Annotated in this window: 61 protein-coding genes; 9 read left to right on the top strand and 52 right to left on the bottom strand. The window is 45.8% G+C overall.

Annotated features, from left to right (window positions below; translation table 11 throughout):
* Positions 1-88: 88 nt before the first annotated feature.
* The 31 genes from IJ23_RS19425 to IJ23_RS19275 all read right to left on the bottom strand — a co-directional run bounded on the left by IJ23_RS19425 (position 89) and on the right by IJ23_RS19275 (position 28,895).
* Positions 89-862 (bottom strand): MlaA family lipoprotein, encoded by a 774-nt coding sequence (locus tag IJ23_RS19425; protein ID WP_005380523.1) that lies wholly within the window; start codon positions 860-862, stop codon positions 89-91.
* Between the two features lie 216 nt (positions 863-1,078).
* Positions 1,079-2,293, bottom strand: a complete 1,215-nt coding sequence (gene ccmI / locus IJ23_RS19420; protein ID WP_033907114.1) for a c-type cytochrome biogenesis protein CcmI — start codon at positions 2,291-2,293, stop codon at positions 1,079-1,081.
* Positions 2,293-2,778 carry a cytochrome c-type biogenesis protein gene (locus tag IJ23_RS19415; protein ID WP_005380519.1) on the bottom strand — a complete coding sequence of 162 codons (486 nt, stop codon included), beginning with the start codon at positions 2,776-2,778 and terminating at the stop codon, positions 2,293-2,295. The genes ccmI and IJ23_RS19415 overlap by 1 nt, the downstream gene beginning before the upstream one ends.
* Positions 2,775-3,329: a DsbE family thiol:disulfide interchange protein gene (locus tag IJ23_RS19410; RefSeq protein ID WP_005380518.1), complete on the bottom strand. Its 555-nt coding sequence runs from the start codon at positions 3,327-3,329 to the stop codon at positions 2,775-2,777. Before IJ23_RS19410 ends, IJ23_RS19415 begins: the two co-directional genes overlap by 4 nt.
* Before the next feature lies 1 nt (position 3,330).
* Entirely contained in the window at positions 3,331-5,307 is a 1,977-nt protein-coding gene (locus IJ23_RS19405) for a heme lyase CcmF/NrfE family subunit (RefSeq protein WP_017635943.1), read from the bottom strand.
* Positions 5,304-5,789, bottom strand: coding sequence for a cytochrome c maturation protein CcmE (gene ccmE / locus IJ23_RS19400; protein WP_005380516.1), 486 nt, complete (start codon positions 5,787-5,789; stop codon positions 5,304-5,306). Before ccmE ends, IJ23_RS19405 begins: the two co-directional genes overlap by 4 nt.
* Positions 5,786-5,992, bottom strand: coding sequence for a heme exporter protein CcmD (gene ccmD, locus IJ23_RS19395; protein WP_005380515.1), 207 nt, complete (start codon positions 5,990-5,992; stop codon positions 5,786-5,788). The genes ccmE and ccmD overlap by 4 nt, the downstream gene beginning before the upstream one ends.
* An 11-nt stretch (positions 5,993-6,003) precedes the next feature.
* A complete protein-coding gene (locus tag IJ23_RS19390; protein WP_033907113.1) occupies positions 6,004-6,747 on the bottom strand; it encodes a heme ABC transporter permease in 744 nt (247 codons plus the stop codon).
* A 109-nt stretch (positions 6,748-6,856) separates the two neighbouring features.
* Positions 6,857-7,525, bottom strand: a complete 669-nt coding sequence (gene ccmB, locus IJ23_RS19385; RefSeq protein ID WP_005380512.1) for a heme exporter protein CcmB — start codon at positions 7,523-7,525, stop codon at positions 6,857-6,859.
* Position 7,526: 1 nt separating this feature from the next.
* Positions 7,527-8,144, bottom strand: coding sequence for a cytochrome c biogenesis heme-transporting ATPase CcmA (ccmA, locus tag IJ23_RS19380; RefSeq protein ID WP_005380511.1), 618 nt, complete (start codon positions 8,142-8,144; stop codon positions 7,527-7,529).
* Positions 8,145-8,433: 289 nt separating this feature from the next.
* Entirely contained in the window at positions 8,434-8,928 is a 495-nt protein-coding gene (locus IJ23_RS19375; protein ID WP_025767176.1) for a DUF2802 domain-containing protein, read from the bottom strand.
* A 13-nt stretch (positions 8,929-8,941) separates the two neighbouring features.
* Positions 8,942-9,436, bottom strand: coding sequence for a chemotaxis protein CheW (locus IJ23_RS19370; protein ID WP_005380507.1), 495 nt, complete (start codon positions 9,434-9,436; stop codon positions 8,942-8,944).
* Positions 9,437-9,471: 35 nt separating this feature from the next.
* Positions 9,472-10,512, bottom strand: a complete 1,041-nt coding sequence (locus IJ23_RS19365) for a chemotaxis protein CheW (RefSeq protein WP_033907112.1) — start codon at positions 10,510-10,512, stop codon at positions 9,472-9,474.
* Positions 10,502-11,281 carry a ParA family protein gene (locus tag IJ23_RS19360; protein ID WP_005380505.1) on the bottom strand — a complete coding sequence of 260 codons (780 nt, stop codon included), beginning with the start codon at positions 11,279-11,281 and terminating at the stop codon, positions 10,502-10,504. Before IJ23_RS19360 ends, IJ23_RS19365 begins: the two co-directional genes overlap by 11 nt.
* Positions 11,282-11,289: 8 nt before the next feature.
* The gene (locus IJ23_RS19355) at positions 11,290-12,402 is read right to left on the bottom strand and encodes a protein-glutamate methylesterase/protein-glutamine glutaminase (protein ID WP_005384458.1); all 1,113 of its coding nucleotides are present in this window, start codon (positions 12,400-12,402) and stop codon (positions 11,290-11,292) included.
* Positions 12,403-12,431: 29 nt separating this feature from the next.
* Positions 12,432-14,672 carry a chemotaxis protein CheA gene (locus IJ23_RS19350; RefSeq protein WP_005384459.1) on the bottom strand — a complete coding sequence of 747 codons (2,241 nt, stop codon included), beginning with the start codon at positions 14,670-14,672 and terminating at the stop codon, positions 12,432-12,434.
* Between the two features lie 9 nt (positions 14,673-14,681).
* Positions 14,682-15,422 (bottom strand): protein phosphatase CheZ, encoded by a 741-nt coding sequence (locus IJ23_RS19345; RefSeq protein ID WP_005380502.1) that lies wholly within the window; start codon positions 15,420-15,422, stop codon positions 14,682-14,684.
* A gap of 118 nt (positions 15,423-15,540) precedes the next feature.
* Positions 15,541-15,909, bottom strand: coding sequence for a chemotaxis response regulator CheY (gene cheY / locus IJ23_RS19340; RefSeq protein ID WP_017635949.1), 369 nt, complete (start codon positions 15,907-15,909; stop codon positions 15,541-15,543).
* Positions 15,910-15,954: 45 nt separating this feature from the next.
* A complete protein-coding gene (locus tag IJ23_RS19335) occupies positions 15,955-16,689 on the bottom strand; it encodes an RNA polymerase sigma factor FliA (RefSeq protein WP_005380499.1) in 735 nt (244 codons plus the stop codon).
* The gene (locus IJ23_RS19330; protein WP_005380498.1) at positions 16,682-17,569 is read right to left on the bottom strand and encodes a MinD/ParA family protein; all 888 of its coding nucleotides are present in this window, start codon (positions 17,567-17,569) and stop codon (positions 16,682-16,684) included. The genes IJ23_RS19335 and IJ23_RS19330 overlap by 8 nt, the downstream gene beginning before the upstream one ends.
* Before the next feature lie 14 nt (positions 17,570-17,583).
* Positions 17,584-19,101: a flagellar biosynthesis protein FlhF gene (gene flhF, locus IJ23_RS19325; RefSeq protein WP_033907111.1), complete on the bottom strand. Its 1,518-nt coding sequence runs from the start codon at positions 19,099-19,101 to the stop codon at positions 17,584-17,586.
* Between the two features lie 28 nt (positions 19,102-19,129).
* Positions 19,130-21,229: a flagellar biosynthesis protein FlhA gene (gene flhA, locus IJ23_RS19320; RefSeq protein WP_025998722.1), complete on the bottom strand. Its 2,100-nt coding sequence runs from the start codon at positions 21,227-21,229 to the stop codon at positions 19,130-19,132.
* A 210-nt stretch (positions 21,230-21,439) separates the two neighbouring features.
* Positions 21,440-22,570, bottom strand: a complete 1,131-nt coding sequence (flhB, locus tag IJ23_RS19315) for a flagellar biosynthesis protein FlhB (RefSeq protein ID WP_005380490.1) — start codon at positions 22,568-22,570, stop codon at positions 21,440-21,442.
* Between the two features lie 3 nt (positions 22,571-22,573).
* Positions 22,574-23,356, bottom strand: coding sequence for a flagellar biosynthetic protein FliR (gene fliR, locus IJ23_RS19310; RefSeq protein ID WP_005384463.1), 783 nt, complete (start codon positions 23,354-23,356; stop codon positions 22,574-22,576).
* Positions 23,357-23,364: 8 nt separating this feature from the next.
* Positions 23,365-23,634, bottom strand: a complete 270-nt coding sequence (gene fliQ / locus IJ23_RS19305; protein WP_005380488.1) for a flagellar biosynthesis protein FliQ — start codon at positions 23,632-23,634, stop codon at positions 23,365-23,367.
* Positions 23,635-23,658: 24 nt separating this feature from the next.
* Positions 23,659-24,528 carry a flagellar type III secretion system pore protein FliP gene (gene fliP, locus IJ23_RS19300; RefSeq protein ID WP_033907110.1) on the bottom strand — a complete coding sequence of 290 codons (870 nt, stop codon included), beginning with the start codon at positions 24,526-24,528 and terminating at the stop codon, positions 23,659-23,661.
* Positions 24,515-24,928, bottom strand: a complete 414-nt coding sequence (gene fliO, locus IJ23_RS19295) for a flagellar biosynthetic protein FliO (RefSeq protein WP_005380480.1) — start codon at positions 24,926-24,928, stop codon at positions 24,515-24,517. The genes fliP and fliO overlap by 14 nt, the downstream gene beginning before the upstream one ends.
* Position 24,929: 1 nt before the next feature.
* The gene (gene fliN, locus IJ23_RS19290; RefSeq protein ID WP_005380479.1) at positions 24,930-25,340 is read right to left on the bottom strand and encodes a flagellar motor switch protein FliN; all 411 of its coding nucleotides are present in this window, start codon (positions 25,338-25,340) and stop codon (positions 24,930-24,932) included.
* A 58-nt stretch (positions 25,341-25,398) separates the two neighbouring features.
* Positions 25,399-26,445: a flagellar motor switch protein FliM gene (gene fliM, locus IJ23_RS19285; protein ID WP_005380478.1), complete on the bottom strand. Its 1,047-nt coding sequence runs from the start codon at positions 26,443-26,445 to the stop codon at positions 25,399-25,401.
* Between the two features lie 7 nt (positions 26,446-26,452).
* Positions 26,453-26,956 (bottom strand): flagellar basal body-associated protein FliL, encoded by a 504-nt coding sequence (fliL, locus tag IJ23_RS19280; protein WP_005380477.1) that lies wholly within the window; start codon positions 26,954-26,956, stop codon positions 26,453-26,455.
* A gap of 85 nt (positions 26,957-27,041) precedes the next feature.
* Positions 27,042-28,895, bottom strand: coding sequence for a flagellar hook-length control protein FliK (locus tag IJ23_RS19275; protein ID WP_033907109.1), 1,854 nt, complete (start codon positions 28,893-28,895; stop codon positions 27,042-27,044).
* Positions 28,896-29,175: 280 nt separating this feature from the next.
* On the opposite strand from IJ23_RS19275, the gene IJ23_RS19270 reads away from it, so the two are divergent.
* Positions 29,176-29,490 (top strand): NIPSNAP family protein, encoded by a 315-nt coding sequence (locus tag IJ23_RS19270; RefSeq protein ID WP_033907108.1) that lies wholly within the window; start codon positions 29,176-29,178, stop codon positions 29,488-29,490.
* 40 nt (positions 29,491-29,530) lie between these two features.
* On the opposite strand, the gene fliJ is transcribed toward IJ23_RS19270, so the two are convergent.
* From fliJ to IJ23_RS19180, 18 genes are all read right to left on the bottom strand, one after another.
* On the bottom strand, positions 29,531-29,974 hold the full coding sequence (gene fliJ / locus IJ23_RS19265; protein ID WP_005380474.1) for a flagellar export protein FliJ: 444 nt from the start codon (positions 29,972-29,974) through the stop codon (positions 29,531-29,533).
* A 6-nt stretch (positions 29,975-29,980) separates the two neighbouring features.
* Entirely contained in the window at positions 29,981-31,300 is a 1,320-nt protein-coding gene (fliI, locus tag IJ23_RS19260; RefSeq protein ID WP_033907107.1) for a flagellar protein export ATPase FliI, read from the bottom strand.
* Between the two features lie 3 nt (positions 31,301-31,303).
* Complete coding sequence (fliH, locus tag IJ23_RS19255) at positions 31,304-32,104, bottom strand: flagellar assembly protein FliH (protein ID WP_005380472.1); 801 nt, start codon at positions 32,102-32,104, stop codon at positions 31,304-31,306.
* Positions 32,105-32,175: 71 nt separating this feature from the next.
* A complete protein-coding gene (gene fliG, locus IJ23_RS19250; RefSeq protein ID WP_005380470.1) occupies positions 32,176-33,231 on the bottom strand; it encodes a flagellar motor switch protein FliG in 1,056 nt (351 codons plus the stop codon).
* Positions 33,224-34,966 (bottom strand): flagellar basal-body MS-ring/collar protein FliF, encoded by a 1,743-nt coding sequence (gene fliF / locus IJ23_RS19245; RefSeq protein ID WP_005380462.1) that lies wholly within the window; start codon positions 34,964-34,966, stop codon positions 33,224-33,226. Before fliF ends, fliG begins: the two co-directional genes overlap by 8 nt.
* Before the next feature lie 14 nt (positions 34,967-34,980).
* Positions 34,981-35,292: a flagellar hook-basal body complex protein FliE gene (gene fliE / locus IJ23_RS19240; protein ID WP_005384482.1), complete on the bottom strand. Its 312-nt coding sequence runs from the start codon at positions 35,290-35,292 to the stop codon at positions 34,981-34,983.
* A 122-nt stretch (positions 35,293-35,414) separates the two neighbouring features.
* Positions 35,415-36,824, bottom strand: coding sequence for a sigma-54-dependent transcriptional regulator (locus IJ23_RS19235; protein ID WP_033907105.1), 1,410 nt, complete (start codon positions 36,822-36,824; stop codon positions 35,415-35,417).
* Between the two features lie 36 nt (positions 36,825-36,860).
* Positions 36,861-37,892 carry a sensor histidine kinase gene (locus IJ23_RS19230; RefSeq protein WP_005380459.1) on the bottom strand — a complete coding sequence of 344 codons (1,032 nt, stop codon included), beginning with the start codon at positions 37,890-37,892 and terminating at the stop codon, positions 36,861-36,863.
* A 199-nt stretch (positions 37,893-38,091) separates the two neighbouring features.
* Entirely contained in the window at positions 38,092-39,558 is a 1,467-nt protein-coding gene (locus IJ23_RS19225) for a sigma-54 dependent transcriptional regulator (protein ID WP_005384490.1), read from the bottom strand.
* Between the two features lie 287 nt (positions 39,559-39,845).
* Entirely contained in the window at positions 39,846-40,256 is a 411-nt protein-coding gene (fliS, locus tag IJ23_RS19220; protein WP_005380457.1) for a flagellar export chaperone FliS, read from the bottom strand.
* Between the two features lie 12 nt (positions 40,257-40,268).
* Positions 40,269-40,574: a flagellar protein FliT gene (locus tag IJ23_RS19215; protein ID WP_005380456.1), complete on the bottom strand. Its 306-nt coding sequence runs from the start codon at positions 40,572-40,574 to the stop codon at positions 40,269-40,271.
* Between the two features lie 3 nt (positions 40,575-40,577).
* Positions 40,578-42,572 (bottom strand): flagellar filament capping protein FliD, encoded by a 1,995-nt coding sequence (fliD, locus tag IJ23_RS19210; protein ID WP_005384492.1) that lies wholly within the window; start codon positions 42,570-42,572, stop codon positions 40,578-40,580.
* A gap of 21 nt (positions 42,573-42,593) precedes the next feature.
* Positions 42,594-43,028: a flagellar protein FlaG gene (gene flaG, locus IJ23_RS19205; protein ID WP_005380451.1), complete on the bottom strand. Its 435-nt coding sequence runs from the start codon at positions 43,026-43,028 to the stop codon at positions 42,594-42,596.
* 92 nt (positions 43,029-43,120) lie between these two features.
* A complete protein-coding gene (locus tag IJ23_RS19200) occupies positions 43,121-44,251 on the bottom strand; it encodes a flagellin (RefSeq protein ID WP_005380449.1) in 1,131 nt (376 codons plus the stop codon).
* A 288-nt stretch (positions 44,252-44,539) separates the two neighbouring features.
* Positions 44,540-45,673, bottom strand: coding sequence for a flagellin (locus tag IJ23_RS19195; protein ID WP_005380447.1), 1,134 nt, complete (start codon positions 45,671-45,673; stop codon positions 44,540-44,542).
* A 263-nt stretch (positions 45,674-45,936) separates the two neighbouring features.
* Positions 45,937-47,076 (bottom strand): flagellin, encoded by a 1,140-nt coding sequence (locus tag IJ23_RS19190; RefSeq protein ID WP_033907104.1) that lies wholly within the window; start codon positions 47,074-47,076, stop codon positions 45,937-45,939.
* A gap of 146 nt (positions 47,077-47,222) precedes the next feature.
* Positions 47,223-48,125 carry a Dyp-type peroxidase gene (locus IJ23_RS19185; protein WP_033907102.1) on the bottom strand — a complete coding sequence of 301 codons (903 nt, stop codon included), beginning with the start codon at positions 48,123-48,125 and terminating at the stop codon, positions 47,223-47,225.
* A gap of 46 nt (positions 48,126-48,171) precedes the next feature.
* Entirely contained in the window at positions 48,172-48,657 is a 486-nt protein-coding gene (locus tag IJ23_RS19180; protein WP_033907115.1) for a DUF2919 domain-containing protein, read from the bottom strand.
* Between the two features lie 144 nt (positions 48,658-48,801).
* Here IJ23_RS19180 and IJ23_RS19175 point away from each other — a divergent pair, with 144 nt between their 5' ends.
* Together IJ23_RS19175 and IJ23_RS19170 are read left to right on the top strand one after the other, a co-directional pair.
* Positions 48,802-49,155, top strand: coding sequence for a DUF2956 domain-containing protein (locus tag IJ23_RS19175; RefSeq protein ID WP_005380437.1), 354 nt, complete (start codon positions 48,802-48,804; stop codon positions 49,153-49,155).
* 3 nt (positions 49,156-49,158) lie between these two features.
* The gene (locus IJ23_RS19170) at positions 49,159-49,491 is read left to right on the top strand and encodes a DUF4156 domain-containing protein (protein WP_033907101.1); all 333 of its coding nucleotides are present in this window, start codon (positions 49,159-49,161) and stop codon (positions 49,489-49,491) included.
* A gap of 34 nt (positions 49,492-49,525) precedes the next feature.
* On the opposite strand, the gene IJ23_RS19165 is transcribed toward IJ23_RS19170, so the two are convergent.
* A complete protein-coding gene (locus IJ23_RS19165; RefSeq protein ID WP_033907100.1) occupies positions 49,526-49,813 on the bottom strand; it encodes a winged helix-turn-helix domain-containing protein in 288 nt (95 codons plus the stop codon).
* 291 nt (positions 49,814-50,104) lie between these two features.
* Here IJ23_RS19165 and IJ23_RS25095 point away from each other — a divergent pair, with 291 nt between their 5' ends.
* The 4 genes from IJ23_RS25095 to IJ23_RS19145 are packed head-to-tail and all read left to right on the top strand — an operon-like array spanning position 50,105 to position 52,523.
* Entirely contained in the window at positions 50,105-50,455 is a 351-nt protein-coding gene (locus tag IJ23_RS25095; RefSeq protein ID WP_005380431.1) for an ArsC family reductase, read from the top strand.
* A gap of 18 nt (positions 50,456-50,473) precedes the next feature.
* Positions 50,474-51,610 (top strand): succinyl-diaminopimelate desuccinylase, encoded by a 1,137-nt coding sequence (dapE, locus tag IJ23_RS19155; protein WP_033907099.1) that lies wholly within the window; start codon positions 50,474-50,476, stop codon positions 51,608-51,610.
* A gap of 14 nt (positions 51,611-51,624) precedes the next feature.
* Positions 51,625-52,323 (top strand): M15 family metallopeptidase, encoded by a 699-nt coding sequence (locus tag IJ23_RS19150; RefSeq protein WP_033907098.1) that lies wholly within the window; start codon positions 51,625-51,627, stop codon positions 52,321-52,323.
* Positions 52,320-52,523: a DUF2897 family protein gene (locus tag IJ23_RS19145; protein WP_005380425.1), complete on the top strand. Its 204-nt coding sequence runs from the start codon at positions 52,320-52,322 to the stop codon at positions 52,521-52,523. The genes IJ23_RS19150 and IJ23_RS19145 overlap by 4 nt, the downstream gene beginning before the upstream one ends.
* A 106-nt stretch (positions 52,524-52,629) precedes the next feature.
* On the opposite strand, the gene bamC is transcribed toward IJ23_RS19145, so the two are convergent.
* Both bamC and dapA read right to left on the bottom strand, forming a co-directional pair.
* Positions 52,630-53,649, bottom strand: a complete 1,020-nt coding sequence (bamC, locus tag IJ23_RS19140) for an outer membrane protein assembly factor BamC (RefSeq protein ID WP_005380424.1) — start codon at positions 53,647-53,649, stop codon at positions 52,630-52,632.
* An 80-nt stretch (positions 53,650-53,729) separates the two neighbouring features.
* Positions 53,730-54,608, bottom strand: coding sequence for a 4-hydroxy-tetrahydrodipicolinate synthase (dapA, locus tag IJ23_RS19135; protein WP_005380422.1), 879 nt, complete (start codon positions 54,606-54,608; stop codon positions 53,730-53,732).
* Positions 54,609-55,084: 476 nt separating this feature from the next.
* On the opposite strand from dapA, the gene IJ23_RS19130 reads away from it, so the two are divergent.
* A complete protein-coding gene (locus IJ23_RS19130; protein ID WP_005380420.1) occupies positions 55,085-55,627 on the top strand; it encodes a glycine cleavage system protein R in 543 nt (180 codons plus the stop codon).
* A gap of 16 nt (positions 55,628-55,643) precedes the next feature.
* Complete coding sequence (gene bcp, locus IJ23_RS19125; protein ID WP_005380418.1) at positions 55,644-56,114, top strand: thioredoxin-dependent thiol peroxidase; 471 nt, start codon at positions 55,644-55,646, stop codon at positions 56,112-56,114.
* Positions 56,115-56,150: the final 36 nt, after the last annotated feature.

Below are 56,150 nucleotides of genomic sequence, written 5' to 3'. Positions count from 1 at the left end.
CAACCTTATTTAGGACGGCACACAAAATACAAAAAAGGCTTAGTATCAGCTAAGCCTTTTTTCATTTCTCTATTGTGAAGAACAACGCTTAAAAGTCTTCTAGATATTCATCTAAATACTCTTCTTCTTCGATGTTAACTTCTTCTACCGTTTCAACTTCTGCTTTAAAGTTTTGACGCTGGATATAAACATCGCGAGTTAGAATATATGGATCCGGCGACGAGTCTAGCTGCGCTTCTTGCGGTACTAATAAAGCACGCTTCTCCATTCCTTCAAACGCCCACTTTCCCAAACTCGCCCAGAAGTTGAGATAAGAGAGGGGTAAATACGTACTATCTACGGTATCTGTCACTTCACGTAAGGTATACGGACCATAACCTGGAACCATGAAGTAAGGACCATTTCCAACACCATAGTGGCCTACTGCATCACTGAACGCTTTCTCGTCGTACTTCGTAATACCCGCGGCACTTGCAATATCGAATAAACCGAAAATACCGAACGTCGAGTTAATCCAAAAACGGTTAAAGTGGTCCACGGCTTTCGTACCATTACCCATGATTAAGTTATTAACCATGCTTGCTGGCTCATCTAAGTTCGATAAGAAGTTAGCGATACCAGAACGAATAGGAACTGGCGTGTATTCTACATACGCAAGTGATACAGGACGAACCAAATACGGATCTAAATATTCGTAGTTGAGTTCCCACATGGTTCGGTTAAAGCCTTCCAACGGGTCATACACATCAGAAGTCGTTTGATTTGTTTCTTGTCCTGTTACTGCTTCATCAGGCGCACTTGAACAGCCAACCAGTCCAACGGCTAACAGCAACAAGAAGGTAGATTTACCCTTGTTATACATTTTATTTTCCATAACGACTATTAATGTACCTAAGTCACCCCGATTAACCATTGTACGTATGTTGAGCAGGATACATAGTAAAGATGACTCAGATATGGGAATAAATAAAGGCCAGCAATCGCTGGCCTTCGGTATTCTACTCGATCGTTTAGAGTCATACCACTAAAGGCAACTGACTCTACCTCGTTGTCATGTTTCAGAGACAGATGTTAACAATTAATACTGCTGATCAATGGTCACTTCTACTGGTGCGCCAAATTCAACGACGTCACTTTCTCCGTGCCAATCTTGATCACGCGTTGCTACGTTACCGTCAGAATCTACACGCACACGGACGATTAGCTTATCGAGTGAAGATAACTTTTGCCCTTGCATCATGGCATTGCCATCATCTAATACGACTGTGCGAGGGAAAGTACCTAGCGGATAACGAGCAGCAGCCACAGGCATTGGAGAGCCATCTGAACGATGTACTGACACAATCAGAACTGCGTTTGGATCCAACTGAGCATTTGGTGCCACATTAATTGTCACAGCTACACTCTTATCCGGTAAAACCGCTTCGCCCATTTGCTTACGAGCACTCTCAATACTGCGTGACAACATCTCGTAGCGGCTATCTTCTGGACCAATCATTTGCTGCATGATTCCCCAGTACTTGATGGCTGCCGGGAAGTCTTGACGCTCAAACGCATCGAACGCTAACAAAGAAAACACACGCAGATCGACATAGTCTTGCTGCATCAGCTTGCCGAGTAATGAGCGAGCCGTCGCTTGATCCATTTCCTCTTGAGACAGCATCAGAGCTTGTGCATAACCCAACATCACATCAGGATCTTTGGGCTCTAGGCGGTATGATTTTTCCATCGCATCGATAGCTGTGGTGACATCACGATTTGCTAACGCAATACGACCTAGCAGTAACCAACCTGTCGAATCTTCCGGCTGGTAATGTAAGCGAGTTCGAAGGGCAAGGGTCAAATCCGCCATTTCATCGTCACTCAGCGGCTCAGAAGAAGCCGACATCAGCTTTTTCGATAACTCAGGTAGATTTGCAGACACTTCTTGCCATTGAACAATATCGTCTGACGCGCCAAATTTATAATACAAACCATAGCTCAGCACCACCGTCAGAATTACCGATGGAACTAAAACTGCGATTGGAGAAACCTTGGTTTCTTTTTGCGCTCTATCACCAGGGATATCGTCAAGCAGTGATTGCTTTAGATCAGAAATCAGTTCGTCTTCACTTTCAACCAGACCTTCGTCAGTTTCTTCTGCAAGCTCAGATAGTCGGTCTTTATAAAATGCCTTGTTGAGCTCATCGCGTAACACATCATCATTGTTCGCTTTTTGTTTAAGCAGCGGCAAAGCCACCAGCGCACAAGCAATAAGCGTGAGAGCAACGGTGGAAATCCAAAATAGTGTCATTACTTCTTATCTCCGTTGTTCTCTTCTTCAAGCAATGCTTTTAAACGAGCTTCTTTTTGCTCATCCCATTGCTCGTCACTGCTCGCTTTTGCCTTAACTTTAGATTTACGGCTACGCAGCACAATCAAACCAAAACCACCCAGTACTACAGCGAGTGGCCCTAGCCACAAAATCGCAGTCGCGACCGTAAATGGTGGGTTGTAAGTCACGAAGTTACCGTAACGGGCGATCATGTAATCAACAATCTCATCTTTGGACTTACCTTCTTTGGTCATTTCGTACACCTTATGGCGTAAGTCCTGAGCAAGTTCAGCGTTAGAATCCGAGATCGTGTTGTTCTGACATTTAGGGCAACGGAGCGTATGGCTTAACTCTTTGAACTGCTGTTCTTGTTCCAAATTATCAAACTCGTACACTTCAATGGCCGCATGAGCAGCAAGAGATAATGTCATCGCAGCAAAAACGGCAAGAATTAGCTTTCTCATTGCTTCGCCTCCTCAACCAATTTGTTGTAAAGCGGCTCCAGTGTTTCTGACCAATTACGTGGGTTTACATCCCCTACATGGCGATAGCGAATCACACCATTTGCATCAATAATGAATGTTTCTGGAGCACCATAAACGCCAAGGTCAAGGCCAAGCATACCACTGCCATCAAATAGGCTGATCAAGTACGGGTTGCCGAGATCATTCAGCCAACCTATTGCTTTATTGCGATCATCTTTGTAATTCATACCGATGATCTTAACGCCCTTACCCGCCAATTCGTTTAGGTATTTATGCTCTGCATAACACGTTGGGCACCACGTTGCCCAAACGTTCAAGAGCAACGGTTCACCTTTAAAAATTGATTGGTCGTACTGTTTTCCAGGCTCAGCCAGGTCTTCTAAATGAAATTCAGGAACTGGCTTGCCAACCAAAACCGACTCCAATTTAGTTGGATCATCGCCCTCTTGGTTACGCATTAATTGGGTTGCGAAAATGCCCGCTAGAATCATGAAAGCGACAAGCGGAATAAATAAGATTTTCTTATTCATGTTATGCCTCCTGCTCTTTTGACTTCGCATTTTTCTTCGGCGATTTACGGAAGCGGTAGCGTTTATCAGAAATCGCTAGTGCGCCGCCTAGTGCCATAATCAAAGAGCCAGCCCAAATCCAACGAACGAACGGTTTATAGTAAATACGAACAGCCCAAGATCGGTTGTCGTCTAAACGTTCACCCATTGCAATGTATAAGTCGCGGCTAATACCACGGTCAATGGCTGCTTCAGTCATCATAGACTTAGCCGTACGGTAGAAGCGCTTCTCTGCGTGAAGCGTATTCACGTATTTGCCATCGTGTGTGATCTCAAAGTCTGCGATGTAGCCATCGTAGTTTGGACCATCTTTATCACGCAAGCCTGAGAAATAGAAATCATAGCCTTGAATTTGGAAGTGTTCACCAGGTGCTAAACGTACATCACGCTCGATGCTGTAGTTCTGTACCATCGCAATACCGATAACAGATACCGCCAGACCAACATGACCCAACATCATTGCCCAGTGGCTACGTTGCAGCTTGCGAACACCTTCACTAAAGCTATGACGGTGCGTTGCGCGCTCGTACAGTTCAAAGCCATGCATCGCAATAATCCAAATCGCCATCACCCAACCAATGTAAGCCATGGTTGAGAAGAAATCGGCAAACAGGTACACGCATAGCGCGGCCAAGGCGAAAGCAAGCACACCTGAAACGAGCATTGGCTTCACAAGTTTAGATAAATTGTCTCGCTTCCAACGAATAAGAGGGCCAATACCAAGCAGGAAAGCAAATGGCATCATTAACCACGCAAATAGCATGTCAAAGAATGGCGCACCGATAGAGACCGACCCCAAACCAAGCTGCTTGTGTACGAGCGGCAACAGTGTCCCCACTAACACCACAACAAGAGCGGCGATAAGTAATACGTTGTTGGCTAAGAGCGCATTTTCACGTGAGACTAAGTCGAAGTTACCTCGTACACGCACTGCTGCCCCTTTTACGGCAAACAGCAATAAAGAGCCGCCGATAACGAAAACGAGGAAGCCTAGAATAAACATACCGCGCGACGGGTCAGACGCGAACGCGTGCACCGATACTAAAATACCGGAACGGACTAAGAAGGTGCCCAACAAACTCAACGAAAATGCAGAGATTGCCAATAGTACCGTCCACGCTTTAAATGTTCCGCGTTTTTCTGTCACGGCAAGAGAGTGCATTAATGCGGTACCCGCTAACCAAGGCATGAATGATGCGTTTTCTACTGGGTCCCAGAACCACCAGCCACCCCAGCCAAGTTCGTAGTAAGCCCACCAAGAACCTAGTGCGATACCAAGTGTTAAAAATACCCATGCAGCGGTTGTCCAAGGACGAGACCAACGAGCCCAAGCCGTATCAAGGCGTCCGGTCATTAGGGATGCGATCGCAAAAGAGAATGCAACCGAGAAACCAACATAGCCCATGTAAAGCATTGGCGGGTGAACAATCAAACCAGGGTCTTGAAGCAGAGGGTTCAAGTCACGTCCGTCAACCGGGAAGAACGGTAACGTACGTAGGAATGGGTTCGACGTTAGGATGATAAACAGTAGGAAACCCACTGAGATCATGCCCATAACAGCAAGTACACGTGCAACCGACTCTTGCGGCATACCACGACTAAACGTCGCTACAGCGACAGTCCAAGCAGCTTGGATTAAAACCCATAGCAACAGTGAACCTTCGTGCGCACCCCATACTGCGGTTAAACGGTAGTACCAAGGAAGCTGACTATTCGAGTTGCTCGCTACATACTGTAACGTGAAGTCGTTGGTATAAAATCCCCAACATAAAATGGCGAAAGAGAACAACAGCATCAGGAACATAGACCAAGATAGCGGTCGCGCTGTGTTCATGAGCATGGTGTTATTATTCGATGCTCCCCACAATGGCAATACGCTCAACAGCACTGCCATTGCAAGCGAAAGAATGAGAGCAAAGTGACCGATTTCAGCAATCATTGGCCGCTTCCTTGTTTCTGTTCGGTGCTGTATTGAAGCGGTTCATGCGTTTTCTTCATCGCTTCTGCAATTTCTGGTGGCATGTATTCTTCATCGTGCTTCGCTAGGACCTCAAATGCCTCAACTGTCGTGGCATCTTTCAGTACACCTTGAGCAACAATACCCTGCCCTTCACGGAACAAGTCAGGAAGAATACCGTCATAGGTAATCGTCACTTTCGGACCGACATCGTGCAGGTCAAAACTCACTTTCAAAGAATTAGGATCTCGACGAACTGAGCCCACAACCACCATTCCACCGATACGCAGACGCTGGCCTACTTCTGGCTTGGTGCCATCTGGCTTACCATTAACCAATTCCGTTGGAGTGTAGAAAAGGTCCATATTTTGGTTAAGCGCATAAAGTATCAAACCAATGGTGGCACTAATACCGATAAAGATCGCTAGTACAATACCTAGCCTCTTTTTACGTCTCGGGTTCATAAGGTGTTCTCCATGTTCTTCGCTGCGTCGATACGAGCTTGACGGTCAATTTTTGCTTTCACTTCTTTCAATAATGCATCACCGCGGCGAAGGCTAGTGATCAGAAGAATCAGCATGGATAAGAAAGTAATACCAAACGCACTCCATACGTATGATGCGTAGCCACCCATGGCAAAAAAGTCGCTCAGAGATTCAAAATGCATAATCAGTTACCTCACTGAGTTTGTTCTGTTGCGAGTTTGCGCACCCAAGGGCGGTGACTTTCTTTATTGATGATTTCGTTACGAAAACGGACCATCGTCACGGCACCAAAGAAGAACGCAAAGCCAAAGATGTTCAGCAATAACGGCCAAAGCATGTCGGATGAAATAGACGGTTGTTCAAATTTCGTGATCGTCGCACCTTGATGAAGCGTGTTCCACCATTCCACGGAAAAGTGAATGATAGGTAGGTTTACTACGCCTACGATCGCTAAAATACCAGCAGCTTTTGCGGCGGTTTTTTGATCGTCAAACGCATGGTAAAGCGCAATCACACCAAGGTAGAGAAATAGAAGAATCAATTCAGATGTAAGACGGGCATCCCATACCCACCAAGTGCCCCACATAGGCTTGCCCCAAACAGCACCTGTAAGTAGAGCAATAAAAGTAAATACTGCACCAATCGGAGCCATCGCAAGTGCCGCCATATCAGATAGGCGAACTTGCCATACTAGGCCAATAAATGCAGCGATCGCCATCGACATATAAACGCCCATAGACCAAATAGCTGATGGGACATGAATGTAGATGATTCGGAAACTGTCACCTTGTTGGTAATCTGAAGGCGCAAATGCAAGCCCCCAAACCGTACCAACCGATAAGCATACGAGGGCCAATACAGAAAACCAAGGCAGAAACTTACCACTCAAACGATAAGCTGCTTCTGGCTTGGCATAAGGATGTAGCCATTTCCACATGTTTTGTTCTCACTCTTACTTCAGGGACACTGTCTAAAGGGTTGAGACCGTAGCAGTGCTTTAATAATAATTCTTTGATCAAGCGCCGCTTCATTGGCACTTTATTGAGTTAGTTGACACTAACTCGTAATGCGGCACTGATGGCAAAAGGCGTTAATGTCATCGCCCCCATTAGCATCGCACCTAAAATCGCTAGTTGACCGTTATACGCCATACCGAGTGCGGCAGCATCAATTGCCGATGTTGCGAAAATCAAAATTGGGATGTAGAGCGGAAGAATAAGCAAACTCAAAAGAACGCCACCCTTTTGCAACCCAACAGTCAACGCCACACCAATGGCGCCAATAAAACTTAGTGTTGGTGTACCGATCATCAAGGTTAATACAACCGATAGCCAAGTATTGAAGTCGAGCGAAAGTAAAACCGCCAATAATGGGCTAATTAAAATCAGAGGTAACCCTGTTAACAACCAATGTGCTATGACCTTTGAAACCACTACAAGTTGCAATGGAATCGGCATTAGCATCATTTGTTCTAGTGCACCGTCTTGAAAATCATCACGAAATAGACGCTCTAATGATAATAAGGCGGACAGCAATGCGGCAACCCAAACGATGCCCGCTGCAATACGTGCTAACAAATTAGGCTCTGGTCCAATACTCAGAGGAAAGAGAGTAATGACAATAATAAAGAACCACAGCGGGTTCAGAATGTCTGCCTGACGGCGAAATGCGATTAGGAGCTCACGACGAATGATGGTGGTCATCGAGGAAATCATATCAGTCACCCAGCTTTATTTTTCTAAGTTTCGGGCTGTCCGCAAACATATCTTGATGCGTCGTCAACACAACAATACCGCCATTATCAGCATGACTTGCAAACAAAGATTCAAGCACCTTGACACCTTGCTTATCAATGGCAGTCAACGGCTCATCTAAGATCCATAAAATTTGCTTACTGAGCCATAACCTTGCCAATGCGACTCGTCGTTGCTGACCTGCGGAAAGTTGTGCTACAGGCACATCTTCTCGACCAGCTAATCCTACTTGAGTCAAAGCGATAAAGATTTCTTCGTCTGAAGAGCGATTATTTTGAATAGATTGATAAAAACGTAAGTTTTCTAATGCGGTAAGCTCTCGTTTCACTCCTGTTTGATGTCCTAAGAAAAGCAGATCTTGATGGAAAACATCACGAGATTTTTCAACCTCTTCGCCTTTCCATTTAATGACACCTTCTTCTCTATCACCTAACCCTGTCACAATCCGTAGCAATGTAGTTTTACCAGTACCATTACGCCCTTCGATCTGGACCAATTCACCAGGCTTAATTTCAAACTGCAGGTTTTCAAACAGAACCCTTTCATCACGGATTGCTGTCAGGTTAGACACTTCTAACATAGAGCTTCAACTAAAAAATGAACGAGCCGCTATATTAGCACAGCTTAGTTATGACAAAACAGGATAAGAGGGCTAGGTTACATGTAAGTTCATGTATTTTTGTTAATTAATCATCACACTTTAATAAAATTAACTATAAGTAGTTATAAGCGCTCATTTTGAATTTGAGAGGCCAGAACTAAGAGCAAGATCGACTGAAGGTTGTCTAGGGTTGTATTTAAGAAGAGCATTAGAGGCTAAAAACAAAAAAAGAGGCGTAATAACGCCTCTTTTTTTCGCTTGATAACCTTTAGCGTCGACGACGTCCACGCGTTGGATATTCTGAGTCATCTGATGGCTGACCACTTAATGGTGGAATCTTCTCTTTCCCCGCCAGTTTCTTCTGCAGTGAAAGCATCAACTCAGCTTCGGCTTTTGGTAGTTCGCACTCTTCAATCAGCTCGTTGATATCAGCGCCAAGCTGTACCATTTTAGAAGCGCGACTGTACAAGCGACCATCAGTATCAGCGTGTTCGAGTTCGCGAATTCTCTCGTTTAAGTGCTGAATAATGTCTTGTTGCTCGGTCACTTTTTGTCCAAGACCAACAACAACCGAGCGCACTTCGAGTAACTGCTTACTCAACTTTTGCACTTCTTTATCTGCGTGTCGAGATTGAGCTCGTTGTTGATCTAACTGCTTTTGTAACCCCGAGCGAATCCGCAGTTGCAAAACAACCAATACCAACACGATAAAAGCAACGCCACCCGCAAGGAATGGGGCAGATAAAAGAGTCTCTTCAGCCATCATCATTCAGCCATTAAAGGTGAGCCATCTCGTCCCACTCGTCATCTGTTAGCAGCTTGTTCAAATCCACAAGGATAAGAAGCTTGCCGTCACGGTTGCTCACACCCTGGATGAACTTCGCACTCTCGTCGGTACCAACTGAAGGCGTCGTATCAATTTCAGAAGAACGCAGATAAACAACTTCTGCCACGCTATCTACTAAGATACCAATCACTTGACGCTCAGACTCGATCACAATAATACGAGTGTTGTCAGTGACTTCGCCTTCCATCAGGCCAAAACGTGAACGTGTATCGATAACAGTAACTACATTACCGCGTAGGTTGATGATACCAAGTACATAATCTGGTGCACCTGGAACAGGGGCAATTTCAGTATAACGAAGTACTTCACGAACTTGCATTACGTTGATGCCGTACGTTTCTTCTTCTAGCTGGAACGTCACCCACTGAAGAACTTCGTCATTCGATGCATCTTTCTTCACTTCTACTTCAAAAGCTTGAGACATAGTTAATCCTCGTTAATGTCGTTCCCGACTTAAATCTAATTCAGTGATTTGACATCTAAACCGGCGTTTAGCATGTCAATGAGCGCCTGGACATGAATTAAGGCACACATTTTTTCTTTTACCATGCCCGCTAGCCAAGGGCGTTTACCCGCCTGCTCACGCCAGCGAACCTTGTCGATATTAAGCGTTTCAGTCCCCATTAATTGGTTACTGGCCAACCCCCACATGCTCTCACCAAGCATGACGACATATTGGTAGTTATCTTTATAGCTATCATCACGAAGCTTATCTGCCATCACCCATTTCGCGGTATCGACGACATCAAACTGCTGCTCGCGATTTGTTTGTAGCCCCAAATACCAGGCGGGTTTTCCTATCAAATGGTTAAGCTCGCTAATGCGATGAATACCACCTAACTCATCAAGAGGTACAGCAAACGTGACACCATTCACATCAAAGTAAAGAACTTGGAAGTTCTCACTTCGCTTCGTGCTTTCCCAGACCGTTGGTATATCGGAATCTGCTTGTGTTTCGAGTTCAGTATCGACGTTCGATTCTATATTGATACTTTGTTCGATCACTGCGTGAGGTTCATCCACCTCTGGTTGCGCTTCCTCAAAAACTGGCTCATCAATCACCCAGTCCTGTATTTCCTCAACACCCTGAAGCTCAGGCACCTCACTAAAGGTTTGTACCTCAGGCTCAGCCGCTTTTATCTCTGCTGCAATATCAATCGTATTTTGTTCAAGAATACTATCAATATCCAACTCAGCCACTGGGTTGCTTGCTTCAAGCTGACTTAATAGCCTTTGAACATCTTCCAGGTTTGGAGCTTCCAACTCTGGCGGATATGTTTCTTGAAACTGGTACGTTTCTGGCTCCGAGTATTGTAGCTGTAATTCTGGCTCTGGCTCTGGCTCTGGCTCTGGCTCTGGCTCTGGCTCTGCAGATGATACCTCTTGAGCCAACAGGTCAAGGTCTTCCTCAAGAGTCGTTATTTCAGTTTCATCATCCAGTAATGCATTAAAGTAGTCATCAAGTGCTTGTTCACTGGACAGCACATCATTACTGCTCATCGAACGCCAACCTCTCCAGGTAAATCAGTAGCTGTTTATAGGCAAACACACCACGGCTACCAGATGCAAAATGCGAAGCTGGCAAGTGCTTTAAACTGGCATCGCGGAACTTGGTATCAATAGGCACCGCTGAGGTCCACACTTGATTTGGGTAATCTTTTTTCAGTTGCATCAATGTCTGCAATGACGCTTTCGTGCGCTTATCGTACATGGTTGGGACGATAGTCACTTTGAAACCGCCCGGGCGAGATTTTTGCATAATGGTTAGCGTACGCATCATGCGCTCTAGACCTTTCATCGCCAAAAACTCTGTTTGAACAGGAATCAAAATTCGGTCACTGGCTGCCAACGCGTTCACCATCATCACGCCAAGGATTGGCGGACAGTCAATCAACACATAGTCATAGTCTTGTGAGACAGTTTGCAGCGCCCGTTTTAAGATTAATCCCATACCACTGCGATTACCCATTACGCGATCAAGCGTGGCAAGGGACATATGCGCGGGAATGATATCCATTCCTTCCAGCTCTGTTTCTAAAATCAACGGCTTAACCGTCTCACGAGAAAACGTCTTCAACTGGAATAAATCAAATAGGCTCGAAGTTACTGCATCAGGATCATAACCGAGATAAGTAGTCAGTGAGGCGTGAGGATCAGTATCAACCATCAATACTCGATGGCCTTTCTGGCTCAATAAGCCCGCCAATGTCACTGTTGAGGTGGTTTTACCCACGCCTCCTTTCTGGTTAGCTACACTCCAAACAATCATGATGAATCCTAAGCTAGGCCAACTTCCACCAACATGCGTTCAGCAATGCGGTCAAGCGGTAAATCTTCTGAAGAAATGCCTGCTTTAGCAACCGCTTGGGGCATGCCATAAACAACACAACTTTCTTCATCTTGTGCCCAAATTGTTGAGCCTGAAGACTTCAACATGCGAGCGCCCTCACGACCGTCTGCACCCATGCCTGTCAACACTAAAGAGAGCACTTTGTCGCCATATACTTTTGCGGCAGAACCAAAAGTCACATCCACACATGGTTTGTAGTTCATGCGGTCGCCGCCATCAATAATGCGAAGACGAGCAGCGCCCGCTCGTCCATCCACCATCATTTGTTTCCCACCTGGTGCAAGGTATGCCACACCGGGCTGTAACACATCGCCATCTTGTGCTTCTTTCACTTGAATCTTACACAAGGTGTTCAAACGACTGGCAAACGCAGCAGTAAACGTTGCTGGCATGTGTTGAATCAATACAATCGGATGCGGATAGTTCATCGGCAAACGCGTCAGAATTTTTTGTAGAGCAACGGGGCCACCTGTTGATGTTCCAATTGCCGTCAGTTGATACTTCTTACCAGAAGCACGGTACTTTGTCGCAGCAGGTCGAGTTGGTGTTGGAGTCACAGGTGAAGCCGTTCTTGAACCTAATGGTCGAGTAGTCGTGCTGGTACTCGCTGTTGGGCGAGCGATAGGTCGACGCATGAAAGCGCGCTTCGAGGCAATCTGAATCACACGCTGTTGAAGTAATGACACCGCTTCTTCACGGTTACGCGCAATGTCCTCAAACTTTTTCGGTAAGAAGTCCAATGCGCCCGCATCTAGCGCATCAAGCGTAGCTTTCGCCCCGTCGTGGGTCAGGGACGAAAACATTAGAATTGGCGTTGGAGCAGCGGCCATTATTTCACGTACAGCTGTAATGCCATCCATCACTGGCATTTCAATATCCATCGTGATGACGTCAGGTTTGAGAGATTTGGCTTTCTCAACCGCCTCTCTACCATTTACCGCAACGTCAATCACTTCTAGGCGCGATTCTGAGTTGATGATTTCGCTCACGCGACGTCGGAAAAAACTCGAATCATCAACGACTAGTACTTTAATCGCCATCTTATTCCTTTTAATAACGTCAGCTTTGCTTAAAGGCGTGAAGCCGCAGCATATCGCTTAAGTAAATCAGGCACATCTAGAATTAATGCAATATGGCCATCGCTAGTAATTGTCGCACCAGCCATACCTGGAGTGCCCTGTAATAGATTATCGAGTGGCTTAATAACCACTTCTTCTTGACCAATAAGCGTATCCACAACAAAACCAACGCGCTGGTTACCAATCTGTACAATCACCACGTGACCGTGACCAGTACGCTCTTGGACGTTTTGCGATTTGGATGCCAACCAGTTTTGTAAGTAAAATAGTGGGATAGATTTCTCACGCACAATAATCGTCAGCTGACCATCTACCACGTTTGTACGACTAAGATCCAAGTGGAAAATTTCACTCACCGAAGCCAGTGGTAGAGCAAAAGGATGACCGCCAACACCAACCATCAGAGTCGGTAAAATCGCTAACGTTAGTGGTACTTTGATCGTAATCTTAGTGCCCTTGCCTAGCTCAGAATCGATATCGATTGAACCGTTTAAGGTATTGATCGCCGTCTTAACCACGTCCATACCCACACCACGACCAGAGATGTCAGAAATTTTATCTTTACTTGAGAAACCAGGTGCGAAGATAAGGTTGAAGCACTCTTTATCTGTTAAACGTGCCGCCGCATCTTCATCCATCATGCCACGCTTCACCGCGATGCCACGCAGTTTGTTCGGGTCCATACCGCCACCATCATCTACGATGGATAGTTCAATATGGTCCCCTTCTTGCGATGCTGACAAAATCACTTTACCTGTGCGTGATTTGCCGGCCTTCGCGCGTGCGTCTGGCATTTCAATACCGTGATCAACCGAGTTACGTACCAAGTGAATCAACGGATCGGCCAATGCTTCTACAAGGTTCTTATCGAGATCGGTTTCTTCACCGCGCATTTCTAGCACGATGTCTTTATTTAGGTTACGAGCCAAGTCACGAACAACGCGTGGGAAGCGGCCAAACACTTTCTTAATTGGCTGCATACGCGTTTTCATTACCGCGCCTTGTAGATCCGCAGTTACCACGTCAAGGTTAGCGACCGCTTTGGACATCTCTTCGTTGTCGCTATTCAAACCAAGGCTTAATAGGCGGTTTCGAACCAATACGAGCTCACCCACCATGTTCATGATGGTATCAAGTGTCGAGGTATCAACACGAACGGTTGCTTCAGCCTGAGGTTTTTTAACCGCTGGTGCTTTGGCTTCTTCTTTTACCGCGACTGGTTTAGATTCTGGTTTTGGTGCTGGCGCTGCTTGAACGGGTGCTGGCTTAGCAACAGGCTCAGGTTTCGCAGGGCTTTGCTCTACGTTTGCTGACGCTGGCTTCGTTGCCATATCCAATTCTTCTAGCGTTGGACCTTTACCTGAACCATGTAGCTCATCGAGTAACTTTTCGAACTCTTCGTCCGTCATTAAGTCACTGTCTTGATTTGATGAAGATGCCACTGGAGCGGAAGGCTCTGCCGCTTTAGGTGGCTCTACTGGTACGGATGCAGATGCAGCAGCCTCTGCCGTAGAAGGGCTTTTTCCTACACCGTGCAGTTCATCGAGTAAACGTTCAAACTCATCATCAGTGATATCACCACTTTCAACTGATGGTGCACTCGATTGAGGCGGTTCAGATGGCGTTGTAGGTGTCGCAGACATTGAGGTGCCTGGCGCTGAACCTTTACCATGAAGCTCATCAAGTAGCTTTTCGAATTCGTCTTGGGTAATTTCATCAACAGAGCCGACACTTGATGGTGCTGACGGCGCAGCAGGTTCTTCGATGATAGGCTCGGGAATAATAGGCTCTGGAGTAGCCACTGGTTCTTCAACTACGGTTGCCGCTACTTCATCTTCTGACTCAGGTTTGCATAGACGATGAAGTTCTTCAAGAAGCTCAGGGTCCGCAGCTTCTAACGGCTCACGATCTTGAACAGCCTGGAACTGGGTATTAACCGTATCCAAGGCTTTTAGCATCGTATCCATTAAGTTTTGCGTTACCGTGCGTTGACCGTTTCGTAAAACGTCGAACACGTTCTCCGCACCATGACAAGTATCGACTAGCTCTGCCAATGAAAGGAAGCCGGCACCGCCTTTTACGGTATGAAACCCGCGGAAAATAGCATTAAGTAAGTCTTTGTCTTCTGGGTTATTTTCCAATTCAACCAACTGCTCAGAAAGCAGCTCGAGAATTTCCCCAGCCTCAATGAGAAAGTCCTGAAGAATATCTTCGTCTAAATCGTAGCTCATACGTTACCTTTAAAATCCAAGACTGGACAACAAGTCATCGACTTCGTCCTGCGATGAAACCGCATCTTCTCTCAGTTCTGGATGAAGAATCGGGCCTTCGGCTTCGCTTGTTTGTGTATTCTTTTTATCTGCCGGTTCTGACAAAACTTGAATGTGTTCTTCAAGTTTATTTCCAGAGAATACGGTTAGGATTTCCACTAAGCGGCCTTCAACTTCATTAACCAACGTAATTACGCGGCGAATGATTTGGCCAGTTAGGTCTTGGAAGTCTTGCGCCATGAGAATTTCGGTCAATTGGCCGCGCAATTCAGTGCTGTCACCTTCGACTTGCACTAATAGCCCGTCAATTCGGTGGCACAGTGCTTTAAATTCGCTTAATTCTATGCGCCCGTGCATGAGTTCATTCCATTGAGGACGAACTTTTAGAAGGCAATCATGCAGGTTATCAGCGATAGGAAGGCAGCAGTCGACCGCATCCATTGTTTTGTTGGCTGCAAGCTCTGTCTTCTCGATCACATAATTGAGACGATCCCTAGCGTTAGGGATTTCGTCTTTCGCAATTTCGGTCATGCGCTGATCGAGACTGAACTGCTTGAGTGATTCGTGAAGGTCTCGAGTTAACGCTCCAATTTCTTGCAGCATTGGGTTATCGGCACCTTCGTAGATCGAGGCAACAAGCATATTGGCTTGGTCTTGTTCCCCGTTTTCTAGCATTTGAACGAGTGACTTCGCCTGCTCTAGTGAGATCATTCTGAATAGACCCTTTTACGTTTAGTTCTTCTTATCACTTTGAAAACGCTAAACGAGTCATTTAATAGGTATTTAATAATTGGTATGAATGACTCGAATAACAAAGAGAAAGAGAGAGTTATAAACGCTCGAAAATTTTATCTAATTTTTCTTTTAATGTTGCAGCAGTAAATGGCTTAACAATGTAGCCGTTTACACCTGCTTGAGCAGCTTCAATGATCTGCTCACGCTTCGCTTCAGCCGTGATCATTAGAACTGGCAGATGCTTAAGTTCTGCATCCGCGCGGATGTGTTTAAGCAAATCGATGCCTTGCATACCTGGCATGTTCCAGTCAGTTACAACAAAATCGAAGTCACCTTTTTTCAGCATTGGTAATGCGGTTAAACCATCGTCCGCTTCTTGAGTGTTATTGAAACCCAAGTCACGAAGCAGGTTTTTAACAATACGGCGCATTGTTGAGAAATCATCAACAATAAGGATCTTCATGTTTTTATTCAAAATTGCCTCCACTGAATCGTAAAATCAGTGTTTTTAGTCATTTTGTGTCCACGCACTGAGCTTGGTACGTAAACGTTGCATCGCTTGACTCAGTATTTGACTTACGCGAGATTCGCTTACGCCTAACACATCGCCAATTTCTTTCAAATTGAGTTCTTCATCATAATAAAGCGAAAGAACCAAAGCTTCACGCTCTGGAAGCTGTTTTATTGATTCAACCAGTGCTTTTCGAAATGATTCATCAACTACCCCTTTGAATGGGTTGCTGTCATCGGTTTCATCCGCCGGTGAAATCACATCATCAGAAACGCCTAAATCTTCAATACCGACTAATTTTGAGCAGTTGATATCGGTAAGAGCACTATGATATTGATCCAGTGTCATCCCGAGATGCGTGGCTACTTCAGAATCAGTAGGATCTCGATTTAATTCGCCTTCCAGCTCCGCAATCGCTTGGTTAATCTCTCGATTATTTTTATGAACAGAACGCGGTACCCAATCGCCTTTACGCATGTCATCTAACATTGCGCCACGAATACGGATACCTGCATAAGTTTCAAAGCTCGCACCTTTAGAACCATCATAATTCTGCTGAGCTTCGATAAGACCGATCATGCCGGCCTGAATTAAATCCTCTACCTGAACACTCGGCGGTAAACGGCCTAGTAGGTGGTGAGCAATGCGCTTAACCAACACTGAATAACGTTCAATGAACGCCTGCTGGCTATTAAATTTGCCATGTTGGTCATAGGTTATCGCTTTATTCACCAAAAGGGTCCTCTGCGAATTCGGTACGATTTAGCAACCTTTCCACAAAAAATTCCAAGTGTCCACTTGGTGTTTTCGGTAGTGGCCACGTCAACGCTTTGTTTGCTAGTGAGCTGATAGCTAAAGCGGCAGGCGAGCGTGGGAACGCATCAACGACAATTTTTTGTCTTTTTACAGCCTGTCGTACTTTATCATCTAATGGAATACATGCTACGAGTTCAAGGCTAACATTCAAGAATCGCTCTGTGACTAGTGTCAACTTTGCAAACAATTCTCGCCCTTCACGGTAGCTTCTGACCATATTTGCTACAACTTTAAAGCGTTGAACTTGGTGTTCTTTACTCAACAGCTTGATTAATGCATAGGCATCTGTGATTGACGTCGGTTCATCACACACAACTACAACCACATCTTGAGCTGCTCGCGAAAAACTGATTACCATGTCAGAGATACCAGCAGCGGTATCAATCAGCAGGACATCCATTTCGTCTTCAAGACTACCAAATGCTCGAATGAGTCCAGCATGCTGAGCGTGAGAAAGCTCTGTCATGCTCTGTGTGCCAGAAGTTGCAGGAATTATCTTTATACCATAAGGCCCTTCGACAATCGCATCTTTTAGCTCACATTCACCCGCTAAGACATGTCCTAGATTACGTTTTGCACGAATTCCGAGCATCACGTCCACATTGGCCAGACCTAAATCAGCGTCGAGAACCATCACCTTCTTGCCTTGGCGAGCCATACAAATCGCCAGACCCAGTGTTACGTTTGATTTCCCCACACCACCTTTGCCGCCAGTAACAGCAATCACTTTGGTCAACGATGGTTGTGTTAAGCGACGGAGGCCGCTTGCTTGATCGTGTATCATATTCTCAGTCATAGTAGTCCGCCGCCTTAGAGTCCTTCACTGTCACTGTTCCAAAAGTGAGGTTCGTTCTCTGTCGACTTCTCTAACAGTTCATTTGCTTTCGCAAGCATATATTTTGGTTGCGCTATCACAATGTCTTCTGGTACGCGCTGACCATTAGCGATGTAAGCTACTGGCATTGCGTTTTGAATCACTACACTGATGAATTCGCCTAGGCTTAATGACTCATCAAGCTTCGTCATAATACAACCCGAAAGTGGTATACGTCGGAAGTGATCCAGCGTTTCTTGTAGAACACGACGTTGTGCGGTAGCCGGCAAAACAAGGTAGCTGTGAATCACTTCTCCGCTCTCTTGCATTAGAGTGTCGAGCTGCTCGGAAAGCCTCACATCTCGTTGCCCCATCCCTGCCGTATCGACCAAAATCAGTCTTCTGTTTCTTAGCTGATATATAACATCGGCTAACTCGTTAGAATCTTTAGCAACTCTTACGGGACAACCCATGATTCTTCCATAAATTGAGAGCTGCTCATGTGCACCTATGCGATATGTATCTGTTGTCACAAGGGCCACATTGTCGGCACCGTATTCCATGGCTGCGCGTGCTGCGAGTTTCGCTACGGTTGTTGTTTTCCCAACCCCCGTCGGACCCAACAATGCGACTACGCCACCACGTTTTAAAATGTCCTGTTTAGGAATATTGATTTGATCCGCCACCAGCGACAATAACGCTTTCCACGCTCGCGCTGGCTTTGTATCTTCCGGGATATAACAGGCCATCTGGTCTGCTAACTCCGGAGAAACGCCCATTCGCTCTAAGCGCTTAATCAGCATTGCTCTTAGTGGCTCACGGCGTTCTACTTCTTGCCACATCAGACCAGAAACTTGGTGCTCCAACAGACGACGAATTGACGTCATCTCTTCGCGCATGCTTTCTAGCTCATCGGCCGATTCGTCACGCTCATCACTTGGGCGACGTCGGTCATAGCGCGTCGGGTCCAGCTTGGGCGTCGGACGTTCAAATCGATTGTCCTGTGCGATTAGCTTCGCCAAAGGTGAATCTGGTTGATATGGCGCTGGCTTTTCTTGGTTGTAGCCGTCGCGATGCTTATTTTGGCGTTGCAGCAAAGCAGAGAGCGAATCTTCATTTTCCGCTACGTGGTCGTCAGCATCTGCTGCACCACCGCTATATTGCTTAAGCATATTAGCGAATCGCTGCGTCATTGAGCCTGTTTTTTCATTGTTACTGTTATTACTGTTCAGGCTAATTTTATCTTCATCTAAATGACGATCTTGGTAACGATCAGCAGAAGACGATGACATTTGACGATGTTCGTTATAGCGATTCGATTGAGAAGCACCGCGATTTTGCTGTGACGCTGCGCTTGCTTGAGACGGATTAGATTCACTATCTATCGCCGCAACAATCGCTACTCCACCAGCCACTTTCTTGTTTGACATGATCACCGCTTCCGCGCCTAACTCCTCTTTCACTTGGAGCAGCGCCGTTCTCATGTCTTTGGCAAAAAATCGCTTTATTTTCAAACTATGAATCCATTAATGATGCGTGAGATCAGTTACCCACGGCTTGCACAATTCTGATCTGTTTTTCATCCGGGATTTCTTGGTAAGACAGTACCCGGAGATTAGGTATTGTGTTCTTCACAAATTTCGCCAACGTCGAGCGTAATACACCAGAAGTAAGCAGAACGGCAGGTTCGCCTTTCAGTTCTTGTTCCTGTGTCGCTTGGCTTAGTGAAGACTGCAATCGCTCAGCGAGTCCCGGTTCAATCCCCGCGGATTCGCCTCCTGATGCTTGCATAGTTTGATGCAATATTTGTTCCAGTTCAGGTATCAAAGTAATCACTGGTAACTCAGGCTCTATACCATTGATTTCTTGAACAATTAGACGTTTAAGACTAATTCGAACTGCTGCCGTCAATATGTCAGCTTCTTGACTCTTACTTGAGTACTCAGCCAAAGTTTGAACAATCGTGCGAATATCGCGGATTGGAATGGCCTCGTTTAACAAGTTTTGTAGGACTTTCACCACCACACCTAATGGTAATTGGTCAGGAACAAAGTTCTCGACTAACTTAGGCGCGCTGCGTCCCAACATTTCTAATAAATTCTCTACTTCTTCATGACCAATTAGCTGTGATGCGTTGTTGGTCAATAGCTGGCTTAGGTGCGTCGCTAATACCGTTGATGAATCAACAACCGTATAACCCAGAGCCTGCGCGTGCTCACGCTGATCTTCTCGGATCCATACGGCTTCCAGTCCAAAAGCAGGGTCAATGGTTGGCTCACCATCAATCATGCCATACACCTGACCTGGGTTAATCGCTAGCTCTTGATCCGGACGAATCTCTGCTTCGCCCACCGCAACCCCCATCAATGTAATTCGGTAACTGTTTGGGGTCAGCTCAAGATTGTCACGAATATGAACCGCTGGAATTAGGAACCCAAAATCTTGCGATAACTTTTTACGCACGCCTTTTACGCGCTCTAGCAGTTCCCCACCTTGGTCTCTGTCCACCAAAGGGATTAAGCGATAACCGACTTCCAAGCCAATAATATCGACTGGCTGGACGTCATCCCAAGACAGTTCGCGCTGTGAGGAAGGTTCTGTACCTTCGTCTGCTGTTGCTGGTAAAGCGGGCTCTTTCGCTTTCTGCTTCTGCCGTTTGTCGATGAAATATGCCGCTGCACCGGCCGCGACTGCCAGGCTCAAAAACGCAAAGTGTGGCATGCCCGGTACGATGCCCATCACACCAAGAATAGCCGCAGTAATCATCAGCGCTTTTGGGTTGTCGAACATCTGGAAGACCAGTTGTTCCCCCATGTCTTCATCGGTGTTTTGGCGCGTCACCATCATTGCCGCTGCAATCGACAGCAATAGCGATGGGATTTGTGCGACCAAACCATCACCGATTGTCAGTAAGGTATAGATTTCAATCGCTTCACCGAAACCCAATCCATACTGCGCCATACCGATCGACAGACCGCCGACGATGTTGATAAACAGAATCAAAATACCGGCAATCGCGTCACCTTTTACGAACTTCGAGGCACCATCCATCGAGCCATAGAAATCCGCTTCTTTGGTCACTTCAAAACGACGAACTCTTGCCTGCTCTTGGTCTATCAATCCGGCATTCAAGTCGGCATCAATCGCCATTTGCTTACCCGGCAACGCATCAAGCGTAAAGCGAGCACTTACCTCAGAGATACGACCCGCACCTTTGGTCACCACCATAAAGTTGATGATCATTAAGATGAGGAAAACCACTAGGCCGACCGCGTAGTTACCACCAATAACGACGTTACCGAACGCCTCAATTACGTTACCTGCCGCATTACCGCCTTCATGACCATGCAGTAAGACGACACGAGTCGAGGCAACGTTCAAAGCCAAGCGGAGCAACGTGGCGATCAGCAATACCGTTGGAAAAGCAGCGAAGTCCAAAGGGCGACGTGTGTAAACGGTCACTAACAACACCACCATCGACAGCGCGATGTTAAAGGTGAAGAACATATCCAGCAAAAATGCTGGAATCGGCAGTACCACCATCGCTAGGGTGGCCAAAACCATCACCGGAGCACCAATAGCTGGCATTTCACGTTGAGGGATTCGTGGCAATTTATCTGCAAACGGCAGGCTTAACTTCATACTGCGAGAGATCTCAATCGATTGAAGCGTCACGTAAGCTCTTACTATTAATACGCGACCGCTTTAGCCTAAAAGTTTAGGTAGGGTTGATAATTAAAGCGTTTTAAGCAATCTATGTACCATAATTAGCGCCAAAATAATGACTAAACACTCAAATAGAGCTTAGCTTTTGATCAAACGAGCTTTTTTAAGGCTTTACCGCTTTTCGTATCAATGACGGTGCTCGGGCGGGATTGGCAAATCATAATCTTGAATTTTCGGGCGCTGTCCACCTCGTTTTCGGTATTGCTTCAATTGGAATACAAATGCCAAAACCTGAGCGACGGCAGTAAATAACCCATCGGGGATCTCTTGCTCGAGCTCTGTCGTGTGGTACAACGCACGAGCCAAAGGTGGTGCGGGCACAATCGTAATGTCATGTTCGCGGGCGACTTCTCGAATCTTCATCGCCATGTGGTCAGTACCTTTAGCGATCACGACTGGCGCACGGTCTGTCTTCTGTTTATAACGAAGCGCTACCGAGAAGTGCTCTGGGTTAGTAACAATAACATCAGCTTGAGGAACGTCCGCCATCATTCGACGTTGAGCCGCTTCCCTTTGCAACATACGAATACGGCCTTTCACTTCCGGCTTACCTTCAGTCTCTTTGTATTCGTCTTTGACTTCTTGCTTGGTCATTTTTAACTGATCGGCGTGCTGCCAAATTTGAAATGGAATATCGATGGCAACCACAATCAATAGCGAGCAACTGATCAGCAAAATAAAGTTCAGCAAAATATCTAAAGCATGGAAGATGTTTTGCGGATACACATCCATGCTCAATTGAATCAGATCGGCCTGTGATGCTTGGATCAAATAGATGGCGACACCAGTGACCAGAACCACTTTAAGGATTGATTTGATCAACTCTACCCAGCTTTGCATTCCAACCATTCGCTTTAAGCCGCTAAGCGGATTCATTTTCGACAGCTTGGGCATGGCCGCTTGGGCAGAAAAACTGATTCCTCCCACACCTGCTGCTCCAATCATGGCGGCGGTAAACAATGTCGCTAACACCAAAAATAGTGGGAACAACAAATCACTCATCGCGCCCAAAGCGATATCAAACAGTTTTGCAGTATCGAAAATCTCTTCTCGTTGAAGATCAAATAAACGGCTCATTATGGAAAACAATGAACGTGCTAACGCCTCGCCAAACCACATCAATGAAATGGCGCCAACGATCAGCACAGATGCTGATGCAAGCTCTTTAGATCGAGCGACCTGCCCCTTTTCTCTGGCTTGTTGTAACCGTCGGGGCGTGGCTTCTTCGGTGCGTTCCTGACCGTCTGATTCTGCCAAATCTTAGCACTCCAAGCGAATAAGCCGACAAATCTGCGCCTCACCCACTGTCCAGAACATTTCATAATGACTGTATAGACCAGCCAGTATGTACCAACAAAGTAATAGACCCACCATCAAAGCAAAAGCAAAACCAAGCGAGAAGATATTCAGCTGTGGTGCGGCACGGGTCATTACACCAAACGACAAGTTAATGGTCAGTAGTGCAATAATGCCGGATAGAGACATACTCAATGCCGTTTGGAACATAATACCAAGCCAGCCTGCCATTTCACGGAAATCAACCGCGTTGAGCGAGCCGGAGCCAATCGGCAAAGTTTTAAAACTGAACACCACCAATTGCAGCATTTTTAAGTGTCCATCGGTGGCAAGGAAAAACATTGTCGTTAAGAACATGAATAACTGGCCAAGCAATGGCGTGTTCTGACCATTTGCGGGATCAACCATAGAAGCAAAGCCCAAACTTGATTGCATACCCAATATTTGACCAAGTAGGACAAAGGTTTGAATCATAAATTGAGTAACCATACCCATCGCTATGCCGATGATCATTTGCTCGGCAATGGTCATGAAGCCACGAAACGAGAGTAGCTCAATGTCTTGAGGTACGGCGGGGATAGCTGGCATGACAGCGAAAGTGATGGCTAAACCGAGGTAAAGGCGGATTCTTGGCGAAACAAATCGGGCCCCGGTTACTGTCATCACCATCAACATGGATGAGATACGAACATAGGGCCAGAAGTAGTTTGCGATCCAATCTAAGACAACGCTAGTGGGGTACTCCATAGGCGCCTCTAATAAAGCACCTGAGGTAAGCGTTCAATCAAGCCATAGAAATATTCCATCAACATTTGCGTCATCCAATGCCCAAACAGCATCAGGGCCAAAAGCGTGACAATCAAACGCGGTAAGAAGCTCAATGTTTGTTCGTTGATGGAAGTCGCAGCTTGAAAAATCGCGACTACAAGGCCGATAAGCAAGCTTGGGATGATAATAGCGCAGACCATGATAAGCACCATCCAAAGTGCTTCACGGAAAAGCTCGACAAACATTTCTGGTGTCATGTCTTATCCTCTATCTGCGCTTATCTAAAGGGCAAAGCTGCCCGCAAGTGTCGAGAGTATCAAGTTCCAACCATCGACCAATACGAACAACATCAACTTGAACGGCAACGAAACAATCATTGGTGACAACATCATCATACCCATTGCCATCAGTACCGAAGCGACTACAAGGTCAATGATCAAAAACGGCAAGAAGAGCATAAAGCCAATTTGGAATGCAGTTTTTAGCTCTGAGGTGATAAAAGCCGGAATCAATACCTCCATCGACACATCTTCTGGATCCTCGACTTGCTCTCCTGACATGGTAACAAACGTCTCCAAATCTTTGATTCGCGTCTGTTTAAGCATGAATGCTTTCATTGGCGCTTGTGCAGCATCAAACGCTTCTCGCGCCGTGACTTGCTCGTTCAAATAAGGCTGAACAGCTTTGTCGTTGATTTCGTTCAGGACAGGAGACATAACAAAAAAGGTCAAAAACAGCGCAATACCAATAATAACCTGATTAGAAGGCGTTTGTTGCAAACCCATTGCCTGACGCAATATCGACATTACCACCACAATTCGAGTGAACGAGGTCATCAGAATCACCATGGCAGGCAAGAAGCCAAGCATGGTCATTAACGCTAAAATTTGTAGTGTAACCGAGTAGTCTTCACTGCCATCAGGGTTCGTGGTCATGGTGAATGCTGGAATACCACCGCCACTAGAAACGGACATAGCACGGCTAGCACCAGTATCACTTTGCATAGCCTGAACTGTAACACCACTTCCATCGGCTAAGTTATCTGGCAGCGCTGACTCCTCTGCTTCAGCAAAGGTAAATGAAGAAAACAGCACGCCGACAAAAAGTAACAACGTACTCAGGAGCAAACGAATTGGATTACCCTTTGTCATGTTTTTTGATCAGCTGGCTAAATTGAGTCGCAAAAGCATTGGTCGCCAACTCTTCCTCTTTCAGTGGCTTATCTAACTTGGCTAAAGTTTGGATCGATTGGCTAGTAATCCCAACCAAAAACTGTTCTTCACCCACTTGAACTACTGCGATTCTTTCTTTTGTACCCACTGGCAACTGACTCACTATACGCAAGCCCTTTTGTTGTCCCATCGCTGGCACTTGCATACGTTTCAGCAACCAAGCCAGCAAAAGAATCACGCCGATTACAAGCACAAGCGAGCCAAGTGTCGTCGCAAGATCCAGATTATTTGGTGCGGCAGCAAATGCATAAGGAGCACTTAGCATTAAGCTCAGTGCTCCAGTGATTTGCTTCAATCGCATTTTGATTGAACGACTCATCTTAACGCAGCTTCTTAATTCGTTCAGTTTGGCTGATCACATCCGTCAAACGGATACCAAACTTATCGTTGACGACCACGACTTCGCCGTGAGCAATCAAAGTACCGTTAACCAATACGTCGAGCGACTCACCGGCTAGACGATCCAACTCAACAACCGAACCTTGGTTAAGCTGCAACAGGTTCCGAATGCTAATTTGAGAACGACCGACTTCCATCGAAATCGTCACCGGGATATCCATAATAGTGTCGAGTTTACGACGCTCATCTTCGCTAATTGGGCTTGAAGTGTCTTTTAGCTCTTCCAGTGGCGCAGCCAATACTTCATCTACGTCTACAGAAGGGGCAGACGGGTCTTCGCCAAGAGCGGCTGCCCATTCGTCTGCTAGCTTTTGATCGTCACTTGGTTCCATTTTTCTATCCTGTGTTACGCCTTACTCATGCCATAGCATGTCTATTTAATAAGGTATCTTAATGGTCTATATCGTCTTCACTCTCAAGCTCGGACATGATGTCTTTACCTAAGAAAGCTAAATCTGTTTTGACGACATGTGGGCGCTCAATTTCCTCAGAAATTTGCACCGCTAATTTGTCTTCCGATCGACCCATTTTTACGCGATAGGTCGGTAGGTCTTCTACAAACATCGTCGCATGTTCTGGCATTTCAATCGGGATGATATCGCCCGGTTGCAGCTCCATGAGATCACGCAAAGAAATGTCTTTTTCGAGCAAGTTCACGCGGAAGTTAACCGGACAATCCATGATCTCTTCACGTAGTGCTGAGCTCCAGCGAACGTCCGTTTCCATCTTGTCGGACTGAACACCTGCATCCAATAGTTCACGGATAGGCTCAACCATGGAGTAAGGCATAACGACATGAAAATCGCCGCCACCGCCGTCAACTTCTATATGGAAGGAACTCACGACAATCACTTCTGTCGGGCTGACAATGTTTGCCATACTTGGGTTTACTTCAGAGTCGAGATATTCGAACTCTACCCCCATCACTGGCGACCACGCTTCTTTATAATCTTCAAATACAATTTTCAGTAACAACTGAATGATGCGGCGTTCCGTTGGGGTAAATTCACGGCCTTCGATTTTGGCGTGGAATCGACCATCACCGCCAAAGAAGTTTTCTACCAGAATAAAGACTAAACGAGCCTCCATGGTGATCAACGCAGTGCCTTTTAACGGACGAAAACGCACCATGTTCAAACTGGTTGGCACGTACAATGTGTTCTGGTATTCACCAAACTTCATCATCTGCACGCCATTGATCGACACCTCTGCCGTTTTACGCAGCATATTAAACAGACTAATACGCATGTGCCGTGCGAAGCGCTCGTTGATAAGTTCGAGCGTCGGCATTCGACCACGTACGATTCTGTCTTGCGACGAGAAATCAAAATTGACGGCACCCTCAGTGTCGTTTTCTATCGGTTCATCGACGTCATCAACATCGTCAACCCCATGCAATAGCGCATCAATTTCGTCTTGGCTTAATAGATCGGTCACGTTTTACCTATTGAATAACAAAATCTGTAAACAGTACTTTTTCAATCACTGGCTTACCGACCGCAGCATTCAGCGCTGCTTTGATATCTTCGGAAGCACGATCGCGCAATTCCACTCGTCCTGTAGGAGAGCGCAATTGATCAACCGTCGCGGAAGCAAACGTTGATAGCATAGAGCTTTCAATCAGTGGCGAATGATACCGCGCCAACTCTTCATTTTCTGCACCGCGAACCATTAACTGCGCTTTAATTTGAACCAGCCTATCGCGGCTATCCCCAGTAACGTTAAATACAAATGCCTGAGGAAGATTCACATACGCGATGGGCGCAGCATCCGATGCCTTCACTTGAGCCTGTTGAGACGATTCAGCCTGAGCAGGTTCATCAGAGCCCATTAGAAAAAATGCCGCTGCCCCGCCACCAAGTAGTAATACTACAACAGCGATGATGATGATAAGTAACTTGCTTTTTCCTTTCGGCGCATCGGCCCCTTGTAACTGTTCTTCTGCCATTCTTGTCTCTTATTGTTCTTTTGAGTTACCAAGACGTTTTAGTGAGTTGCTTGGTAACCATATTCCATTGCCGTTAAACGGCCTTTTATGCGTAAAAACTAATTCCATCACGCTTTGAAGCGACATTCAAATCCAGATTGACATCAGATTCAAAACCCTCTTCGGACTGTCCAGAAAAACCGCCACTTTGCGCGCTTTGACCATGTTGTTCAGCAGTATACCTACCTTGCTGTTGCCCGCTGTTTTGTTGCTGGACGGAAGAATCAGCCAGCTGCATACCTTGTTGCGCTAGCATTTCTCTCAAACGAGGGAGCGTCTGTTCAATAATGTCACGAGCTTGCGGGTTGTTCACTGTAAAATGTACATTGGCAACGTCGTTATTCATGGTCATACGAATTTGCATACGACCTAACTCTGGTGGATCAAGACGAATATCGAGATTTTTCAGATTCTTCGACATCATCATTTGCACTTTTTCCGCAACTTGCTCGTTGGCTAGCTCTTTAGTTAGTTGCAACGGAAGCTGAGCTTGTTGTGCAGCATCAATACGCGCTTGTTGCTGTACATTAATTCCTTGCTGACCTGCCATAGCCTGAAGCTGTCCAGCGAAGCCGTGTTGGAGGTCCGGCTTATCTTGTTTATCAGCAGTCGCCTTTAGCGCACCAGTCGCCAATGCTGCGTTCATCACTTTCTGGCTAATCTCTCCGTCTTTCACACCTTGAAGCGACGTCGGCACTTGCGCGGCTATCAACGTATCAGGCGTTGGAGATAATGCGACTTTATCTCCACTATGAGCAGTTTGTGGCTGGGGTACTTGAGCCGCTGTATGCTGGATTTGCTGAGACACTGCCATAGGTCCAGCCTGGCGAGTTAAATTATGTTGTACTTGTTGCTCTGCGAGAATCTGTTTAATGTCATTAGGGAGCGCAACAAATTGGGCAAGGTCTTGATCAGGAATATCCGCCGTGATCCTTCCTTGTTTCAACCCTTCAATGATCTGAGCTTCTTGCTGAGTCAGTGGTTTTCCTTGCGCCAACTTAGTATCTATAACTTCAAGCTCATCCAAGGAGACTCGTGGAAGCGCGTCGATGTTGGAACCATCAACGTCTGTTAACAACGGCGACAGATCATTAGCTACTTCACCACTGACTGCGCTCTTATCCGTCGGATGGCTGGCTTGTTTCGCTAGCTCTTGCCAAGCAGCAAACTCAGGCGAAAGTTTGTCGACATCGATAGGTTGACCATTCTTATCTAAAATTGGCTCTAAGTCTTGTCCTGGGATCATCTGTGCTTGTTCAAGCGAATGAACTGATGGCGTTTCATTCAAAGCCAGCTCATCAAGGTGTGTCGAAACGGTTGCTTGCTCGTGGAACGAATGCACTAAATTCGCGCTCTGAGGCAAAACTTTGCCACTATCGATGGATGCATTACTCGCATTCAGGGTTTGATTCGCTTGTTCAATTCGACCAAGAAGCTGTTGTCCTTCGCCCATCGTGCTTTTTACGTCCACTGTATTTGATGGGTTGCTCGTATCGATTGATGTTGATTTCACTTTTTCAATAGCTTCAACATCATTCTCCAAAGGTGTGCTGTTACTCGCCTTTTGTAAACTTGCTTCTTCACTTAAGGTTGCATTCGGTTTGTTTGCTGATATTTCATCAAAACCATGGGTCTCGTCACTGACGGATTCTTGGCTTTCTTGCGCCAACAATTCGTCCGAGACGTTAGCAGAAGAAGTACTGCCTACATCCGCTCTTTCTTTTTCTTCAACCACTGTCGATTCTGTTGCTACTTTTTCGGGCTTTTGTTTACCAGCAAACGCATCGGTTAACGTTTCTAAAAATCCCTTGCTCTCAGTGCTCTCTGCGGACGCTTTAGCGGACACATCAGAAACTGGCGTCTTGGTAGTCGCAGATACATGGGACAAATTCACACTCATTTAGAAACTCTCGTTCTCGTGGCTCTGAGTATATCGCTGGCAGGCAGCAATACTGGCGGCAAACTAAGGTCAAAAAGACCCGACACTGACAGCTAAAATGCAAAAATCACACCACAATATTGGGCCAATTCTCGGCAAGCTAATAGATGGCATGTTTATGGAACAAACATCAACAATACTATCCGATAACCTGGTTCCTAACATGATGTACAGCTACTTGATTGACTTTGAAAAACGATAAGCGTAAACAGACACTTGGCTTAACAATTAAGGAATCACTTTGAAGATCACAGAATTACGCCAATATAGAATCAGAGCAGGCAAAACAGAACAGTGGCTAAGTTGGATGAAGGAAGAACTGTTGCCCTATCAACGCTCACAAGGCATGCGTGTACTGAATACTTACGTCCACACTGGTGATGATGGACATGACTATTTTGTTTGGCTTCGAGAGTTCGACAATGAACAAGCACGCCAGGCTCTCTACGAAAAAACATACAACGAGTGGTGGGTTCGCGAGATTCGACCGAAGGTATTTGAGCTAATTGAACAAGACTCAATCAAAGTTACCTTACTTGAAACGGTAGAGATGTAGTCAACTGCAACACCGTAATGCAACATCGAACCGATAACCTTTAGAAACGATGTGGTTTTCGACTGTAAAGTAAGGTGGAAAACTCGTCCATTTGCTTTTGTTCGCGCTTAGCTTCAGCAAGTTGTTTCTCTTTTTCGCGTTTGTCTATCATCCACTCATAGGATTTGCGTTCTTTACGCACGGTTAACCAATATTCTTTACAGTTTTCAACCTGCTCTTTGAAATGACTTTCTGCTTGCTTTTGCTTAGATAAAGTTTCATCTAGCTGGGTAAGGAATCGATTTAGGTGTCCATATTGACTTGCCGTTAGGCCCGCCTGACCACGGTCGACGAGTTGCTGGCAATAATCAAGCCGATACTTTTCAATTTGTTCAACCTGACGGTAATAATCTTCGAGTTCAGAACGCGCTTTGTTCAGTGCAAGCACAGCTTGGTCTTCACGATCCTTAGTTTGCTCAAGTAGAAACTCCATCGCATTATTCACGCGCTATCACCCACCCAAAATGTTTCTAAGCATATTGACGCACATATCGTATGGCACCGATTCTTTCATGCTCTGCTGCAAGTATTCGTCTAACTTCGGTTTCAAAGTAAATGCGCCATCAATAGCAGGATCGGTACCCGGTTTGTACGCTCCAATCGAGACCAAATCTTGATTCTTGCGACAAATAGACAAGACCTGTCGCACCGCTTTTGACATCAGAACGTGCTCTTCGGTCGTGATTTGCGGCATAACACGGCTCACCGACTTCTCGACATCAATCGCCGGATAATGGCCTGCATCCGCCATTTCACGAGAAAGTACAATATGGCCATCAAGAATGGCTCGCGATGCGTCCGCTATCGGATCTTGCAAATCATCCCCTTCGGTCAACACGGTAAAGAACGCCGTAATCGAGCCTTGTTCGGCACTTCCATTACCCGCTCGCTCAACCAGCGCTGGCAGCTTGGCAAATACAGAAGGCGGGTAGCCTTTCGTCGCTGGCGGCTCACCAACAGAAAGTGCGATTTCACGCTGTGCTTGTGCAAAACGAGTCAACGAGTCCATCAATAGCAGAACATCTAACCCTTGGTCCCGGAAGTATTCAGCAATCGTTAATGCCGTTTGGCACCCCTTTAAGCGCATTAGAGGTGAAGCATCGGCAGGCGCCGCGACCACCACTGAGCGGCGACGACCGTCCTCACCCAAGATCTCTTCGATGAACTCTTTAACTTCACGTCCACGCTCACCTATCAGGCCGACGACCACAACCTGTGCGGTGGTGCCTCGCGTCATCATGCCAAGCGTGACCGATTTACCCACACCAGAACCTGCAAACAGACCGATACGCTGACCTTTACCAACCGTCAACAAACCATTGATGGCTTTTAGGCCAACATCGAGCGGTTCAGAAATTGGCTTTCGAGCCAACGGGTTGATTGGTTCGGCATTAAAAGAGGCACGGTGATCGGTATACAAAGGGCCAAGTCCATCAAGTGGATTCCCAACCCCGTCTATCACGCGCCCAAGTAACTCCATGCCGACAGGCAAACCAGCGTCACTGGTTAAAGGGGTGACTCTCGCGCCAGGTAAAATGCCCGTAATTTGTTCGCTTGGCATTAAAAATAGGTTGTCACCTGAAAAGCCGACAACCTCGGCTTCCATCTGACCTGACATGGTTTCCACTAAGCATAAACTGCCAATTGGTGCGCGACAGCCGGTCGCTTCCAACGTTAACCCAACCACACGCACCAGTTTGCCAGAGGCGACAGGACGCGTCGTAATGCCTTCAACTTTGTAGCTTTTTAAGCGGTCAGAGAGTGCTTGCATGGATTACTCGCCCTCTTGATGACGGTTTGCGCCACAAAAGCTGTGCAATACGCTTTTGACGCGTTCTTCCATGCGATAATTAATGCTTGATTCACCGGCTTCAATCTGGACGTCACCTCGATTGAGCGATGGCTCAGCAACTAACGTCCAGTTGCGACAATCAAGGTCTTCTTCACCATAAGCTGAACGAATAATAGCGACATCTTCTGGATTCAGGTGCAAGGTAATAGGGTGGCCTGATATTGGTAGCGCCTCGACCGACTGCTTCACTGTATCTAAAATAATTTGAGGGTTGGTTTGTACTTCAACGTGCACCACTTCTTTGACTAAGCAGAGCACCATATCCACCAGCTGCTTTTCAACCTGAGCATTCATCAACTCCAAAGGTTGAGCAAACTGATTGGCCAAGTTCATAAAAGTTTCAACTTGCTGCTGAATGTATTCTTGCCCTGCAGTTACCCCTTCAGCTTTTCCGAGCTCGAGACCTTCAGCATGGCCGGCTTGCAACCCTTCTTCTTTACCTTTGTCGTAACCTTGCTTAAAGCCAGCTTCCTGACCTTGATGTAAGCCTTCTTGATAAGCACCTTGCTTAATCAGTTCAATTTGCTCTTCGGTTAGCGCAAGTGGCTGCTCTTCTTCAGGCTCATCAAAATTCGGCACCCATCCCGGGTCATAGTTGAACGCGGTTTGTTTTGCTTGTTTGGCTTTAGGCTCGCCATAATCAGGCAGCCCCCAACGTTGAGGTTCGATCATCGAATCATCTTCATCAGGACGGATAAATCCACGTTTTCTATCGCCAGCCATGGGTTACCTATTGTGTGTTCGATTAAGAAGTGAGGGTGCTCCGCAATAGGATAATTGCGAAGCAATAGAAATTATAAGAATTCGTCAGCACCGCCAGACAACATGAGCTCACCAGCATCCGCCATTCGACGGGCAATTGCTAAGATTTCTTTCTGAGCGGCTTCTACATCTGCCACTCGTACTGGCGGCATCGCTTCTATATCATCACGCATCATATCAGCAGCACGTTTAGACATGTTCTTGAAGACTTTCTCACGTAACGAGTCATCTGCACCTTTGAGTGCTTTTTGCAACACGTCTTGTGGTACGTCACGCAGCAACTTCTGAATACCTTGGTCGTCCACTTCGACTAAGTTTTCGAAGACAAACATTAGGTCTTGGATTTGCGTCGCCATGTCTTCGTCCTGATCGCGAATTTGTTCCATCAACAAACCTTCAACGTTGTTGTCTAGGTAGTTCATGATCTCCGCTGCTGCTTTCAGGCCGCCAATTTTGGCTGCTTGTGCACCCGCTTGACCCGCGAACTGTTTCTCCATGATTTCGTTCAGCTCTGCCAATGCTGATGGCTGAACTTCTTCAAGGTTGGCAATACGCATCATCAGATCCAAACGCACGCGCTCAGGGAACTGAGACAAAATCTCTGCAGATTGGTCTGCTTCTAAATAAGACAGTACGATAGTTTGAATCTGTGGGTGTTCATTGACAATAATGCTCGCCACTTGGCGTGGGTCCATCCATTTCAAAGAATCCAAACCTTTTGAGCCCGTACCAAGTAGGATCTGGTCAACTAAGTTGTTGGCTTTGTCTTCACCAAGAGCGGCAACCAGTGCATTACGCATAAAGTCTTCGCTGCCCATACCAATGTTGGTGTATTTCTGGATATCCTCCAAAAACGCACGATGAACAGCAGATACCTTGTCTTGGCTGAGATCCTTCGCGCGAGCCATCGCACTACCAACACGCTGAACCTGTTTTGGTTCTAGGTGACGGATAATGCCAGCTGCATCTTGTTCATTAAGGCTCAGTAGCAAAATTGCCGCTTTTTCTTCGCCAGTAATGGTTGAAACATCCAGCTCTACTGGCATTCCCGCGGCGTTGTCATCTTGAGGTACGATATCGTTAGCCATTGTCATTCATCCAGTTTTTCACTACTTGAGCAGCCAGTTCAGGTTCATTCGCAACCAGAGCGCGAACCGCTTTCAATACATCTTCATCTTTATGAAGGTTTGGCAAATCAATACTTGAGCCAAACTCGAACAGTTCGCTGCTTTCGATGTCACTGCCAATCAAGCTAGTTTCACCATCCGCACCAATCGGCAAGCCGTCTGGTCCGTACATTTCGTCTTCATCATCGCTGGTAGGGTTAAGCAATTTCTTCATTGCTGGGCGAACCAGAACCAACACAACCACAATAATCACTAATGCACTTGCGAACCAACGAACCCAATCACTGAAGTTAGGGTGCTCCCAAATTGGTGGTTCTTCTAGCTGCTCAGCCTCTGGTTCAGCAAACTTTACACTCAATACATTCAGCAAATCGCCACGGCCTTGATCAAAGCCAACGGTACCAATTAATACTTGGCGAATGGCATTGATTTCAGATTCGGACATTGGGGTATAAGTCACTTCACCCGTATCAGGGTTAACTTGACGACGGTCTTTAATCGCAACAGAAACGGTCTGACGAGCCACCGTCCCGGTCTGCTTTCGCTCGTGGCTGATGGTGGTATCTAGCTCAAAGTTACGCGTGGACTCTTTACGAACTGACCCCTGCCCCATGACAGAACCATCTTTCATTTGAGCCACATCTTGCGGAATAGAGGCATCCGCTGGAGGCTGATTACTCAACGCACCCGGAATACCCGCTACCATGTTACCGTTATTGTAATCTTCGAGTGCGTACTCACTGCGGGTCGCAGGGGTGTTTGGATCAAAACGTTTGCGAGTTTGTTCAACCGCACTGAAATCCATTTGGATATCAACCTGCGCCGTATAGTTGCCATAACCTAAAATGGGTAATAGTACGGAATCAATTTTTTCGCGCAGCGCTTGCTCTTGGCTGCGTTCTAATTCTTGTTCTTTGCGTCGCGCCGCAGAAGCAGGATCTTGGGAGCCTGAGCTGAGTAAGCGGCCATGCTGATCTGTGACGGTAATTCGAGAAGTTTTCATTCCCGGCACGGCACTCGCTACCATGTCGACAATAGAATCCACTTCTTGCTGCTTAAGGTTAGTGCCTGTCGACAATGTCAAAAATACCGACGCAGACGCTTCTTGGTTATGACGCACAAATACGCTGTGCTTTGGCAGTGCCAATAACACTCGTGCTTTGCGAACTTGCTTCATTTCTTCAATTGCTTGAGCCAATTGGCGCTCTCGACTGAGTTTGAGACGCTCTTGCTCGAGACGTTGTGAAACACCAAAACCCATGTCTTGCAGCAAAATATCATCGCCTGCTTCTGTAGCTTGGTTAACGCCGGAACGAACCATGCCAAGTTTGATCGAGTTGTACTCACTCGATTCAACAGAAACAGTATTGCCATCAAGCTTATAATTGATTTTCTGCTGGTCCAGATAATCCAGAACGGGGATCAATTCTTCGGTCTCATACGCACCAAGTGGGCGCATCTCCGGTTCTTTGACCCAAAAGAACAGCATCACGATCAATGCAACACAGATGGATATCGACAGCACAAGCACAACCTGACGAAGTAAATCGAGGTCGCCCACTGCCATATCGAATTTTGACGCACTGCGCTCCTCTAGATCTGGATTTTGACTCTCCACATCCACATCGGAACTTGCTACCAGTGCACCATCTGAGCCGCCTTCAGTGACGGTTAAATCTGTAGACTTGTCTGCCACACTTATTACCTAAATTACACTGGCATGTTCATGAGGTCTTTATATGCCTCAACGAGTTTATTGCGAATTTGAACCGTCGCATCAAAAGCGACACTAGACTTGTTACGAGCGATCATAACGTCAGAAAGGGATACATCGGCATCACCACGATCAAAACGGGTTTGTAAATCACCAGATGCTTTTTGAAGTGTGTTCACGTTATTGATGGCTTTAGTTAGGAGATCGTTAAAATCCGCTCCAACTTTCGCCCCACTTGCAGTAGGAGCCGTATTGGTTGCTTCTACCATCATGGCGCGCATTTCTGCCTGAATACCATCAATTTTCATTAGCACCTCTAAGCCAAAAGATTGACTATTAACAAAACTGATTATTGACACAGCAATTAACGTGCCATAAGACATTAGCAATCAATTTACTTACACTTTTTGTCTTATGGCCGTTGTCTGTGTTAATTCGGGATATCTATACCAGCATCACGCATTTTGGCAAGCTTATAGCGCAAGGTTCGAGGACTTATACCCAGTTTCTCCGCCATTTCTTTGCGTCGACCATTACACTCAACCAAAGTCTCTAAAATAATGGCGTATTCTTGATCGCGCAGCTCGCTGCCTAAGCCTTCTCCACCAGTTACGGGGCGGCTGACATTCTCAGCTTGCGCAACTGGCTTAACATTGGGCACGACCATATCTGCATTTTGCACCACGTGTTGTAAGCTATTGGCATCTTGCCAATCTATGCCCTCAAGCAAAATGTGCTCAGCATCGATGTCGCCATTTTCACTTAATATCAGCGCTCGTTGAACCACGTTATCCAATTCACGAACATTACCCGGCCAAGGGTATTGCAATAGTTTTTCTAACGCAACGGTCGAGAATTGAGGCACTGGCATGCCCATTTTGCTGCAATGACGCTCAGCAAGATGCTTGGCAAGCGGTGCAATATCGCCTTTACGTTCTTTAAGTGCAGGCCACGCAATTGGGAATACATTCAGGCGGTAATATAAGTCCTCTCTGAAGTTTCCTTCTGACACGTATTGCTTAAGATCACGGTTACTCGTCGCTAACACACGAACATCTAACTTGATGCTTTTGCGACTACCTAGGCGCTCTACTTCTCGCTCTTGCAAAACACGCAACAACTTCGCTTGCAGGTTCAAGTCCATCTCACTGATTTCATCAAGTAAGATTGTGCCACCTTGTGCTTGTTCAAACTTTCCTGGGCATGCCTGAACAGCACCAGTAAATGCGCCCTTTTCATAGCCAAACAGTGTTGCTTCGAGCATATTGTCAGGAATCGCGGCACAGTTAATTGCGACAAAAGGACCATTTTTACGATTTGACGCGTTGTGAATATAGCGCGACATCACTTCTTTACCTGAGCCACTAGGACCTAGCACCATAACATTCGCATCTGTACGTGCCACTTTATCGGCCAACGCAAGTAGACGCAGACTTTTTTCATCTGCCACGACCGCGTCACCATTGTCATCGCTTTTGATCGGTGCATATCGACTGACCATGTTCAGCAATACTTCTGGTGCAAATGGTTTCGCCATGTAGTCAATCGCGCCATCTTTCATTGCAGACACGGCATCTTCAATGTTGGCGTACGCCGTCATTAGCAATACTGGTAAGTTAGGCCAATTCTGCTTGATGCTTTTGAGCAGAGCTAAGCCACCCATACCCGCCATTTGCACATCAGAAACGACGATATCAACCGTATTCGATTTCAGCTTTAACAGTGCATCTTCAGCACAGTCCGCTTCCAACCACTCATACCCTGCCAGAGCCAGAGTATCGACTAGGGCTTCACGAAGACCTTCATCGTCTTCTACGATCAGCACTTTGCTTTGCGCCATTATGATTCTCCAGAAATTGTTATTACCAAACGCCGCTTATTGCGCTTCTGTTTGCACTCGCTCTAGCGGAATGCACATGGTGAAGCAGGCTCCATCACCCTGCTCTGAAATAAGTTCCAATCGACCGTCATGGGCACGGCAAACCATTTGAACAACTGCCAACCCTAATCCAGTTCCTTGAGAACGTGTGGTAAAAAATGGCTCCATGATTTTGGCTTGCAGTTCTTCGGGCACTCCCGGTCCGCTGTCTTGCACAGAAATGCGTAACTCACCATTTACCGGGCGGAAAAAAATATCGACTTGCGATTCTTTACCAGACATTTGAATCGCATTCATGACCAGATTACTCAATGCGGATGCAATGGCGTTCGCATTGCCTAGTAGCTCAGTTTGTTCTTCTTCCACTTCTAGGCAGTAATCAATACTGTTGTTTTTTAGCGCGGTTTCGACCATCGGCTGGTATTCCGCTACCAACTGGGCAATCGTGAATGGCTTAATGACTTTATTATCACCACCTTTAGCAAAAAGCAGCATATCATTAACCTGCTTTTCCAAATCGTGCAGACGATCCATTAATTTGGTTTGGAAGCGATCTTTTGTCGCTGGAGGGAGATTTGGCGCTCCCAAATTGGATGCATATAACATAGCGCTCGACAGCGGCGTTCTTACTTGGTGAGCAAGCGACGCAACCATACGTCCTAACGACGATAAGCGCTGTAAATCACTGACACGAGCTTGAAGTAAACGGGTTTCGGTTAAATCGGTAATCAGGATCAATTGACCTGTTGTGGACGCCGAGATGGCGAGTCGAACTTTACGGCCATTACGTAATGAAACTTCGTGGCCATCATCTTCACGTGGGTCAAACACCGCCTGGATAACGTTGAACCATTTTTCGTTAACCAGTGGAATCTCAAGAATTCGGTGCGCTTCTGGATTTGCTTCACGGACTACTCCGTACGTATCGAGCAAAATCACTCCAGCAGGCATCACATCGAGCACCTGTTTGTAGCGCTCAACCTGATTCTCTACGGAATCTAAATGGGATTGATTGGTGTTGTTATCCATTACTGCCTGTCGAAATATCGCCGCTAAAACTAAAATAGCTTGGTAAGCAATTAGCGTACCAAGCTATTTTCTATATTTATCAGGACGTTAAGCTATCGACAATAAGTTGACACTCAGAGATAACGGTTTTGGATGCCAGAAAAACGATGTTAACCAGCCCAAGTGATTATTCAGATATCGTCTTAAAACTTCACTTTACCTAGCGCTGTAAGTTGTACTTACGCATTTTTTCCACCAGCGTAGTACGTCGCATACCCAGCATGTCGGCCGCTCTTGCTACAACACCACCCTGCGCTTCTAATGCTTGGCTGATCATATTAACTTCTAAATCAGCCAGCAGCTCTTTCAAATTAACCCCTTCCGGTGGCAGCGCTTGCGGGGCGTTCATGCTGTGATCAAGGTCGTCTTGATCTTCAAAGCTAAAATCTTCAGAGAAGATATCTTGGAATACATCACGCTCTTGCTCTTCCACCGAAACAAATGGATTGCTCTCTGGTTGGAACTCTGGGATGTCACTGTAGCGATATTTGGTTGGTAGATGGTTTACATCCACCAAGCTATTTGGATACAGAATAATCATTCGCTCAACAAGATTAGCCAACTCGCGTACGTTGCCCGGCCAGTTATGCTCCATAAGTGAGTTGATTGCACGAGGTGTAAAGCAGATAGGTTGTCCGCCTTCCGCCTCTAAACGTGTCATCAGTTCTTGTAGCAGCAATGGTATATCTTGTTTGCGCTCTTTCAGCGCTGGCATCTCAATTGGAAACACGTTCAGACGATAGAACAAGTCTTCTCGGAACGTGCCTTCTTCAATCATATTTTCTAGATTACGGTGTGTCGCCGCCACAACTCGAACATTTACCTTGATGGTACTATTGCCACCTACACGTTCAAAGCAGCGTTCTTGCAATACACGAAGCAACTTTACTTGCATCGACATTGGCATATCGCCAATCTCATCAAGAAAGATCGTGCCACCGTCTGCGAGCTCAAATCGACCTTTACGGGCAGTTAACGCACCAGTAAACGCGCCTTTTTCATGACCAAATAATTCGCTTTCTAGGAGCTCAGGTGGTATTGCACCACAGTTAATAGGTACAAATGCGCCATCGCGGTATGAAGAATGATAGTGGATGTTACGCGCAACAACTTCTTTACCCGTACCGGACTCACCTAAGATCAACACGTTTGCTTCCGTGTTTGATACTTGCTCAATCAGATGTCGAACTTCTTGAATACCTCTACTTTGACCAACTAAGCTGCGAAAAAGCGTGTTTTTGCGTGCACTAGCAACAACATTCACTCCTTTTCGCCCCAGAAAATCTTTGCAGTGGCGTAACGCTTCACTAAGCTGTGGGTAATTAAGCGGCAGCTCTAGTTCACCAACAAAATTTGGAAGATCATCAACAGGCAAAGGAAAACGGCCCATGACTAGAAGAGGGATGTGGTAAGCGCTGTTTAAATGAGAGATAACCGTACTCGCCGCTTGACCTGCTGGAATATTACCAACAATACAGCACGACCATACGCTAGACCAATCAACATCGCTGAGCTGATCAGAACTGACCGCTTCGCAATTTTCTCCAACAAATTCCAATATATTGCTTAAATTTAAACGACTTGATGCGTCATCATCAATTACAAGCAGCTTTGCCAAACCATGCATAAGTAAGAATGATTGCCTTTATTTTAGGTGCGTTGCGGCCAAACCTTGATTTGCGCAATTGGGTGCTAAAGAAGGCAGAACCACCACACTCAATTTACGATAGACAAAATAGGAAAATCAGCAACAAAAAAGCCATTAGGGCTACTAATGGCTTCTATTTTATTTGAATATAAAAATAAGGCAACCAAGCAATGGAGAGGTGTGAGCTTGATAGAAACTTTGCTACACAACTCGTTGCGCAATTGACAAATATATTCGTCTAGTATCTTAACGCATTGTTTTGACTATTAAATACCAACTTCAGCAGCGGTAAGATTATGAAACTCTGTTGGGATTTGGTCCCAAGCGGACTTGATCTCACGGATAATGTCGATAACGTCGTCGATCAGCTGAGGCTCATTTTGATGGTTAGCAGCAGAAATTTGCGTGATCATAAACTCATACAGTGAATCTAAGTTTGAAGCAATATCACCACCGTCATCCATAGATAGACAGCTGCGTAGCGCGATAATGATGTCTAACGCTTTACCCAAGCGCTCACCTTTTGCTGGAATATTGCCTGCTTGCATGGCTGCTTTACCTTGAATAAGGCGCTCAATCGCACCAGCCATAAGCATTTGAATGACTTTGTGCGGAGAAGCCGCGCTAAGCTGGCTGTCGACTGATACCTTTTTGTATGCTTGCAAAGAACCGCGCATAGTAATCCTCTTTTAAATAAATTTTTTGTACTGCTGAAGTGAACGCTGGCCATAACGAAACTTATGGAGCTCTTTTCCGACCTTTGACGTTTCCGATTGCATCAGCTCGACAATTCTTTTGGTACGAGTTAGCAATGCTTGCCACTCTGCATCCTGCTTAACCAAAGGATTTTGATGAATAATTGGTAACAGGTTTTGCAATAACCGTTCCCTGATATCGACCAAGCGAAGAATTTCTTCAGCATTAAAATCAATTTTTTCTAATTCTTGCGTAATTAGTTGATCTATATCACTAATTTCCATGAGTTCTTTTTGCATTTATTAACCCAACGCACTCATCAAAGCGCCTAACTGGCCTTGCATTTTACCGGTCGCATCTTGCATCGCGGTAAACTTCGCATGAGTACGCTTCTCTAGGCTTTCCATGCGGCGATCTAATGCCGCTTGATCGTCACTCAAACGGTAGTTTTGTTCTGTGAGACTTTTTTCTCGAGTACGAATACTGCCTGTAATACCTGTGATACCGTGAATCGCATCTTCTACTCGTTTAGCAAAACCTGTGTTGCCACCGAAGAACTTTTCTAACTCGTTGAAGTTATTGTTCAACTGGCGATCTAGCATGTCATAGTTGATTTCTAGGGTGCCTTGACGTGTGGTCGTAATGCCAAATTCTGTTAAGGACTTTAGGTTTTCAGGCGCCTTATCGATTCGAGTAGAAAAGACCGATTTTAATCGTGAATCTGCACTGCGTACGGTGCTGTCACCTGACAACGGCCCTTTTTGACCAGTTACCGGATCCACACTCGCCAACGCTTGGGAGGTTTGATAAAACGAGTTATACGCTGCCACAAAGTTTTCGATATCGTTGCGTACACTTTGACGGTCGTACTCGACACCAATTTCAGCAGGCGGTTTATTCGGTTCTGATTTGCCTTTTAGTGTTAAATCAACACCTTCGATCGCATCTTCAATCACATTGTTGTGGCTAGATAGCTTTGCCACGCCATCAAGCAGAACTTCTGAATCTTGCCCTGCTTGTACTTCTGTCATTCCAAGGTATTGTTCAAAAGCAGATTGTGCCTTTGCGATTTTCGCTTCTGCTTCATCAATTTTTTCCAGACGCTCACGTTCTTGAGGATCAAGTTTAGCGCGATGAATTTGCTTAGCTTGCGCTTCGGAAAGTTCACCACGTGCCACTTTTTCGTCTAACGCTTGCTTTTCACTCGCAATTTTTTGCTCGATTTCCGCTTTTTCTTGCTCAAGAAGCTGCTTAGCCTCTTTCGTCGTAACGTAAGAATCGGTTAGGGTGCCCGATGCGGCATTATTCCAGCCTGGTACATCTGGTGCCTTCTCTATTGCCTTTTCGTCGAGTTCGAGCTCTGGTTCTTCATAAGAGTCCAACAAAGTACCTGACGCAGTTTCTGTCCACCCTGGAATTCTGTCTTCAGGGCGTAAACTCGCGCGTCGGTTGGCTTCATCAATGGCTTCTTGACCAGCTTTGGCTGCTTCTGCACCCGCCGCAGAGATTGGCGCTTGCGATGCATCATCTTGTACATCGTCTGCCGCTTTTTGCTCTTCTGGAGGTAGAGGATTGCCGTTTGCATCCAGCTCTTCTGCTGGTTGTTCCGGAAATTTAAGAGGACCTAAGACATCTTCCGCCGCTGAACGAGCTTCTTCAAGCGCGTTGACGCGGTCTTCAAGTGTTTGGTATTCGAAATATTTAAGAGGGTTGCCTTTTTCTGCCTCCACACTGACTCTGATTTGATGATCCTTACCAGAGAGGTTAGAAGCAAGGATAAGGCGTGGACCTTCGACGTCGTTAATAAGAGATGCACGAACGCCAGGGTTATCTTTAGCGCCATTGATGCCACGTACGACATCGATGAGCTTAGATCGGGAACGAACATCGATATTAAAACGCTCATCACCAAGCGAAATCTGCAGCTTACCAGGGCCAAATTTTGCGTCTTCTGGCAATACGTCAGAAGCGACTTTATGGCTCTGAGCAAGCTGCAACACATCGATAGCATATTTGCCAGCGATAGCATCTGTGGTTGCCGTGGCAGATACAATATTGTCATTGGTCGTTTCGACGGTGCGAACGGCAAATGCTTTCTCCTGACGAAAGTTCGCCATGAGATTTTTCATCGTATCCAATGATTCTCTGAGTCGCCCGTAAGCACTGATACTGGCATTAATTGTCGTGCGTTCGTTGTCGATGCGTTGCTGCTTTGGTACGCGTTCGGCATCCACAATTTTGCTGACCATGGAATTAATATCCATGCCGCCAGACATCCCCAAAGGGCCTAAACTCATCAAATCACCTCTAAAAACGACTTACACTTTTTCAGTCAACAACCCGCTGTTGGCTGTGTGCTCAGCTAGGCGACGCAATACCACTAGCATTTCTTCATCAGGAATTTGACGAATCACGTCACCGGTATTGGCTTCATAAATCGTCACCACATCTCGTCCGGATTCTTCATCCACTCGAAATGCGACTCCTTTGTTTATGGACGTGACAAATTCATTCATTTGCGCGACCAATTTTTCACGTTCTTCTTTGTTCAGTTCTTGACGGCTTTCAGCCATCTCGAGCGCAGCTTGAACAGAGAAGTCGTATTCGGTGTTTTTCGCTTTTTGCGGCGAAATCTCACCATTTGAATTTGCTGGGCTAGACGTGCCTATATCATTGCCATTTTTATTTGCAAACTTTGTGCCATTTGGCGTGCCGTAAGGCTGGATGTTCGATGCGTAGGAGGATATATCCATTACAATCTCCCTTCCACCTTATGGGCTAACGATAGAATCTATCGCTTTGGTGCCCCAGCACTAAGGTGTTGACCTCAGGCTGGGTTTACCACTTAGCCCAACAAGCTTAGCGCTGCAGATGGAGACTGCTTCGCTTGAGCCAGGATTGAAGTACTTGCTTGCTGAAGAATTTGCGACTTAGTCATCGCAGTGGTTTCCTTCGCGTAATCAGTATCTTTAATACGGCTTTTAGACGCGTTAACGTTCTCGTTAATGTTGTCTAGGTTGCTGATTGCGTGGTTGAAGCGGTTTTGGAAAGCACCGAGTGAAGCTCGTTGGCTGTCTACGGACTTAAGAGCACCGTCGATAACCGCTACTGCTTCTTGAGAGCCAGCTACTGTGGTTACGTCGATGTCTTTCACTGTTACGTCTTTCGGGCCACCAAAGCCGATCTCGTCTGCTAGGTTGCCAGAAAACTCAACATCACCTTCAACTTTTTGAGAAGAAGCAAATACTTGTAGTTTGCCATCTTCGCCAACAGAGGCTTTTACATCATCGTTTTGACCGTTGATGTATGTCGCTAGCTGCTCAATATCATCGCCTTGCTTAGCGCTGATTGATAGCTCTTTCTCTTCACCCTGCTTGTTGGTGTAGCTCATTTTGAACTCTGTTTTCTCACCAACAGTCCAAGATGCGTCTTTACCCTCTTCTGCTGCGTAGCTCTTACCACCCATTGCTGAAGTGTCTGAGCGTAGGTTACCCATAGAAAGCATCACTGCTTCACCTGAGTCCGCACCGATTTGGAAAGATTGAGTACCGTAAGTACCGTTTAGAAGCTTGTTACCACCGAAAGAGGTAGTTTCAGCAATACGGTTTAGCTCGTCGTTTAGCGCTGTTACTTCTTCTTGGATCGCTACACGTTCTGCTTTTGAGTTAGAACCGTTCGCAGATTGAAGCGAAAGATCACGCATACGTTGTAGGATGTTGGTAGATTCATTCATTGCACCTTCAGCAACCTGTGCAATAGAAATACCGTCGTTTGCGTTTTTCACTGCCATGTCTAGGCCACGGCTTTGTGCATTCAAGCGGTTTGAAATCTGTAGACCTGCAGCATCGTCTTTCGCGCTATTGATTTTATAACCCGAAGACAAACGCTCCATTGATTTTTGTTGACCGTCAGCTGCCTGGTTTAGGTAACGCTGTGCAGTCATCGCAGAAACGTTAGTATTAACGTTAATCGCCATAATTGATCTCCTTAAGGCTTTAGTGAATGTACCGTCGTGTCTCTCACCTCACTTAGGTACATCTCATTTCTCTCAGTCCCTTTAACGGCGACCGATGAATATCCTTTAGAAGAAATTTTCAATTTTTTGCGATTATTTTCTTTGGCTTACTGAAATGTGATGAAGCTCTAATGTCGTGATTCGCAGAAATCCTGGGGCCCCAAAAGACAGAAAAAAACCCAGCCGAAGCTGGGTTTACTCGCTCATCTCTCACCACGAGCCAATGAGGTTCTCGTCTTAGGTTTGAAATTAACCTAGCAGACTTAGCGCTGAGTTTGGCGCTTGTTTCGCTTGCGCAAGGATTGAGCTTGACGCTTGCGATAGAATTTGTGACTTGGTCATTGCCGTCGTTTCTTTCGCGAAATCTGTATCTTTGATACGGCTCTTCGACGCATTCACGTTCTCGTTAATGTTGTCCAAGTTGCTGATTGCGTGGTTGAAACGGTTCTGGAATGCACCTAGCTCTGCGCGGTGGCTGTCTACGTATTTCAGTGCTGCATCGATGATAGCAACAGATTCTTGTGCGCCACCAACTGAGGTTACGTCGATAGTATCTACCGTTACTTTTTTACCTTCGCCCAAACCTAGTTCCCCAGATAGACCGCCTGAAAACTCGACCTCGCCCTCAACTTTGTTGTTGCCAGCGAAGATTTGCAGTTTACCGTCTTGGTCTACAGAGGCTTTCACTAGGTCAGTTTGGCCGTTAATGTAAGTCGCAAGCTCTTCGATATCGTCACCCGCTTTTGCGCTGATGTTGATTTCTTGCTCTTGGCCGTAGCTGTCCGTTAGGTTGATTTTTAGGTCGTTCTTACCTTCAGCAACGTTCCAGTCTTTACCTTTACCACTTTCAGCTTGGTAGCTCACACCGCCCATCATTTTGTTGTCTGAACGCATGTCTTTTAGCTCAAGCATCACTGCTTCACCGTTATCTGCACCGATTTGGAACGATTTCGCACCGTGTGTGCCGTTTAGTAGCTTGTTACCACCGAAAGAAGTGGTTTCTGCGATACGGTTTAGTTCGTCGTTTAGCGCGGTCACTTCTTCTTGAATCGCCACACGTTCTGCTTTCGAGTTTGAACCGTTTGCTGATTGTAGAGACAAATCACGCATACGTTGAAGAATGTTAGTGGTCTCGTTCATTGCACCTTCAGCAGTTTGTGCAATCGAGATACCGTCGTTCGCGTTGCGAACCGCTACATCCAAACCACGGCTTTGTACGTTCAAACGGTTCGAGATTTGTAGACCCGCAGCGTCATCTTTTGCGCTGTTGATTTTAAAACCTGAAGACAAACGCTCCATAGAAGTTTGTTGAGCTGAGTTTGCGTTGTTTAGGTAACGCTGAGCGGTCATCGCTGATACGTTAGTGTTTACATTCACTGCCATGGTGATTTCTCCAATTGATTTTCCGGTGTAGCGGTTTCCGACGTCTCGGAAAACCAAGTAGTTCTCTCAAAGTTACTTTTATTAACGGCGCATGCCCTGTTTTCTTTAGAGAAAATTTTGGATTTTTTTGAAAATAATTCGTTTGGAGGGGTAATCGTGACAAAGCGGATAAAAAAGCAAAAAAACTTTCATTTTTCGCTAAAGCTTCTTTTCGAATTGTCGATACAGGCAGGTTTTACGTTAAATTCGGGCAAGGCCGTTCATCAGCCAAGTAAAGTTAATGCTAGGTTGGGCGCTTGTTTTGCTTGTGCAAGAGTAGAAGTACTGACCTGCTGTAAAATCTGCTGCTTCACCATTTGCGTGGTTTCTTTCGCGTAGTCAGTGTCTTGGATACGACTGTTGGAAGCAGCTAAGTTTTCGTGGATGTTATCGAGATTATTGATCGCGTGATTAAAGCGGTTTTGATACGCGCCTAACTCCGCACGACTGCCATCTACCGTTTTCAAAGCATCATCTAAAATGCCGACCGCCATCTGAGCGCCACCGACCGTGCTAATATCAATACTATCTACCGTTCTATTTACGGTGACATACTTGCCAAGTTCTAACTCATCAGCCAGGCCACCACTGAAGGTTGGTCCAGGGTATTTTATGGCGTCCTTGTGGGACATGAGTAACTGCAGTTGCCCCTCCTCATTAACAGACGCTTTCACTTTATCGGTTTGCCCATTAATGTAAGTCGCGAGTTCTTCTATATCGTCGCCAGCTTTAGCTTCAATACGGATCTCCTGCTCTTCAAAATTGTTATCACGGTAGCTGATAACAATTTCATTATTTCCGTTTTGAACCGTCCAATCTGAACTGACTCTTTGATATGAGCTCATTGAAAAGCTACCTAAAGATTCCGGCTGCATGGTCCGCAGGCCAATTTGTACCGCTTCACCAGCCGTTGCTCCGATTTGAAAAGACGATGTACCGAATGTGCCATTCAGCAATTTACGTCCGCCAAAGGAGGTCGTTTCTGCAATACGACTTAACTCATCATTTAAAGCAGAAACTTCTTCTTGCAGTGCAGTGCGCTCCGCTTTGCTGTTTGAACCATTGGCTGACTGTAGCGACAAATCACGCATACGTTGCATGATATTGGTCACCTCATTCATCGCGCCTTCCGCAGTTTGCATGATGGAAATGCCGTCATTCGCGTTGCGAACCGCAACATCTAAACCACGCATTTGCGATTGCAAGCGGTTGGAGATTTGCAGACCCGCAGCGTCATCCTTTGCGCTGTTAATACGCTTCCCTGAAGACAAACGCTCCATGGATTGGTTCAGCATGTCAGTTGCACTGGTCAAATGACGCTGTGCGACGAGTGCTGCCACATTGGTATTAACGGTGATCGCCACGAGACACAGACTCCAAATAAATTAAGGCTTTGGATACTTATCGACCAAGTAACAGAAAAGTTTAGTGTTTTTTGAAAAGAGATTGGAATAGAAATAGAAAACAAAAGCCCTCTAATTGGAGGGCTTAAGAAATAAAGTCTGAGAACTTACTTGATGGCTAGCTCTGCGAGCATTTCTTGTGAAGGAGCGAAGAAGTACGCACCAGTTACCGCTTTTGTGAAACGAAGCATTTGGTCTGTTTTACCATCTGTCACGCCGTACATACTTTCTAGCATCACTTTAATGTTATGAAGTGTATTGCAGTAAGAAATAAACAGCAGGCCATGAGGCCCTGTTACCGTCCCGTATGGCAAGCTATGACGGACAATCTTGAGACCTTTTCCTTCTTCTTTAATATCAACGCGACCAACGTGTGATGCAGCAGGAACGTCTTCTAGCTCTATAGAGTCTGGTTTGGTACGACCAATCACTTTTTCTTGCGCTTTGACATTCAAGCGATTCCAAGCGGCAAGGTTATGTTCGAAGCGTTGAGCCATGACATAACTACCTCCAGCAAATGGGCCCTCTTTTACTAGAGCCACATCAGCGCGAGCCTCCCCTTTCGGGTTTTCTGTGCCATCAATGAAGTCTGTCATATCACGAGCATCAAGGTAACGGTACCCATATGTTTCGTCCACAATGGTGACATCTTGTGCCGTCTCTTCTAGGAACTTACGCAACACGTAAAAATGCAAGTCGTGACGAGTCGAGTGACAGTGAATCAGTACATCTACGTCTGTTGCTGGAGCAACGATGTCACCTTCGCCAAGTTGAGTAAAATCAATAAGCTCTTCTGGCGCGTCTACATTAAGGTGTTCCCAAAACGATTTTGTGAATGCGATAGAAAGCGTCAGCGCTGCACCCGGCTGGGTAATGTTTAACTCTTCCACCAACTTTGGCAGTGCTTTCAGTTTTTCTAATACGTTTTCACGGTTTTGGTTCACTTTGAGTTGAGTGTACAGTGCAAATGGCCCGGCTTCTGGCACGATCGCCGTTTGAGCTTGTGACATTGAGGTTTCCTCTATTACTTTGCCCCAGAGTGGGAAGTTATTGTTTTTAATTCTTTGAATGCTGCTGTTCATCGTGCGCTAATTGTGGCACATGAAAACAGTCTTTTACCCATCTTCCATTTAGAAGATAGATCATAAACCAAGCTAATAAGGTAATGGTAAGGGCGTTTGCCCAATTAAACACTCCATGTTCTAGGTACACATGATACATGGTCTGAGCAAGTTGAATACCGCACAAGATCAAAGTGATCTCGCGACCATAGCGAGTAATTCTGTTTACCCATCCTCTGTCGGGATGACGAAGCCCCATTAACCACATAAGAAGCAAACTTGGAATGCCCATCGCCAAACCTAAATACAACGTACTTGAATCTGGGTAAACAATAGCGAGTAGCTTGCTGCCACTATCACGACTTACACCAGCCATGGCAAACACCATCCATGAACGCACAAGAAACATCCATCCCACCCATAAAATGATCGGCGCCTTTAAAAATCCATGAGCGTCATATTGGTCAAACGAATAGCGCACAACATCTTCTTCTTTATGTGATAAAAACGTCACTTTAACCTATCGTTTCAGAGTTGCAAGCCAACAAAGATGAGAACTGAAGTTCATTTCAGCACCTTACACAGGTAAACTAAACAAAGATTTACAGCGACGTTGATGAAAAACATGAAAAAAAGAACTCCTGCCACCCCTGTGCCTTCTCAAGAAACACAAGCCGAAGCGATGAGAATTGCTAAATCCACGCAAAAGCCCGGCCAAACCAAAGAGCAAACCAAGCTCATCGCTCAAGGTATCGAAAAAGGCATCGCGCAATATAAGAAACAACAAAAAGAGCGCAACCGCCAAGCCGATAAAGCGAAGAAAAAACAGCAACGTGAAAAGCAACGTCAGCATGAAGAGATTATCGAACAAGACAATATCACCGACGATGCGCCAAACCATTCATCAAGCAAACTGCCTTGGACACTACTTGTCCTGAGCTGGATTGGCTTTGCTGCTTACATAGTATTGGGGAAATAGCTAATGAAACGCCTGTTACTTGGACTTTTTGTCGTGCTTCTAATGGGTTGCACGATGCCATCTCACCTTACTCATGCTCAAAGTCAAAATGTTCATATTCGCATTGACGCGCAATTCGACCCTGAGCGATGCGAATACAAAGGCGAAGTCACCGGAAGTGAAGGCCATTGGTATAACTACATTTTCATGACTAATGACGCGATGATGCAAGGCGCGATGAACGATTTAAAAAACAATGCAGCGGCTATCGATGCGGACACCGTTTTTATGGTTTCCCCACAAGATTTTATCACTTCATTTAGCGTACTGGGTTCCGCCTACCGCTGCAATGGATGAGGCCTGAATATGAAAAAAGCCAGCAATTGCTGGCTTATGCACGAAATCCAAGACTGCTAGCGATATCGCTCTCCCGCTCTAGAACCCATTGGCTATCAAAAGGCCCCCAATCTGAAAGTTGATAATAGCCGTCATTATGACGTCGGCCATCTTGAACGAATATGAGTTCAATGCCGATCCCAGGTAACGCCTTGAGTACATCTTGAATAGTACGACGAGGCCACCCCGTTTTTTCGATCAACTTTGGCACATTCGGCCTTTCTAGGTTTTCCACCAACAAGGCCAAATATAGCCGCCTTGCAAAAACAGGACTCAATTCCATTGACACCTCCTAAAATTGTGCTGATTCATTATTTCGTTTTTGCTCAGCGAGGTGTTGCGTTTGATCAATAACTCGACTTTTCCATTTGATTTAGACGAATTTTTATTCGATTTATAGCGCATTCATCGTAAATAAGTTATGTGACATTAGTTATCTCAATCTATCTGAAAATATTTTCCACCGCATTTTGTCAGTTTGATTGCTTCTTGATAGGATGCTTTAACAGCCCAAATCACTTAAGTGCGTCTTAACCGCGCCAGTGAAAAATAGAACAAAGAAAAAGGAAACACTATGTCGATTACCATGTTTGGTATTCCCAACTGCGATACGATCAAAAAAGCCAAGAAATGGTTAGAAGCCGAGGATATTGCTTACGACTTCCATGACTACCGTAAGCAAGGCATTGATGCAGAAATGGTAAGTGAATTTTGTCGCGCTTTAGGTTGGGAACAGGTGCTCAATAAACGTGGCACAACCTACCGCCAATTAGCGCAAGAGCAGAAAGACACACTTAACGAGGAAAACGCCATCGCTCTTTTGGTAGAAAACCCTGCGATGATTAAACGCCCAATTTTAAAAGTGAATGATCAACTTCATATCGGTTTTAAAGCTGATCAATACGCTAGCATTTTCAACTCTTAAATAAAGGAATACTCAAGGATGACAGACAGTCCAGTATTGGCACTTGCTAAAGATCTGATCAGTAGACAGTCCGTAACGCCGGAAGACGCAGGTTGTCAGGATTTGATGATCGAGCGCTTAAAAGCACTCGGGTTTGAAATTGAAGTGATGGTATTTGAAGACACCACGAACTTCTGGGCTCGACGTGGTTCAGAAGCGCCGCTATTTGCGTTTGCTGGCCACACCGATGTGGTACCAGCTGGCAAATTGGAACACTGGAATACACATCCGTTTGAACCGACCATTATTGATGGTTACTTGCATGGCCGAGGCGCAGCTGACATGAAAGGGTCACTCGCCGCTATGGTTGTTGCAGTTGAACGCTTTATCGCCGAAAACCCAGATCACAAAGGCTCAATTGGCTTCTTAATTACGTCGGATGAAGAAGGGCCATTTATCAATGGTACCGTTCGCGTTGTAGAAACGTTGATGGAACGTGGTGAGAACATCGATATGTGTATTGTTGGTGAACCATCCAGCACCGACGTGGTTGGCGATGTAGTGAAAAATGGACGCCGTGGATCCATCACTGGTGATTTAACGGTAAAAGGAACACAAGGTCACGTGGCCTACCCTCACCTAGCCAGCAATCCAGTGCACGAGTCTCTACTCGCGATTCATGAACTCGCGACGACAGAATGGGACAAAGGGAATGATTACTTCCCACCGACTAGTTTCCAGATCCCGAATGTATCGGCTGGCACTGGTGCGTCTAACGTTATTCCTGGCGAGTTCCATGTTCAGTTCAACCTACGTTTTAGTACTGAGCTTAACAATGACGCAATTGTTCAGCGTGTTACCGAAACATTGGACAAGCATGAGCTGGACTACGACCTAAAATGGACATTCAACGGAGACCCATTCCTGACCGATACGGGCGCACTGCTAGACGCGGTTGTAGCTGCTGTGGCCGAAGTCAATGATACGAAGCCAGCGCTACTTACAACTGGCGGTACGTCTGATGGTCGTTTTATTGCTCGAATGGGAGGTCAAGTCGTAGAGTTAGGCCCTGTTAACGCTACGATTCATAAAGTGAACGAGTGTGTGAAAGTCGACGATCTTGAAAAGTTGACGGACATGTACGAAAACACGTTGAAACACCTATTGGCGAAGTAATCAGCGAGAACACAATGACACCAGAGCAACTCACCGGAATCACTGATTCCCATCTTCAATCCACACTAGTGGGGCAAAAGGCATTTATGCTTCACCCTAAAGTAGTCAATGACTTATTGAAGATGATTAATGCCGCAACCGAAGCAGGTTTCAAAATGGAAATCGCCAGTGGTTTTCGTGACTTTAATCGCCAAAAAGCCATCTGGAACGGGAAGTTTTCTGGTGAGTTGCCAATTCTCGACATAAACTCCCGCCCTTTGAGTAAAGCAGAGTTAAATGACGAAGAGAAATTGATGGCCATTTTGCGCTGGTCGGCATTGCCCGGAGGAAGTCGTCATCATTGGGGTTGTGATTTTGATGTCTATGCGCGCAATTTATTGCCTGCTGACACCAAACTCAAGTTGGAACCTTGGGAGTATCTTGAAGGCCACCAGCAAGCGTTCTACCAATGGTTAAAAGCCAACCTTGGTCGGTTCGGTTTCTTCTTCCCTTATCAGCATGATTTAGGTGGCGTTTCGATTGAGCCTTGGCACATTAGTCACCGCGCTGTCGGGCAGCAATGCCTCGAGCAGTTGACGCTTGATGTACTCAGAAGCCAGTTGATTAAACAAAATCAGACCGACAACATTGCAGGGATTGACGTCATACTGAATAATTTGGATAACGTCGTTGCCAAATTTATTCACAATATCACGCCGCCGGAGGCTCTATGATAGAAATACTAACCAATCCTTGGGTCATTATTATTGTAGTGTTGAGCGTGGTCATTGGTAATATTGCCGCACTCAAATATACCGCAAAAATGAAGTTTGGTCAGATGGATAAAAGCCGTAAGAACGATTTAGATAAGCTGAACACATTGGATAAACAGCGCTACGCTGAAGAAGATAAAAACAAAAACGAGCCTCGTTAGTTACTCACCAGCTTCATCTCGACACATTTAATCTAAACATCAAAAAAGGGACCACTAGGTCCCTTTTCTATCATTAAGTAAACACGCCGCGTTAAGCTCGCTTTGTTTACTGCTTCACTGTTGCAGCCAATACAGGCGCTAGTGATTTCAAAAACTCTTCTTCTACTGGCTTGCCAGAGGAGTCGGTGATATTGATAGACGTACGGTTGCCTAAATCACCAAGTAAGAATGTGTACTTACCAGCGGCTAACTCCACTGGTTTAACGCCGATATCGTTCCAGAATTCATCATCCGGAGACGCATATTTCGCAGTGATTGTGCCCTGCGACTGGCTACGCTCTTCAATCTTAAAGCCCATCTTAGGTAGAATATTAGGCAGACGTTGCCAAAGCATGTTGTATTGCGCACGCGCGATAATCACTGGAAGTCCGCTGCGGTCTTTACCCATTGTGATTGGGATCTGTTTAACCAACTCTTGCGCTTTACGCTGTGCTTCTTCACGCACTTCTTGGTCGTAGCGAGCGGTGACCAAGTTCGTCATGAATACATTGTAGCGCTCACGGTTGGTCGCCGTTACTTCTTTCACTTGATTGCCTTCACGCCAGTCAATAAGGCTCACCTTAAAGCCGTGTCGACCATTTGCTTCAGCGCGTACGATTTCATATCGGCTGCCAATTTCTAGCTCTTCATCTGGCGAATCCCAAGTCACCCATCCTGTCTCGATGCGAGAGTCTGTTTGGCTTTCAACTGGAATCTCGTTAGCCGCGACCATGTTTTGCACCGTTTGCCAAACTTTATCTAGTTCATCTTTACGAAGTAGCCAAAGTGTCACTTCACCATCACTACTGCGGTCCAAACGTGCACCGGGAATAAGCTCTAGGACTTGTTGAGGTGGACGAATGTCGACATCTTTACCTACACCACCAGCGTAGTTACCCTGAGGGATCTCGTAGTTAGGGTAAAACTGAGGCTGTGCACCCTGTGGGACATTCCACTCACCCAAATTTGGGGAGTTCAAATACTCGAAGTCATCTTTTGCTTGACGACGTTGATTGGCACCACCTGAACAGGCAGTCAATACGAATACAGCTAATGAACTTAACACTAACTGGCTTGAAAGCTTCATCTATACTCCTAAAACACCGAGGGCGCTTTGGCCCCCAGTATGAACTTCAATCCTAGTAACTCAATCTTAATAGCTCAATCTTAATAAATATGGGCGTCTGTTAGCGCCTGCTCGACGATCGGCTGCGATTTTTCAGAAAGCGTAGTTAAAGGAAGACGCAAACCACCTTCTTCAATCAAACCAAGCTTTTGCGCTGCCCATTTTACTGGGATAGGGCTTGCTTCGATGAAAAGGTTTTTATGTAGAGTCATCAAGCGTTGGTTAATCGCTTCTGCTTCTTCGTACTTACCTTCACTTGCCAAATGGAACATGTCTGCCATGTCTTTAGCTGCAATATTGTTCGTTACCGAGATAACACCATTGCCGCCAAGTTTCACAAAATCCAGCCCTGTCGCATCATCGCCGCTTAGTAAGATAAAATCTTCGCCACAAAGTTCACGATGAATTGCAATTCGTTCCAAATCGCCCGTTGCATCTTTTAGAGCTACGATATTATCAAGCTTTGACAAGCGTGCCACTGTTTCTGGCTGCATATCAACAGCAGTACGGCCTGGTACGTTGTACAAAATTAGAGGCACATCACTCGCTTCGGCAATTGCCTTGTAATGTAGAAACAAACCCTCTTGAGTTGGTTTGTTGTAATACGGTGTCACACTCAGGAAGCCAGCAATACCAGAATCAGCCAGTAATTTGCTAAATGTTACTGCCTCATGGGTTGCATTTGCACCCGTGCCAGCAATCACAGGGATGCGACCGTCGGCAAACTCAACAGTTTTATTAACGACCTTTACATGCTCTTCAATGGTCAGTGTCGCTGACTCACCTGTTGTGCCTACTGCCACAATACCGTCTGTACCCGCTTCAACGTGGTACTCTACTAGCTTTTGCAGACCGTCAAAGTCTACTTCGCCATCTGCTTTGAATGGCGTAATCAGCGCTACGATACTTCCTGAAAACATGTTTATCTCCCTCATTTAACTCTTTCTGCATGGTACTGTAATGCGATTGAAAAACACAAGAGCGTAAACTCGCTTACAAAGTACAAATGAATGAATAATTACCAGTTGTTAGAGGTCTAGCAACTTAATTGCTCTATTTGGTTTGATTAACGGCAATATTGATAATCGTGTTGGGCTTTCGAGTGACTTTAGAATCTATCAGTGATTTGGAAAATACTGAAGAGCACAAGCAAGGAAAATATACTCTTTGGTCTTGTTAGCCAAGTCAGATCTAAGTGAATAAAACGGCCAGACAATAGGCAAGCACATCATGCAAACGTTTTGTTTATCCTATAGCCTGCATTTACTGTTTATTTCCCACCACTCCCCTCAAGCTCCGACTGCTTTTTTATGGACTAAAAAAGAACTGGCTCGATATTTCTTCGCAATATCTGTGCTAACATCTCTCTATTGAAGAAAGGACAAGAAGCTCATTTATGAAGCAACATCTGGTACTTACAGCAGTTGGAACGGACCGTCCAGGCATTTGTAACCAAGTCGTACAGCTCGTTACTCAAGCTGGTTGTAACATAGTCGATAGCCGTATCGCTATCTTTGGCAGCGAATTTACGCTGATCATGCTCCTGACTGGGAACGCCAGCAGCGTGACTCGAGTTGAAACACAATTGCCCCTGCTTGGCCAAGAACATGACCTTATTACGATCATGAAACGCACAGCGGCGCACGAACTGCTCGATAACAGCTACACCATGGAAGTGTTTATTGAGTCTGAAGACCGCCCTGGGTTAACTGAAAAATTTACTAAGTTCTTCGCTGATCAGCAGATTGGTTTAGACTCTCTTAGCGCGCAAACCATCAGCAAGTCGAAAATTCAACTCGATTCTGACCAGTTTCATATTGCGATTACTGCATCTGTAAGCGCGGATTTTAATTTGATGCAGTTACAAGAAGACTTCGATGAACTTTGTAAGTCGCTCAACGTACAAGGTTCTCTGAATTTCATTAAAAACACACTATAAAGTAAAGGAAATCAAAATGAATACGCTGACAGCAGGCTCGCCAGCGCCAGCCTTCTCTTTGCTCGACCAAGACGGAAATACCGTTTCTCTTGAAGACTTTAAAGGCAAGAAAGTACTTTTCTACTTTTACCCTAAGGCGATGACGCCGGGTTGTACTACACAAGCAAAAGGCCTTCGTGACATCAAAGCTGAACTCGATGCACATAACGTGGTGGTACTCGGCGTAAGCATCGATCCTGTAAAGCGCCTAGGCAAGTTCATCGAGCGCGATGATTTAAACTTCACTCTGCTTTCTGATGAAGATCATGCCGTTGCTGACCAGTTCGGCGTTTGGGGCGAAAAGAAATTCATGGGCAAAGTATACGACGGTCTTCACCGCATTAGCTTTCTGATCAATGAAGAAGGCGTGATCGAACACGTGTTTAACAAGTTCAAAACCAAAGATCACCACGAAGTCGTATTAAACTACTTAAACGAAAACGCTTAAACGCTATTGTTTTTCTGACCCGTCCTGATATGGGTT

The organism is Vibrio sp. OY15 (genome assembly GCF_000742455.1).
Classification (GTDB): Bacteria; Pseudomonadota; Gammaproteobacteria; order Enterobacterales; family Vibrionaceae; genus Vibrio; species Vibrio alginolyticus.
Note: the sequence above shows the minus strand (reverse complement) of the source record. Positions and strands in the feature narration are given on the sequence as shown.

Excerpts from the sequence above, each read along its gene's own strand:
- IJ23_RS19425 (WP_005380523.1), bottom strand. The coding sequence starts at position 862 with ATGTATAACAAGGGTAAATCTACCTTCTTGTTGCTGTTAGCCGTTGGA.
- ccmI (WP_033907114.1), bottom strand. The coding sequence starts at position 2,293 with ATGACACTATTTTGGATTTCCACCGTTGCTCTCACGCTTATTGCTTGT.
- IJ23_RS19415 (WP_005380519.1), bottom strand. The coding sequence starts at position 2,778 with ATGAGAAAGCTAATTCTTGCCGTTTTTGCTGCGATGACATTATCTCTT.
- IJ23_RS19410 (WP_005380518.1), bottom strand. The coding sequence starts at position 3,329 with ATGAATAAGAAAATCTTATTTATTCCGCTTGTCGCTTTCATGATTCTA.
- IJ23_RS19405 (WP_017635943.1), bottom strand. The coding sequence starts at position 5,307 with ATGATTGCTGAAATCGGTCACTTTGCTCTCATTCTTTCGCTTGCAATG.
- ccmE (WP_005380516.1), bottom strand. The coding sequence starts at position 5,789 with ATGAACCCGAGACGTAAAAAGAGGCTAGGTATTGTACTAGCGATCTTT.
- ccmD (WP_005380515.1), bottom strand. The coding sequence starts at position 5,992 with ATGCATTTTGAATCTCTGAGCGACTTTTTTGCCATGGGTGGCTACGCA.
- IJ23_RS19390 (WP_033907113.1), bottom strand. The coding sequence starts at position 6,747 with ATGTGGAAATGGCTACATCCTTATGCCAAGCCAGAAGCAGCTTATCGT.
- ccmB (WP_005380512.1), bottom strand. The coding sequence starts at position 7,525 with ATGATTTCCTCGATGACCACCATCATTCGTCGTGAGCTCCTAATCGCA.
- ccmA (WP_005380511.1), bottom strand. The coding sequence starts at position 8,144 with ATGTTAGAAGTGTCTAACCTGACAGCAATCCGTGATGAAAGGGTTCTG.
- IJ23_RS19375 (WP_025767176.1), bottom strand. The coding sequence starts at position 8,928 with ATGGCTGAAGAGACTCTTTTATCTGCCCCATTCCTTGCGGGTGGCGTT.
- IJ23_RS19370 (WP_005380507.1), bottom strand. The coding sequence starts at position 9,436 with ATGTCTCAAGCTTTTGAAGTAGAAGTGAAGAAAGATGCATCGAATGAC.
- IJ23_RS19365 (WP_033907112.1), bottom strand. The coding sequence starts at position 10,512 with ATGAGCAGTAATGATGTGCTGTCCAGTGAACAAGCACTTGATGACTAC.
- IJ23_RS19360 (WP_005380505.1), bottom strand. The coding sequence starts at position 11,281 with ATGATTGTTTGGAGTGTAGCTAACCAGAAAGGAGGCGTGGGTAAAACC.
- IJ23_RS19355 (WP_005384458.1), bottom strand. The coding sequence starts at position 12,402 with ATGGCGATTAAAGTACTAGTCGTTGATGATTCGAGTTTTTTCCGACGT.
- IJ23_RS19350 (WP_005384459.1), bottom strand. The coding sequence starts at position 14,672 with ATGAGCTACGATTTAGACGAAGATATTCTTCAGGACTTTCTCATTGAG.
- IJ23_RS19345 (WP_005380502.1), bottom strand. The coding sequence starts at position 15,422 with ATGATCTCACTAGAGCAGGCGAAGTCACTCGTTCAAATGCTAGAAAAC.
- cheY (WP_017635949.1), bottom strand. The coding sequence starts at position 15,909 with ATGAAGATCCTTATTGTTGATGATTTCTCAACAATGCGCCGTATTGTT.
- IJ23_RS19330 (WP_005380498.1), bottom strand. The coding sequence starts at position 17,569 with ATGACTGAGAATATGATACACGATCAAGCAAGCGGCCTCCGTCGCTTA.
- flhA (WP_025998722.1), bottom strand. The coding sequence starts at position 21,229 with ATGAAGTTAAGCCTGCCGTTTGCAGATAAATTGCCACGAATCCCTCAA.
- fliR (WP_005384463.1), bottom strand. The coding sequence starts at position 23,356 with ATGGAGTACCCCACTAGCGTTGTCTTAGATTGGATCGCAAACTACTTC.
- fliQ (WP_005380488.1), bottom strand. The coding sequence starts at position 23,634 with ATGACACCAGAAATGTTTGTCGAGCTTTTCCGTGAAGCACTTTGGATG.
- fliP (WP_033907110.1), bottom strand. The coding sequence starts at position 24,528 with ATGACAAAGGGTAATCCAATTCGTTTGCTCCTGAGTACGTTGTTACTT.
- fliO (WP_005380480.1), bottom strand. The coding sequence starts at position 24,928 with ATGAGTCGTTCAATCAAAATGCGATTGAAGCAAATCACTGGAGCACTG.
- fliN (WP_005380479.1), bottom strand. The coding sequence starts at position 25,340 with ATGGAACCAAGTGACGATCAAAAGCTAGCAGACGAATGGGCAGCCGCT.
- fliL (WP_005380477.1), bottom strand. The coding sequence starts at position 26,956 with ATGGCAGAAGAACAGTTACAAGGGGCCGATGCGCCGAAAGGAAAAAGC.
- IJ23_RS19275 (WP_033907109.1), bottom strand. The coding sequence starts at position 28,895 with ATGAGTGTGAATTTGTCCCATGTATCTGCGACTACCAAGACGCCAGTT.
- fliI (WP_033907107.1), bottom strand. The coding sequence starts at position 31,300 with ATGCAAGCACTCTCTGACCGCTTAAAAAGCTACAAAGTTGAAGGCATT.
- fliH (WP_005380472.1), bottom strand. The coding sequence starts at position 32,104 with ATGGCTGGCGATAGAAAACGTGGATTTATCCGTCCTGATGAAGATGAT.
- fliG (WP_005380470.1), bottom strand. The coding sequence starts at position 33,231 with ATGGCTAACGATATCGTACCTCAAGATGACAACGCCGCGGGAATGCCA.
- fliE (WP_005384482.1), bottom strand. The coding sequence starts at position 35,292 with ATGAAAATTGATGGTATTCAGGCAGAAATGCGCGCCATGATGGTAGAA.
- IJ23_RS19235 (WP_033907105.1), bottom strand. The coding sequence starts at position 36,824 with ATGGCGCAAAGCAAAGTGCTGATCGTAGAAGACGATGAAGGTCTTCGT.
- IJ23_RS19230 (WP_005380459.1), bottom strand. The coding sequence starts at position 37,892 with ATGGATAACAACACCAATCAATCCCATTTAGATTCCGTAGAGAATCAG.
- IJ23_RS19225 (WP_005384490.1), bottom strand. The coding sequence starts at position 39,558 with ATGCATGGTTTGGCAAAGCTGCTTGTAATTGATGATGACGCATCAAGT.
- fliS (WP_005380457.1), bottom strand. The coding sequence starts at position 40,256 with ATGCGCGGTTCTTTGCAAGCATACAAAAAGGTATCAGTCGACAGCCAG.
- IJ23_RS19215 (WP_005380456.1), bottom strand. The coding sequence starts at position 40,574 with ATGCAAAAAGAACTCATGGAAATTAGTGATATAGATCAACTAATTACG.
- fliD (WP_005384492.1), bottom strand. The coding sequence starts at position 42,572 with ATGAGTTTAGGCCCTTTGGGGATGTCTGGCGGCATGGATATTAATTCC.
- flaG (WP_005380451.1), bottom strand. The coding sequence starts at position 43,028 with ATGGATATATCCTCCTACGCATCGAACATCCAGCCTTACGGCACGCCA.
- IJ23_RS19200 (WP_005380449.1), bottom strand. The coding sequence starts at position 44,251 with ATGGCGATTAACGTTAATACTAACGTTTCTGCGATGACTGCACAGCGT.
- IJ23_RS19195 (WP_005380447.1), bottom strand. The coding sequence starts at position 45,673 with ATGGCAGTGAATGTAAACACTAACGTATCAGCGATGACCGCTCAGCGT.
- IJ23_RS19185 (WP_033907102.1), bottom strand. The coding sequence starts at position 48,125 with ATGTCACAAGCTCAAACGGCGATCGTGCCAGAAGCCGGGCCATTTGCA.
- IJ23_RS19175 (WP_005380437.1), top strand. The coding sequence starts at position 48,802 with ATGAAAAAAAGAACTCCTGCCACCCCTGTGCCTTCTCAAGAAACACAA.
- IJ23_RS19170 (WP_033907101.1), top strand. The coding sequence starts at position 49,159 with ATGAAACGCCTGTTACTTGGACTTTTTGTCGTGCTTCTAATGGGTTGC.
- IJ23_RS19165 (WP_033907100.1), bottom strand. The coding sequence starts at position 49,813 with ATGGAATTGAGTCCTGTTTTTGCAAGGCGGCTATATTTGGCCTTGTTG.
- IJ23_RS25095 (WP_005380431.1), top strand. The coding sequence starts at position 50,105 with ATGTCGATTACCATGTTTGGTATTCCCAACTGCGATACGATCAAAAAA.
- dapE (WP_033907099.1), top strand. The coding sequence starts at position 50,474 with ATGACAGACAGTCCAGTATTGGCACTTGCTAAAGATCTGATCAGTAGA.
- IJ23_RS19150 (WP_033907098.1), top strand. The coding sequence starts at position 51,625 with ATGACACCAGAGCAACTCACCGGAATCACTGATTCCCATCTTCAATCC.
- IJ23_RS19145 (WP_005380425.1), top strand. The coding sequence starts at position 52,320 with ATGATAGAAATACTAACCAATCCTTGGGTCATTATTATTGTAGTGTTG.
- bamC (WP_005380424.1), bottom strand. The coding sequence starts at position 53,649 with ATGAAGCTTTCAAGCCAGTTAGTGTTAAGTTCATTAGCTGTATTCGTA.
- dapA (WP_005380422.1), bottom strand. The coding sequence starts at position 54,608 with ATGTTTTCAGGAAGTATCGTAGCGCTGATTACGCCATTCAAAGCAGAT.
- IJ23_RS19130 (WP_005380420.1), top strand. The coding sequence starts at position 55,085 with ATGAAGCAACATCTGGTACTTACAGCAGTTGGAACGGACCGTCCAGGC.
- bcp (WP_005380418.1), top strand. The coding sequence starts at position 55,644 with ATGAATACGCTGACAGCAGGCTCGCCAGCGCCAGCCTTCTCTTTGCTC.